General features: G+C 44.7%; 61 protein-coding genes, 1 tRNA gene, 1 rRNA gene, 2 pseudogenes and 1 riboswitch (2 of these 66 running past the window's edge). Of the genes and pseudogenes, 46 read left to right on the top strand and 19 right to left on the bottom strand.

The annotated features are described in order from the left end of the window. The 4 genes from P3X63_RS17185 to P3X63_RS17170 all read left to right on the top strand — a co-directional run. Positions 1 to 464, top strand: partial view of a GH12 family glycosyl hydrolase domain-containing protein gene (locus tag P3X63_RS17185; RefSeq protein WP_026588537.1) — the 3' portion only. It extends 322 nt beyond the left edge of the window; only the last 464 of its 786 coding nucleotides appear in the window; its start codon lies off the left edge, out of view; its stop codon occupies positions 462 to 464. A 106-nt stretch (positions 465 to 570) separates the two neighbouring features. Beyond that, positions 571 to 2271, top strand: coding sequence for a glycoside hydrolase family 13 protein (locus P3X63_RS17180; RefSeq protein WP_277691566.1), 1701 nt, complete (start codon positions 571 to 573; stop codon positions 2269 to 2271). Between the two features lie 30 nt (positions 2272 to 2301). Beyond that, complete coding sequence (locus P3X63_RS17175; protein ID WP_026588536.1) at positions 2302 to 2703, top strand: secondary thiamine-phosphate synthase enzyme YjbQ; 402 nt, start codon at positions 2302 to 2304, stop codon at positions 2701 to 2703. 16 nt (positions 2704 to 2719) lie between these two features. Then, positions 2720 to 3760, top strand: a complete 1041-nt coding sequence (locus P3X63_RS17170) for a nitronate monooxygenase (protein ID WP_277691565.1) — start codon at positions 2720 to 2722, stop codon at positions 3758 to 3760. Here P3X63_RS17170 and P3X63_RS17165 read toward each other — a convergent pair. Continuing rightward, positions 3753 to 4490: a protein-glutamine gamma-glutamyltransferase gene (locus P3X63_RS17165; RefSeq protein WP_077735479.1), complete on the bottom strand. Its 738-nt coding sequence runs from the start codon at positions 4488 to 4490 to the stop codon at positions 3753 to 3755. The two genes, P3X63_RS17170 and P3X63_RS17165, sit on opposite strands and share 8 nt — an antisense overlap. A 135-nt stretch (positions 4491 to 4625) precedes the next feature. Here P3X63_RS17165 and P3X63_RS17160 point away from each other — a divergent pair, with 135 nt between their 5' ends. The 6 genes and pseudogenes from P3X63_RS17160 (at position 4626) to P3X63_RS17145 (ending at position 11699) form a co-directional block, all read left to right on the top strand. Beyond that, entirely contained in the window at positions 4626 to 6611 is a 1986-nt protein-coding gene (locus P3X63_RS17160; RefSeq protein WP_026588533.1) for a methyl-accepting chemotaxis protein, read from the top strand. Between the two features lie 363 nt (positions 6612 to 6974). After that, positions 6975 to 8015: pseudogene (locus tag P3X63_RS22960) on the top strand (HAMP domain-containing protein); the annotation flags it as partial. Further along, the gene (locus tag P3X63_RS22955; RefSeq protein WP_372708721.1) at positions 8010 to 8960 is read left to right on the top strand and encodes a methyl-accepting chemotaxis protein; all 951 of its coding nucleotides are present in this window, start codon (positions 8010 to 8012) and stop codon (positions 8958 to 8960) included. The pseudogene P3X63_RS22960 and the gene P3X63_RS22955, both read left to right, overlap by 6 nt. A gap of 119 nt (positions 8961 to 9079) precedes the next feature. After that, positions 9080 to 10117, top strand: a pseudogene (locus P3X63_RS22950) (HAMP domain-containing protein); the annotation flags it as partial. Continuing rightward, positions 10112 to 11062, top strand: coding sequence for a methyl-accepting chemotaxis protein (locus tag P3X63_RS22945; RefSeq protein WP_410207166.1), 951 nt, complete (start codon positions 10112 to 10114; stop codon positions 11060 to 11062). The pseudogene P3X63_RS22950 and the gene P3X63_RS22945, both read left to right, overlap by 6 nt. A 112-nt stretch (positions 11063 to 11174) precedes the next feature. Then, positions 11175 to 11699 (top strand): type 1 glutamine amidotransferase domain-containing protein, encoded by a 525-nt coding sequence (locus P3X63_RS17145; RefSeq protein WP_277691563.1) that lies wholly within the window; start codon positions 11175 to 11177, stop codon positions 11697 to 11699. A 28-nt stretch (positions 11700 to 11727) separates the two neighbouring features. Here P3X63_RS17145 and P3X63_RS17140 read toward each other — a convergent pair whose 3' ends face one another. Further along, positions 11728 to 12723 carry a Gfo/Idh/MocA family protein gene (locus P3X63_RS17140; protein ID WP_026588529.1) on the bottom strand — a complete coding sequence of 332 codons (996 nt, stop codon included), beginning with the start codon at positions 12721 to 12723 and terminating at the stop codon, positions 11728 to 11730. A gap of 196 nt (positions 12724 to 12919) precedes the next feature. Between P3X63_RS17140 and P3X63_RS17135 the strand changes: the two genes are divergently transcribed. The 3 genes from P3X63_RS17135 to P3X63_RS17125 all read left to right on the top strand — a co-directional run bounded on the left by P3X63_RS17135 (position 12920) and on the right by P3X63_RS17125 (position 15923). Continuing rightward, the gene (locus P3X63_RS17135) at positions 12920 to 14071 is read left to right on the top strand and encodes an AI-2E family transporter (protein ID WP_026588528.1); all 1152 of its coding nucleotides are present in this window, start codon (positions 12920 to 12922) and stop codon (positions 14069 to 14071) included. 87 nt (positions 14072 to 14158) lie between these two features. After that, positions 14159 to 14989 carry an undecaprenyl-diphosphate phosphatase gene (locus P3X63_RS17130; RefSeq protein WP_026588527.1) on the top strand — a complete coding sequence of 277 codons (831 nt, stop codon included), beginning with the start codon at positions 14159 to 14161 and terminating at the stop codon, positions 14987 to 14989. 118 nt (positions 14990 to 15107) lie between these two features. Continuing rightward, on the top strand, positions 15108 to 15923 hold the full coding sequence (locus tag P3X63_RS17125; protein ID WP_026588526.1) for a metallophosphoesterase: 816 nt from the start codon (positions 15108 to 15110) through the stop codon (positions 15921 to 15923). Positions 15924 to 15961: 38 nt separating this feature from the next. Here P3X63_RS17125 and P3X63_RS17120 read toward each other — a convergent pair whose 3' ends face one another. Further along, positions 15962 to 16510 (bottom strand): YkoP family protein, encoded by a 549-nt coding sequence (locus P3X63_RS17120; RefSeq protein ID WP_026588525.1) that lies wholly within the window; start codon positions 16508 to 16510, stop codon positions 15962 to 15964. A 103-nt stretch (positions 16511 to 16613) separates the two neighbouring features. Between P3X63_RS17120 and P3X63_RS17115 the strand changes: the two genes are divergently transcribed. Genes P3X63_RS17115 through P3X63_RS17105 form a run of 3 tightly spaced genes read left to right on the top strand, consistent with a single transcriptional unit; the run spans position 16614 to position 19507 of the window. Then, entirely contained in the window at positions 16614 to 17747 is a 1134-nt protein-coding gene (locus P3X63_RS17115; RefSeq protein WP_277691562.1) for an MGDG synthase family glycosyltransferase, read from the top strand. A gap of 16 nt (positions 17748 to 17763) precedes the next feature. After that, positions 17764 to 19263, top strand: a complete 1500-nt coding sequence (locus P3X63_RS17110) for an alkaline phosphatase family protein (RefSeq protein ID WP_277691561.1) — start codon at positions 17764 to 17766, stop codon at positions 19261 to 19263. Positions 19264 to 19303: 40 nt separating this feature from the next. Further along, positions 19304 to 19507 (top strand): hypothetical protein, encoded by a 204-nt coding sequence (locus tag P3X63_RS17105; RefSeq protein WP_026588522.1) that lies wholly within the window; start codon positions 19304 to 19306, stop codon positions 19505 to 19507. A gap of 83 nt (positions 19508 to 19590) precedes the next feature. On the opposite strand, the gene P3X63_RS17100 is transcribed toward P3X63_RS17105, so the two are convergent. Then, positions 19591 to 19800 (bottom strand): zinc ribbon domain-containing protein, encoded by a 210-nt coding sequence (locus tag P3X63_RS17100; RefSeq protein WP_026588521.1) that lies wholly within the window; start codon positions 19798 to 19800, stop codon positions 19591 to 19593. Between the two features lie 388 nt (positions 19801 to 20188). Here P3X63_RS17100 and P3X63_RS17095 point away from each other — a divergent pair, with 388 nt between their 5' ends. From P3X63_RS17095 to P3X63_RS17050, 10 genes are all read left to right on the top strand, one after another. Beyond that, on the top strand, positions 20189 to 20551 hold the full coding sequence (locus P3X63_RS17095; protein ID WP_026588520.1) for a hypothetical protein: 363 nt from the start codon (positions 20189 to 20191) through the stop codon (positions 20549 to 20551). Between the two features lie 18 nt (positions 20552 to 20569). Then, positions 20570 to 20914: a WXG100 family type VII secretion target gene (locus P3X63_RS17090; RefSeq protein WP_277691560.1), complete on the top strand. Its 345-nt coding sequence runs from the start codon at positions 20570 to 20572 to the stop codon at positions 20912 to 20914. A 19-nt stretch (positions 20915 to 20933) separates the two neighbouring features. Further along, complete coding sequence (locus P3X63_RS17085) at positions 20934 to 21641, top strand: DUF5081 family protein (protein WP_026588518.1); 708 nt, start codon at positions 20934 to 20936, stop codon at positions 21639 to 21641. Beyond that, positions 21638 to 21964 (top strand): hypothetical protein, encoded by a 327-nt coding sequence (locus P3X63_RS17080; protein WP_077735473.1) that lies wholly within the window; start codon positions 21638 to 21640, stop codon positions 21962 to 21964. The genes P3X63_RS17085 and P3X63_RS17080 overlap by 4 nt, the downstream gene beginning before the upstream one ends. An 18-nt stretch (positions 21965 to 21982) precedes the next feature. After that, entirely contained in the window at positions 21983 to 23647 is a 1665-nt protein-coding gene (locus tag P3X63_RS17075; RefSeq protein WP_277691559.1) for a glycohydrolase toxin TNT-related protein, read from the top strand. A gap of 4 nt (positions 23648 to 23651) precedes the next feature. Beyond that, on the top strand, positions 23652 to 24293 hold the full coding sequence (locus tag P3X63_RS17070; RefSeq protein WP_142246040.1) for a hypothetical protein: 642 nt from the start codon (positions 23652 to 23654) through the stop codon (positions 24291 to 24293). A 174-nt stretch (positions 24294 to 24467) separates the two neighbouring features. Further along, on the top strand, positions 24468 to 24638 hold the full coding sequence (locus tag P3X63_RS17065; RefSeq protein ID WP_142246039.1) for an IS1 family transposase: 171 nt from the start codon (positions 24468 to 24470) through the stop codon (positions 24636 to 24638). A 14-nt stretch (positions 24639 to 24652) separates the two neighbouring features. Further along, positions 24653 to 25021, top strand: coding sequence for a DUF4234 domain-containing protein (locus tag P3X63_RS17060; RefSeq protein WP_277691558.1), 369 nt, complete (start codon positions 24653 to 24655; stop codon positions 25019 to 25021). A 9-nt stretch (positions 25022 to 25030) separates the two neighbouring features. Next, entirely contained in the window at positions 25031 to 25975 is a 945-nt protein-coding gene (locus P3X63_RS17055; protein WP_026588513.1) for an ADP-ribosylglycohydrolase family protein, read from the top strand. 117 nt (positions 25976 to 26092) lie between these two features. Continuing rightward, positions 26093 to 26165, top strand: a tRNA-Ala gene (locus tag P3X63_RS17050). Between the two features lie 792 nt (positions 26166 to 26957). Here P3X63_RS17050 and P3X63_RS17045 read toward each other — a convergent pair. After that, positions 26958 to 27152: a hypothetical protein gene (locus P3X63_RS17045; protein ID WP_077735470.1), complete on the bottom strand. Its 195-nt coding sequence runs from the start codon at positions 27150 to 27152 to the stop codon at positions 26958 to 26960. A 399-nt stretch (positions 27153 to 27551) separates the two neighbouring features. On the opposite strand from P3X63_RS17045, the gene P3X63_RS17040 reads away from it, so the two are divergent. The 3 genes from P3X63_RS17040 to erm all read left to right on the top strand — a co-directional run bounded on the left by P3X63_RS17040 (position 27552) and on the right by erm (position 29122). Continuing rightward, the gene (locus P3X63_RS17040) at positions 27552 to 27743 is read left to right on the top strand and encodes a hypothetical protein (RefSeq protein ID WP_142246038.1); all 192 of its coding nucleotides are present in this window, start codon (positions 27552 to 27554) and stop codon (positions 27741 to 27743) included. A gap of 201 nt (positions 27744 to 27944) precedes the next feature. Further along, complete coding sequence (locus tag P3X63_RS22940; protein ID WP_156177705.1) at positions 27945 to 27989, top strand: erythromycin resistance leader peptide; 45 nt, start codon at positions 27945 to 27947, stop codon at positions 27987 to 27989. A 278-nt stretch (positions 27990 to 28267) separates the two neighbouring features. Next, the gene (gene erm, locus P3X63_RS17035) at positions 28268 to 29122 is read left to right on the top strand and encodes a 23S ribosomal RNA methyltransferase Erm (RefSeq protein WP_277691557.1); all 855 of its coding nucleotides are present in this window, start codon (positions 28268 to 28270) and stop codon (positions 29120 to 29122) included. A gap of 258 nt (positions 29123 to 29380) precedes the next feature. Here erm and P3X63_RS17030 read toward each other — a convergent pair whose 3' ends face one another. Together P3X63_RS17030 and P3X63_RS22935 are read right to left on the bottom strand one after the other, a co-directional pair. Further along, positions 29381 to 29743, bottom strand: coding sequence for a VOC family protein (locus P3X63_RS17030; RefSeq protein ID WP_026588431.1), 363 nt, complete (start codon positions 29741 to 29743; stop codon positions 29381 to 29383). 50 nt (positions 29744 to 29793) lie between these two features. Next, positions 29794 to 30147: a helix-turn-helix domain-containing protein gene (locus P3X63_RS22935; protein WP_077735469.1), complete on the bottom strand. Its 354-nt coding sequence runs from the start codon at positions 30145 to 30147 to the stop codon at positions 29794 to 29796. Between P3X63_RS22935 and P3X63_RS17025 the strand changes: the two genes are divergently transcribed. After that, positions 30104 to 30265, top strand: a complete 162-nt coding sequence (locus tag P3X63_RS17025; RefSeq protein WP_277691556.1) for a hypothetical protein — start codon at positions 30104 to 30106, stop codon at positions 30263 to 30265. The two genes, P3X63_RS22935 and P3X63_RS17025, sit on opposite strands and share 44 nt — an antisense overlap. Before the next feature lie 78 nt (positions 30266 to 30343). Here the strand turns inward: P3X63_RS17025 and P3X63_RS17020 are convergent, their stop codons facing one another. After that, the gene (locus P3X63_RS17020) at positions 30344 to 31030 is read right to left on the bottom strand and encodes a YukJ family protein (protein ID WP_026588430.1); all 687 of its coding nucleotides are present in this window, start codon (positions 31028 to 31030) and stop codon (positions 30344 to 30346) included. Positions 31031 to 31680: 650 nt separating this feature from the next. On the opposite strand from P3X63_RS17020, the gene P3X63_RS17015 reads away from it, so the two are divergent. The 6 genes from P3X63_RS17015 to P3X63_RS16990 are packed head-to-tail and all read left to right on the top strand — an operon-like array spanning position 31681 to position 35119. After that, positions 31681 to 32148 (top strand): YhcN/YlaJ family sporulation lipoprotein, encoded by a 468-nt coding sequence (locus P3X63_RS17015; protein WP_035428432.1) that lies wholly within the window; start codon positions 31681 to 31683, stop codon positions 32146 to 32148. An 11-nt stretch (positions 32149 to 32159) separates the two neighbouring features. Then, a complete protein-coding gene (spoVAC, locus tag P3X63_RS17010; RefSeq protein WP_026588427.1) occupies positions 32160 to 32639 on the top strand; it encodes a stage V sporulation protein AC in 480 nt (159 codons plus the stop codon). After that, the gene (gene spoVAD / locus P3X63_RS17005) at positions 32639 to 33652 is read left to right on the top strand and encodes a stage V sporulation protein AD (RefSeq protein ID WP_026588426.1); all 1014 of its coding nucleotides are present in this window, start codon (positions 32639 to 32641) and stop codon (positions 33650 to 33652) included. Before spoVAC ends, spoVAD begins: the two co-directional genes overlap by 1 nt. Continuing rightward, entirely contained in the window at positions 33653 to 34003 is a 351-nt protein-coding gene (spoVAE, locus tag P3X63_RS17000) for a stage V sporulation protein AE (RefSeq protein ID WP_026588425.1), read from the top strand. A 16-nt stretch (positions 34004 to 34019) separates the two neighbouring features. After that, the gene (locus P3X63_RS16995; protein WP_026588424.1) at positions 34020 to 34226 is read left to right on the top strand and encodes a DUF1657 domain-containing protein; all 207 of its coding nucleotides are present in this window, start codon (positions 34020 to 34022) and stop codon (positions 34224 to 34226) included. Positions 34227 to 34252: 26 nt separating this feature from the next. Then, positions 34253 to 35119 (top strand): DUF421 domain-containing protein, encoded by an 867-nt coding sequence (locus P3X63_RS16990; RefSeq protein ID WP_201278490.1) that lies wholly within the window; start codon positions 34253 to 34255, stop codon positions 35117 to 35119. A gap of 14 nt (positions 35120 to 35133) precedes the next feature. Here the strand turns inward: P3X63_RS16990 and P3X63_RS16985 are convergent, their stop codons facing one another. Next, positions 35134 to 35808 (bottom strand): DUF421 domain-containing protein, encoded by a 675-nt coding sequence (locus P3X63_RS16985; protein ID WP_026588422.1) that lies wholly within the window; start codon positions 35806 to 35808, stop codon positions 35134 to 35136. Between the two features lie 163 nt (positions 35809 to 35971). Here P3X63_RS16985 and P3X63_RS16980 point away from each other — a divergent pair, with 163 nt between their 5' ends. After that, positions 35972 to 36886, top strand: a complete 915-nt coding sequence (locus tag P3X63_RS16980) for a VanW family protein (RefSeq protein ID WP_026588421.1) — start codon at positions 35972 to 35974, stop codon at positions 36884 to 36886. A 135-nt stretch (positions 36887 to 37021) separates the two neighbouring features. Beyond that, positions 37022 to 37939: a class I SAM-dependent methyltransferase gene (locus P3X63_RS16975; protein ID WP_277691555.1), complete on the top strand. Its 918-nt coding sequence runs from the start codon at positions 37022 to 37024 to the stop codon at positions 37937 to 37939. 57 nt (positions 37940 to 37996) lie between these two features. On the opposite strand, the gene P3X63_RS16970 is transcribed toward P3X63_RS16975, so the two are convergent. Together P3X63_RS16970 and cudC are read right to left on the bottom strand one after the other, a co-directional pair. Next, the gene (locus P3X63_RS16970) at positions 37997 to 39625 is read right to left on the bottom strand and encodes a high affinity choline transporter 1 (protein ID WP_026588419.1); all 1629 of its coding nucleotides are present in this window, start codon (positions 39623 to 39625) and stop codon (positions 37997 to 37999) included. Between the two features lie 117 nt (positions 39626 to 39742). Next, positions 39743 to 40297, bottom strand: coding sequence for a choline uptake/conversion transcriptional regulator CudC (cudC, locus tag P3X63_RS16965; protein ID WP_277691554.1), 555 nt, complete (start codon positions 40295 to 40297; stop codon positions 39743 to 39745). 323 nt (positions 40298 to 40620) lie between these two features. Here cudC and betB point away from each other — a divergent pair, with 323 nt between their 5' ends. From betB to P3X63_RS16950, 3 genes are all read left to right on the top strand, one after another. Continuing rightward, positions 40621 to 42093: a betaine-aldehyde dehydrogenase gene (gene betB / locus P3X63_RS16960; RefSeq protein ID WP_077735462.1), complete on the top strand. Its 1473-nt coding sequence runs from the start codon at positions 40621 to 40623 to the stop codon at positions 42091 to 42093. 17 nt (positions 42094 to 42110) lie between these two features. Further along, on the top strand, positions 42111 to 43319 hold the full coding sequence (locus P3X63_RS16955) for a choline dehydrogenase (protein ID WP_026588416.1): 1209 nt from the start codon (positions 42111 to 42113) through the stop codon (positions 43317 to 43319). 107 nt (positions 43320 to 43426) lie between these two features. After that, entirely contained in the window at positions 43427 to 44011 is a 585-nt protein-coding gene (locus tag P3X63_RS16950; RefSeq protein WP_026588415.1) for an MOSC domain-containing protein, read from the top strand. A gap of 112 nt (positions 44012 to 44123) precedes the next feature. Here P3X63_RS16950 and P3X63_RS16945 read toward each other — a convergent pair whose 3' ends face one another. After that, positions 44124 to 44612, bottom strand: a complete 489-nt coding sequence (locus tag P3X63_RS16945; protein ID WP_026588414.1) for a DinB family protein — start codon at positions 44610 to 44612, stop codon at positions 44124 to 44126. Positions 44613 to 44729: 117 nt separating this feature from the next. Here P3X63_RS16945 and P3X63_RS16940 point away from each other — a divergent pair, with 117 nt between their 5' ends. After that, positions 44730 to 45641: a DMT family transporter gene (locus P3X63_RS16940; RefSeq protein ID WP_077735609.1), complete on the top strand. Its 912-nt coding sequence runs from the start codon at positions 44730 to 44732 to the stop codon at positions 45639 to 45641. Between the two features lie 9 nt (positions 45642 to 45650). Here the strand turns inward: P3X63_RS16940 and P3X63_RS16935 are convergent, their stop codons facing one another. The 6 genes from P3X63_RS16935 to P3X63_RS16910 all read right to left on the bottom strand — a co-directional run bounded on the left by P3X63_RS16935 (position 45651) and on the right by P3X63_RS16910 (position 50090). Next, positions 45651 to 46973, bottom strand: coding sequence for a TrkH family potassium uptake protein (locus P3X63_RS16935; RefSeq protein WP_026588412.1), 1323 nt, complete (start codon positions 46971 to 46973; stop codon positions 45651 to 45653). Positions 46974 to 46975: 2 nt separating this feature from the next. Further along, positions 46976 to 47632, bottom strand: a complete 657-nt coding sequence (locus P3X63_RS16930; protein WP_026588411.1) for a potassium channel family protein — start codon at positions 47630 to 47632, stop codon at positions 46976 to 46978. A gap of 152 nt (positions 47633 to 47784) precedes the next feature. Continuing rightward, positions 47785 to 48432: a pyroglutamyl-peptidase I gene (gene pcp, locus P3X63_RS16925; RefSeq protein ID WP_077735460.1), complete on the bottom strand. Its 648-nt coding sequence runs from the start codon at positions 48430 to 48432 to the stop codon at positions 47785 to 47787. Positions 48433 to 48525: 93 nt separating this feature from the next. Further along, complete coding sequence (locus P3X63_RS16920; protein ID WP_256860181.1) at positions 48526 to 48654, bottom strand: hypothetical protein; 129 nt, start codon at positions 48652 to 48654, stop codon at positions 48526 to 48528. A 1-nt stretch (position 48655) separates the two neighbouring features. Continuing rightward, positions 48656 to 49765 (bottom strand): response regulator aspartate phosphatase, encoded by a 1110-nt coding sequence (locus P3X63_RS16915; protein WP_077735459.1) that lies wholly within the window; start codon positions 49763 to 49765, stop codon positions 48656 to 48658. Between the two features lie 136 nt (positions 49766 to 49901). Beyond that, positions 49902 to 50090 carry a hypothetical protein gene (locus P3X63_RS16910; protein ID WP_026588408.1) on the bottom strand — a complete coding sequence of 63 codons (189 nt, stop codon included), beginning with the start codon at positions 50088 to 50090 and terminating at the stop codon, positions 49902 to 49904. A gap of 180 nt (positions 50091 to 50270) precedes the next feature. Here P3X63_RS16910 and P3X63_RS16905 point away from each other — a divergent pair, with 180 nt between their 5' ends. Both P3X63_RS16905 and P3X63_RS16900 read left to right on the top strand, forming a co-directional pair. Beyond that, the gene (locus P3X63_RS16905) at positions 50271 to 51269 is read left to right on the top strand and encodes a processed acidic surface protein (RefSeq protein ID WP_026588407.1); all 999 of its coding nucleotides are present in this window, start codon (positions 50271 to 50273) and stop codon (positions 51267 to 51269) included. A gap of 93 nt (positions 51270 to 51362) precedes the next feature. After that, positions 51363 to 51935, top strand: a complete 573-nt coding sequence (locus tag P3X63_RS16900) for a class D sortase (RefSeq protein ID WP_077735608.1) — start codon at positions 51363 to 51365, stop codon at positions 51933 to 51935. Between the two features lie 20 nt (positions 51936 to 51955). Here the strand turns inward: P3X63_RS16900 and thiT are convergent, their stop codons facing one another. Further along, entirely contained in the window at positions 51956 to 52540 is a 585-nt protein-coding gene (thiT, locus tag P3X63_RS16895) for an energy-coupled thiamine transporter ThiT (RefSeq protein WP_026588405.1), read from the bottom strand. 109 nt (positions 52541 to 52649) lie between these two features. Beyond that, positions 52650 to 52749: riboswitch (TPP riboswitch) on the bottom strand. A gap of 161 nt (positions 52750 to 52910) precedes the next feature. On the opposite strand from thiT, the gene P3X63_RS16890 reads away from it, so the two are divergent. Both P3X63_RS16890 and P3X63_RS16885 read left to right on the top strand, forming a co-directional pair. Next, positions 52911 to 54014 (top strand): GntR family transcriptional regulator, encoded by a 1104-nt coding sequence (locus P3X63_RS16890; protein ID WP_026588404.1) that lies wholly within the window; start codon positions 52911 to 52913, stop codon positions 54012 to 54014. A 747-nt stretch (positions 54015 to 54761) separates the two neighbouring features. After that, positions 54762 to 55518 (top strand): 16S ribosomal RNA (locus P3X63_RS16885); it runs 792 nt beyond the window's last position.

Genomic DNA, 55518 nt, shown 5'->3' with positions numbered 1-55518 from the left:
TCCCGACCCGTTTGTCAGATCAGAAAAACATCAGCACGAATGTCAGTTATTCGATCAGTGCGAACGGCACATACAACGCGGCATACGACATTTGGCTGCACAACACGAATCATGCGAGCTGGGACACCGCTCCAACCGATGAAATCATGATCTGGCTGAACAACACCAATGCAGGCCCCGCAGGTTCCTATGTCGAAACCGTGTCAGTCGGCGGGCACAAATGGAAGGTGTATAAAGGCTACATTGATGCCGGAGGCGGAAAAGGCTGGAATGTCTATTCATTTGTCAGAACGTCAAACACCCGGAGTGCTAGCCTGAACATCCGCGACTTCACCGATTATTTGGCCGATTCAAAAAACTGGCTCAGCAAAACGAAGTATGTCAGCAGTGTCGAATTTGGTACAGAAGTATTCGGAGGAACAGGACAAATCAATATTTCCAATTGGGATGTGAAGGTTCATTGATTTTTGCCACCGCTCTTTTTAAAGGGCGGTGGTTTGTTTATGAAACAGTTCATAACTTGTATTGTTTCCTTATATAATATGGAAACAACAGCTAAGGAGTGTTTGAATGACAAGGGCATGGTGGAAAGAAGCGGTCGTCTATCAAATCTATCCGCGCAGTTTTATGGATTCCGACGGGGACGGGATCGGGGATTTGAACGGGATCAGGATGAAGCTGCCTTATATTCAGGAGCTTGGTGCGGATGCGATCTGGATCTGTCCGGTCTTTGATTCCCCTAATGCCGACAATGGCTACGACATCAGGGATTATCAAAGCATCATGAAAGAATTCGGGACGATGGCCGACTTTGACGCATTATTGGCCGAAGCGCACCGGCTCGGTTTGAAACTGATCATTGATCTCGTCATCAATCATACAAGTGATGAGCATCCATGGTTCATTGAATCAAGGTCAGACAAAACATCGCCAAAACGGGACTGGTATATTTGGAAGGACGGGAAAGGCGGGCATGAGCCAAACAATTGGGAAAGCATATTCGGCGGTTCCGCCTGGAGCTTTGATCCAAAAACAGATCAGTACTATCTCCACATTTTTGACGAAAAACAGCCCGATTTGAATTGGGAAAACGGTGATATGCGCCGCTCGCTCTACAGCATGATCAATTGGTGGCTTGATAAAGGAATCGACGGCTTTAGAGTGGACGCGATTTCGCATATTAAGAAAAAAGCAGGGCTTCCGGATCTCCCCAATCCAGAAGGGCTCCGATTTGTCCCGTCCTTTGCCTTCCATATGAATGTTGAGGGAATCATGGACTTTCTCCTGGAACTGAAGGAAGAAACATTCGCCAGGCATCCTGATATCATGACGGTCGGAGAAGCGAATGGAGTCAGCGCTGAAGAAGCGGAGGCATGGGTCGGCGAGAAAAACGGCATCTTCAACATGATTTTTCAATTTGAACATCTCGGACTTTGGGATATTGACGATGAAGAACAGATCGACATCGTGCGCCTGAAGCGAATTTTGTCAAGTTGGCAGACCGCTCTTGAAGTGACGGGATGGAATGCGCTTTTTATCGAAAATCACGATCAGCCTCGCGCCGTTTCAGTTTGGGGGGAGGATGGGACTTACAGAATTGAAAGTGCAAAAGCTTTGGCTGCGATGTATTTTTTGATGAAGGGAACACCGTTTATTTTTCAAGGCCAGGAAATCGGCATGACAAACGCGGCATTCTCTCGTATAGAAGATTATGACGATGTTTCCGTCAAGAGGTTCTATCGTATTCAGAAAGAAAAAGGCCGCTCACATGAAGACATCATGAAGTCGGTGCGGAAAAAGAGCAGAGACAACGCCAGAACACCGATGCAATGGACGGATGGGCAAAATGCCGGGTTTACCTGCGGGAAGCCGTGGCTGAACATCAATGACAATTATTGCACGATCAATGTCGCAAACGAGCAAAAAGAGAGGCATTCCATCTACCGCTTTTATAAACAGATCATCGCCCTCAGAAAACGCCATGACGTTTTCATCGATGGAACGTTTGAGCTGCTTCTTCCAGAGGACCCGCAGATTATAGCCTATTTGCGCAAGCTTGGGGGAGAGAAAGCGATTGTGATTGTGAACTTAAGCCGGCGTATTGCATTTTATCAGCATTCAGCATATCCATTATCAAGCGACATGCTCCTCATGTCCAATATCGATATCCAAAACCATAAACATCTGACTTCCTTTATCATGAAGCCGTATGAAGCACGCATTTACTTATATTCAGAAAGGAAATCGGCGACTTTTAACGAAGTGAAGTAATGGGCGCGAAAAGAAAGGAGCCGATTGTATATGCTGAAAAAAATACGGATACAGACAGCCCGGCGCGATGAAATGCTTGACATCACTGATGAAGTGCAACAGTTTATCACGGAAAAGGGCGTTTCAAACGGCGCCGTGATCATCTATTGCCCCCATACAACAGCCGGGATTACGATAAACGAAAACGCTGATCCCGATGTAAAACGCGATATGCTGAGACGGTTTGATGAAGTGTATCCTTGGGAGCATCGACTTGACCGCCATATGGAAGGCAATACTGCCGCTCACATGAAATCGAGCACTGTCGGGGCGTCACAACACATCATCATTGCAGACGGAAAGCTGATTCTTGGCACATGGCAGGGCATTTATTTCTGCGAATTCGACGGTCCGAGATCGCGAACCTGCTATTTTAAAATCATAGCCGATTAAAAGGGGGATCACGGCAATGAACGAATTAATGAAGCTTCTCTCGCTGTCAAAGCCGATTATACAAGCGCCGATGGCCGGCGGACCGGCAACGCCCCGGCTTGCTGCCGCTGTTTCCAATCAAGGCGGTCTGGGCAGCCTGGCTTCGGGTTATTTGACACCTGCAGCTTTAAAAAGGCAGATCGAAGAAACGAAAGAGCTCACACCCGCCTTGTTTCAAGTCAATCTGTTTGTTCCGGAAAAAAGGGAACAGGTCAGCCGCGAAAAACTGGAAGGCTGGCAAAAGAAAATCCCTTTATCACAGTCGGCAGAGCCTGAGACAAGCGAGGAACAGGATTGGTCTGATTTTAATGAAAAAATTGACATCATTCTCAAATCGGATGTCAAAGTCTGTTCGTTTACGTTTGGTGTGCCGCCCGCCGAGGTTGTAGGAGAGCTTAAAAAACGACAATGCTGTTTGATCGGAACCGCAGTGTCTGTTGAAGAAGCGCTGCTGCTTGAAGAGAAAGGCATGGATGTCATCGTTGTTCAGGGAAGTGAAGCGGGCGGTCACAGGGGAGCTTTCTTACATACGAAGGGAGAGGCCGCCGTCGGGTCAATGGCCCTGATTCCGCAAGCAGCAGACCATGTGTCGGTTCCAGTAGTCGCGGCGGGAGGCATTTTTGACAAAAGAGGAGTAGCGGCAGCATTCGCGCTGGGCGCACAAGGCGTCCAATTGGGAAGCGTATTTTTGGCGTGCAGTGAAAGCGGAACATCTCAAATTTACAAGCAACAATTGATCAGGGCGGCTGAGACGGACACAAGGCTGACGAGATTGTTTTCAGGAAAACCGGCAAGAGGCATTGTCAATCAGTGGATGGAAGACAGGCGGCAAGATGAGGATGAGGCATTGCCGTATCCGCTGCAAAACGCATTGACAAAACCGATGAGAAAAAAGGCGCAGCTTGAAAACAACCCCGGCAACATGTCTTTATGGTGCGGTCAGGCCGCGCGCGCTATAGAAAAAGAAACAACCGTAGAAGAGCTGATGGAACAGCTCTGTCCCGCCGGCGTTATCTGATGATCTGAAAGATCGTCGGAATATCGACCCGTGTCACCTGACTCATCAAATAGGCGGAGGTCTGTGCATTCGGTTTTCTCAGCTTATTCAACTTTTCTATGATAGCTTCGGCGCTCAGGATACCCAATCCGTGTGCCGCATATTGATTATGGCCTAAATAAATGGCGTTTTCTCCACGCCATTGCGGCCTTTCCTGATCAAATTCGGGATTTTTAAAATACAGGCAGTCTCCGGGCAGATAATCGTTCCCTTTATCCGTGTAGATCGGAAGCTTCTCATAATGCCAGTCATATAAGATGATTCTGTCATAATGCTGATCAAACGTTTGCCCGCCAATCGTTTTGATCAACGCCATATAAAAGATGATGACGATGGCAGTTGCACATTCAAACGCATAAAGAGAGCCCCTTTCAAAAATGTCTTTTATCGCATTGGAAGGGGACACTCTGTATCTCAACTCCAATGCCCCTTCAGGCGACACCCTCCAATACGCCTCATTGCCATATGTTTTTGAAAATGTGGCAAACCTGGCACCGCTGTTGATCAGCGCCCTGGCTGATTCGATCGTATTCTCCCTGAAGCTGAGCTCGAATAACAGTTCAGACACCGTGCTGTAGCTGTAGCTGGAAGGCATGGCGAGCATCTGGTCGGCAATCTCTTTTTGCATCCCGCTGACATTCAGTTTTTCCGCATCCTCAGGGCGAAGCCAATAGCCCGAAATATTTATCATGGAAAAACACCCTTTTCCTTTTTTATTAAGATATGCCTTAAAGCTTGGGCACGAAAATGGTTTCATTTCCTGCTTTTTTTATTTAAAAAATATGATCTCTCTCCGATAAAAGTAGAGAAAGGAGAGACATCATTTATGAAAAGGCTATTGGACTGGACAAGGCGTCCTTCTATTTCAAAAAGACTCATTTTTTCATTTATATTAATTTTAACCATTCCGATTTTAGTACTTTCGTTTACTTCATACTACACGGCGAGCAGTACGCTTGAAGACGAGATCATGAGGAGCGCCAAAGACAATGTCGATGAATTGAATGAAGTGATCACCCAAAATATCGGCGCCAAGGAAACATCTATCGCGTATTTCAGCGAATGGGTGGATCAAAAGGCGTACGAGGAGAAGGGACAGGCTTCCATCAAACAAAGATTTGAGCAATTTTCCAAGCAAAATCCTGATGTGGAGCTCGTGTTCACCGGCTCGAATGAAAGCATCTATGCTCAATATCCTAATGCACCACTGCCGGATGGATATGATCCGGTGGAGAGGGATTGGTATAAACAGGCGGTAGAAAAAAAAGGCGAAACGATCGTCACAGAACCATATGAGTCGGCATCAACAGGACATATGGTTGTCACCATCGCAAAGCAAACGAAAGACGGATCAGGCGTTGTCGCGCTTGACATGAATATTGACAAGCTGATCGAAGCGGCGAACAGCATCAATATCGGCAAAACCGGCCATGCTTTCATATTAAGCAATGACAAAAACTATATCGCCGATCCTGAGATCAAGGCCGGCACTGAAGCGGGAACGGCTTTGACCGACAACATGTACAGCAAAGCAAGCGGCGTGTTCGATGTTACGGAAAAAGGTAAAGAAAAGAAAACGGTTTACACGACGAACAAATTGACTGGCTGGAAAATCGGCGGCTCGATGTATAAAGACGAAATCAAACATGCTGCACAGCCGGTCTTCAATATGGCGATCATCACGCTGGCTGGAGCCATTGTATTGGGCGGCCTTCTCGTCTACTTCATCGTCCGGGCGATCAGCAAACCGTTAAATCAGCTCGTTTCATCTGCCAAGAGCATCAGCAATGGGGATCTGACACAAAAAATCGAAGTGCGCTCCAAGGACGAACTCGGTCAGCTTGGCACAAGCTTTAACGAGATGGCCGACTCATTGCGCGCGCTGATCAGTGCCATTCAAGAATCGGTTGACAATGTAGCCTCATCCTCAGAACAGCTGACAGCAAGCGCTGATCAGACGAGCAAAGCGACCGAACATATTACATTGGCCATCGAGCGGTTCTCAAGCGGCGCTGAAAATCAGAACGAAAAAGTCGAAACAAGCTCACGACAGCTCAGCCAAATGAATGACCAGCTGACCGAAATGGCCGGTGTATCAGAAACGATTACGGCTTCATCCATTCAATCGACGGAAATTGCCGAAACAGGCGGAGAGCTCGTCCAGAAAACCGTCGGTCAGATGAATTCGATTGATCAATCAGTCAAGCAGGCTGAACGCGTTGTCAAAGGATTGGAATCAAAATCCAAAGACATCACGGCAATCCTCCGCGTGATCAACGGCATTGCCGACCAGACGAATCTTTTGGCGCTGAACGCCGCCATCGAAGCAGCGCGCGCCGGAGAATCGGGCAGAGGCTTTTCAGTCGTCGCTGAAGAAGTAAGGAAGCTCGCCGCACAATCAGCAGGATCGGCGAAAGAAATCGAGACGCTGATTCAGGACATCGTCAAAGAGATCGAACACTCTCTCAACATGTTCAAATCCGTCAACGAGGAAGTGCAGTCAGGTCTTGTCATTACAGAAGAGACGGAATCAAGCTTTAAGCAAATCTATGATATGACAAATGAAATCGCCGGAAAGCTGCAGACGATGAATGGCACGGTCGAACAATTAACAGACGGTTCACAAGCGATTTCGGGAGCGGTCGAAGAGATTGCAGATGTTTCACGAGAAAGCTCCGCCGGCATTCAGGACATTGCCGCATCGGCGGAAGAACAGCTCGCTTCCATGGAAGAGATCAGCTCATCAGCTGCAACTCTTGAACAAATGGCAGAAGAGCTTCGCGATTTAACGAAAAAATTTAAGCTTGAATAGCAGAAAGGGCTGTTTTAACAGCCCTTTCTGCGTGTCGACAAACCCTCGCATTCGTTGTCAGGCCTGCTAAGTCGGTGCGCACGAATAGAAAAAGGAACGGCGGCTAATTGCGCAGGCGTCCTGCCTGAACGCCGCCGTCATCACATCCTGTGAAAGCCCGCTTCGATGCTCGGCCTTCCTAGACTGCAAGGGTTGAAGGTCACGCTGAAAGGAAGAAAAAATCCTAAAACTTTAACCGTTTTAGGATTTTTTGCTTCGCTTTAAAGAATTTTCTGAAATACTTATAAAAGTTTTTTAATATACACAAATGAGCCCGGTCTCCGATATTAGTTTCATAATCTTGAACTAAAGGAGTTATATCAAATGAAAACACAATTGGACTGGCTCAAACGTCCGTCTATTTCAAAAAAGCTGTTTTTGAGTTTTTTATTGGTGCTGACAGTACCGATCTTAGCTCTATCCTACAGCGCCTATCACACGGCGGGAAGCTCTCTCGAAAGCGAGATCATGAGAAGCGCCCAGGATAATGTTGAACAGCTCAATGAAATCATTGATCAAAATATCGGAAAGAAAGAACATGCGGTTTCCTATTTCAGCGATTGGGTGAATGAGAAGCTTTATAAAGAGAAAGGAAATGTGTCACTGAAGGAAAAATTCGAGCAGTACGCCAAGCTGAATGAAGACGTGGAAGCAATCTTCACAGGTTCAAATGACGGATTGTTCGTCCGCTACCCAAATGAAAAGATGTCAAGCGATTATAATCCGGTTGAAAGGGACTGGTATAAGAAAGCCGTTGAAAATAAAGGCAAAGTCATTGTGACAGACCCTTACAAAACGGCTTCGACCGGCACGATGGTCGTCACGATCGCACAGCAGACGGCGGACGGCTCCGGTGTTGTCGCTGTCAACATGAAAATCGATGAGCTGATTAAAGCGTCAGAGCGCGTCAATATCGGCAAAAACGGGTTTGCGTTTATTTCAAGCGATGACAAAAAGTATGTGGCCCATCCGACCATTAAAGCCGGAACGGAGGGCAAAGGTGATTGGGTGGCACAAATGTACGGCAAAGAAAAAGGTTCTTTTCAATATACGTTCCAAGGCAAAGAAAAGCAGATGGCCTTCACAACAAACAAGCTGACCGGTTGGAAAATCGGCGGAACGATGTTTACGGAGGAAATATCTGAAGCGGCCCAGCCGGTATTTAATATGGCGATGATCATTTTGGCGGCTGCGATCGCCCTCGGAGGGATTCTCGTCTACTTCATCGTTCGCGGAATCAGCAAACCGTTAAATCAGCTTGTTTCCTCGGCGAAAAGCATCAGCAGCGGAGATTTGACGCAAAAAATCGAAGTCCGTTCTAAAGACGAATTCGGCCAGCTTGGGACAAGCTTTAATGAAATGGCCGATTCTCTCAAGAAGCTGATCAGCGTCATTCAAACGTCGGTCGACAATGTGGCGTCTTCATCTGAAGAGCTGCACGCAAGCGCTGCACAGACAAGCAAAGCGACCGAACATATCACAATGGCCATTGAACAATTCTCTGACGGGAATGAAAGCCAGAAAGAAAAAGTAGAAGCGAGCGCACAGCAACTGAATGAGATGAACAACGGACTGCAGGATATGTCCAAAACGTCCGCAGTCATTACCGATGCTTCTGTCAAATCGACGGAGATTGCCGGCAAAGGGGAAGAGCTTGTGCAAAAGACGGTCGGCCAAATGAATTCAATTGACCGGTCCGTCAAGCAGGCCGAAGCGGTCGTCAAAGGACTTGAAGGCAAATCAAAAGACATCACGAGCATTTTGCGCGTCATTAACGGAATCGCTGATCAAACGAACCTGCTTGCGCTGAATGCCGCGATCGAAGCTGCCCGTGCCGGGGAATCGGGCAGAGGCTTCTCGGTCGTAGCCGAAGAAGTAAGGAAGCTTGCGGCCCAATCAGCGGATTCGGCGAAAGAAATCGAAAATCTGATTCAGGAAATCGTCAAAGAAATCGATCACTCTCTGAACATGTTTCAATCGGTCAACCATGAAGTCCAGTCAGGGCTCAACATAACTGATGAAACGGCGTCAAGCTTTAGAACCATATATGAGATGACAAATGATATTGCCGGCAAGCTGCAGACGATGAATGCCGCTGCAGAGCAGCTATCGCAAGGATCACAGGAAGTGTCGGGCGCTGTCGAAGAGATTGCAGATGTTTCCAGAGAAAGCACCGCAAGCATCCAGGATATCGCCGCTTCAGCGGAGGAACAGCTCGCCTCAATGGAGGAGATCAGCGCTTCTTCAACAACATTGGCGGAACTGGCTGAGGAGCTGCGGGATTTGACAAAGCAATTCAAGATCGAATAAGTGAGAACACCCAGAACCATTCTGGGTGTTTTTAGTTCATTTTGACTATAAAAAAGTTAAAAAACCCATATGGGAAAACCGATATTAAAGAATATAAAAGAAAAGGAGTCAACAAGACTATGTCAAAAATGATCAAATGGATCAAACATCCTTCAATAGGCAAGAAATTAATTCTTTCATTCTTGTTTATTTTAACCGTTCCGATCATTGTTCTCTCATACAGCGCTTACCAGACGGCAAGCAGTACGCTTAAAACGGAGATCATGGACAATGCGCGGGAGAACGTCGAACAGCTGAATGACATCATCGATCAGAATATCAGTCAAAAAGCGGATGCGGCATCCCATTTCTCAAGTTTGTTTAAGGAAAGTTCATATCAAGAGAAAGGGAATGCCTCCATCAAAGACAAATTTGAACAGTATGCCAAACTGCATCCTGATGTCGAAGGTATTTTTACGGGATCAAAAGACGGGCTGTTCGTCCGCTATCCGTTTCAGGAAATGCCAAGCGGCTATAATCCGGTTGAAAGGGATTGGTATAAAAAGGCTGTTGAACATAAAGGAGAAGTGGTCATCACAGATCCTTACAAGACAGCGTCAACAGGCACGATGGTCATCACGATCGCTAAGCAAAATGAGGACGGCTCCGGCGTTGTGGCGATCAACATGAAAATCGATGAGCTGATTAAAGCAACAGAGCGCGTCAAAATCGGCAAGAGGGGCTACGCTTTTATCACAAGCGCTGATAAAAAGTATGTCGCCCACCCGAAAAATGAAGCGGGCTCAGTTGTTGACGGCAGCTGGTCTAAAGCGGTTTACGCCAAGGAAAAAGGGACAATATCATATCGATTAGACGGCGATAAGCAAATGGCTTTCGCGACAAACAAACTGACCGGCTGGAAAATCGGCGGAACGATGTATACAGATGAAATCGCCGAAGCATCAAAGCCTGTTTTAAACGCCGCTTTGATCACGCTCGCCGTCAGCATCGCAGCAGGCGTCTTTCTGATGATCTTGATCATCAGATCGATCACAGGCCCGTTAAGAAGGCTTGTTTCGTCCGCGAAAAACATCAGCAGCGGAGACCTGACACAGACGATCAATGTCCGTACAAAGGATGAGCTTGGACAGCTGGGCATAAGCTTTAATGAAATGGCTGAGTCGCTTCGTTCATTGATCAGCGTCATCCAGACCTCTGTTGAAAATGTCGCTTCTTCGTCAGAACAGCTGACGGCCAGCGCAGATCAGACAAGCAAGGCGACAGAGCATATTACATCGGCGATCGAACAATTTTCCAACGGAAATGAAAGCCAGAATGAGAAAGTCGAAACAAGCGCTGAGCAGCTGACAGACATGAATAACCGCTTGCTTGACATGTCCAAAACCTCCGCCTCGATTACGGAATCATCGCTGCAATCGACCGAAATCGCCGGAACAGGCGGAGAGCTTGTGCAAAAAACAGTCGGACAGATGAACTCAATCGACCAGTCAGTCAAACAGGCGGAATCTGTCGTCAAAGGCCTTGAAGGCAAATCAAAAGACATTACAGCCATCCTGCGCGTCATCAACGGGATCGCGGATCAAACGAATTTGCTGGCGCTGAATGCGGCGATTGAAGCCGCAAGGGCTGGAGAAGCCGGACGGGGCTTCTCAGTCGTAGCTGAGGAAGTGCGCAAACTGGCCGAACAATCCGCTTCATCCGCTAAGGAAATCGAAGGCCTGATCCAGGAAATCGTCAATGAAATCGGAAAGTCCCTTGAAATGTTCCAGAACGTTAACCGCGAGGTACAGTCCGGGCTCAACATAACAGATGAAACAGATGCAAGCTTTAAACAAATCTATGACATGACAAACGAAATCGCAGGAAAACTGCAGATGATGAACACCGCTGTTGAACAGCTGTCACAGGGCTCACAGCAAGTCGCCGGTGCGGTGGAAGAAATCGCCGAAGTATCGAGAGAAAGCTCAGGCAGCATTCAGGATATCGCCGCTTCCGCGGAAGAGCAGCTTGCTTCAATGGAAGAAATCAGTTCATCCGCAGCCACGCTCGAACAAATGGCTGAAGAGCTTCGCGATTTGACGAAAAAATTTAAAATAGACTAATTTCCCAGGCTGCCGGCTTTATCCGGCGGCCTTTTCGGAAAGAGGCATGTTTACCGCCAGAACGGGAAGGGAATAAATATAGGACCTGATGGAAAAATGGGAGGGAATCCGAATGCGATTGGAAGGAAAGAAAGTCATGGCTTTGGTGAGCGATGAATTTGAAGATTTAGAGCTTTGGTATCCGATTTTAAGGCTTAAGGAAGAAGGGGCGATCGTTCATATCATCGGTGAAAAAGCGGATCATGAATACAAAGGGAAACACGGCGTCCCTGCGGTATCGGATTATGATATGAGAAGCGTGAACATCGAAGAATATGACGCGATTCTTGTTCCGGGGGGATGGGCGCCTGATAAGCTGAGAAGATACCCCGAAGTGCTTGACATGATCCGGACATTCAACGAAAGGCGGAAGCCGATCGGACAAATCTGCCACGCCGGCTGGGTGCTGATTTCCGCCGGCATTTTGGAAGGCAGGAAGGTGACGAGCACGCCGGGGATTAAAGATGACATGGAAAATGCCGGCGCCACATGGGTGAATGAACCCGCTGTCGTTGACGGCCATATCGTGTCCAGCCGCCGCCCGCCCGATCTGCCGGCTTATGTCAAAGCATTTGCCGATCTTTTGGCGCAATATTAAGAGAGGAGCCGCCCTTCAATCCGGCGGCTCATTTGTTTGTCTTTCGGTCTGCCGGAAAAACGAGGCCGATCTGCTTTCGCGCTTCATCCATGACCGCTAAAGTGGCGAGAGACCGTTCAAACGAATTCCAGGTTGATTCGATCCGGCCCTGTTTAATTAAATTGATAAATTCGACTGTTTCATAAAACATCGCCGGCTTTTTATCAGCGAGTGTGATATCTTCAATGCTGCCGTCGCGGAAACGGATTTCGACCTTTTCAGGCCGGTGGATTTTATCGATGATGATTGAGCCGTCTTCCCCCTGAATTTCCGCCGGGATGTAGGAGTCGGCGATTTTCGAATGCATCAGGACGGCTTCATGCCCCTCATATGTTAAAAGCACCGTTCCTTCCCCATCCGCTCCCGATTCAAGGATCAGCCCGTTCGCCTTAATATCGAGCGGCCTCCCAAACAAAACGACAGCCGGATGGATGCAATAGACGCCGATATCCATCAGGGAGCCGTTTGAAAAAGCGGGATTGAACGCATTTAAAACGGTGCCGTTTCGATAGGCGTCATAACGCGAGGAATACTGGCAGTAGCTGGCTATAAAGCGACGGATTTTTCCGATCCTTGGCAAATGGCTGATGATGTTTTGAAAGTTTGGAAGAAACGTGGTTTTCATGGCCTCCATCAAAGCGACCCGGTGAGCTCGGGCTGTTTTCACCATTTCCTCAGCCTCTCCGACATGGGACGCAAGCGGCTTTTCGCATAAAACGTGTTTCCCGTTTTTCATGAAGGTCACCGCTTGTTCTTTATGTAAAGAATTGGGACTTGCGATGTAAACCGCATCAAGACAGTCGCTTGCAGCCATCTTTTCAATATCAGTAAAAACGGCGGTCACGCCGTATTTTTGGGCAAATTCGCTCCCGCGCTCCTCCGTCCTTGAATAGACGGCTGTCAATTGAAAATCGTCCGTCATCCTTGCCGCTTCAAGAAAGCGGTCTGTAATCCAATTGGTTCCGACTACACCGAACCGTATCATGCTCATTTCCCCCTCTGCAGGTGATATAAGAATAGTATACCGCGTTTTGTTTTGCAGCCGGAAGACAAAAGTCGGAAACACTTGATCACCATCTTGATGAACAAGCGGAAAAAAAGACCAAAATGCACGGTTTTTATTTTTCAGTACAGAAGCAATAGTGTACAATCTATTTAAACGACGTTAATGGAGGAACGCCATGGAATCATTGCAAATGTGGGGCGGCAGGTTTAAAAAGTTTTTCTTAGACAATAAATTCGTGTTGTTTTTGCTTGTCCTGCTGCTGATCGGACTGAACATCCTAGTATTTACGAAAGCTTCATTTGTCTTCACACCTTTTATTGTTCTCATCGAGACGGTCGCTCTGCCGGTTGTGCTGACAGGCGTTGTCTATTATCTGCTAAATCCGATCGTCGATTTTTTGGAACGGAAAAAAGTGAAGAGAGTGTATTCGATACTCCTTCTTTACATCGTGATCATCGGTTTGATTACGATCTCGATCGTCTCGGTCATCCCGTTTTTGAAGGAACAGATTATGAGCCTCGTCAACAATTTTCCAAGGTATGTCCACATTGTCGAGGATCAAATTAAACAGCTGATCGGAAGCCGGTTTTTCAACCAAGTGCAGCAGACGCTGAATATTAACCTGACGGATCTGGCCGGAAAATTATCCGATCAGGCAACAAGTATTTTAAACAGTACGTTCACCGGTGTGGGAACCTTTATCGGGGCTGTGACCGAAGTCGTTATCTCCATTGTGACCGTGCCTTTTATCCTGTTTTACTTGCTGAAGGACGGCAAAAAACTGCCGTTGTTTATTTTGAAAGTCGTCCCGGTCCGTTTAAGAGAACAGACGTATGTCATGATGTCTGAGATGAACCACCGCTTAAGCTCCTACATCAGGGGACAGATCATCGTCAGCTTTTGCATCGGCTGTCTTTTGTTCATTGGGTATATGATCATCGGCCTTGAATATGCTTCTCTTTTGGCGGTTGTCGCAGCATGTACGAGCATTGTCCCGTATCTCGGGCCGACGATTGCGATCACGCCGGCGATTATTATCGCCCTTGTGACATCCCCGTTTATGCTTGTGAAGCTGATTATCGTCTGGACCGTTGTCCAGCTGTTTGAAGGCAAATTTATTTCGCCGCAGATCATGGGGAAAAATCTGCATATCCATCCGGTGACGATCATTTTTGTGTTGCTGACGGCCGCCAAGCTGTTCGGCGTCATCGGCGTCATCCTTGCCATTCCGGGATATGCCGTCATCAAAGTCATTGTCATCCATCTGTTTGAGTGGTTTAAACAGCGTTCACACCTGTATGAAAAAACAGAAGAAGACCAAACATAAACCCCGGAAACGAACAATATAAATGCTGATAAGGACAGGTTTCCAATTTCGCGCCGTGAGATGCGAAAAAAGAGAAAGGAATGACATATGAATTTTTGGGATCTTATTGTCGCCGTTATGTTGGGAATTGTTGAAGGGCTCACTGAATATGCGCCTGTCTCGTCAACAGGGCATATGATCATCGCCGATGATCTGTGGCTCAAGTCAAAAGAGCTGCTTACTCCGGAAGCGGCCAACACCTTTAAAGTTGTGATTCAGCTCGGCTCCATTCTGGCCGTCGCCATCGTCTTCAAAGACCGGATTCTCAATCTGCTCGGCATGAAGAAAAACATCACGGAGGAGCAGAAGCAAGGCAGCCGGCTGTCGCTCGCACAAATCGCCGTCGGGCTCGTTCCCGCCGCAGTGCTTGGGTTTTTATTCGAGGATTATATTGACCGGTACCTGTTCTCCGTCCGCACCGTCGCCGTCGGACTCATCGCAGGGGCGGTTCTGATGCTGATTGCGGATGTGATCAATAAACGGAAATCTACGACTGACTCAGTCGACAGAATGACATACAAACAGGCGCTTGGTATGGGGCTGTTTCAATGTCTGGCGCTTTGGCCGGGCTTTTCCCGGTCAGGCTCAACGATTTCGGGCGGTGTCATTCTCGGATTAAATCACAGAGCGGCCGCCGATTTCACGTTCATTATGGCGATCCCGATCATGATGGGGGCAAGCCTGCTTTCCTTGATTAAAAACCGCGAATTCTTAAGCGCGGACGTTCTCCCGTTTTTTATCGCGGGATTTATCAGCGCTTTTGTGGTTGCCCTTTTCGTCGTCCGTTTTTTCCTCAGACTGATCAATAAAATTAAGCTCGTTCCGTTTGCGATTTATCGGATCATTCTCGGCATTCTCCTGTTCATTTTATTTCTTTAGACCGATTTCCGAAGAGAAATCGGTTTTTTATATAGGTCAATAGATTGATATACTATTATTTCCCACTATCAAACATCCTGCCGGCTTACTATACTAGTAAGAGGGAGGAGATGTTGTTATGTTTATCATTGTACTCTTATTGTTGATATTAGGAATGATTCCTATTTTATATAAAGCGAATCACAATACAAAAGATGTGAAAGTCAACACGATTACCGTCAACCGGACACATGCAAAGACGTTCAAAAAAAAGCTGAACATCCTGCATCTATCAGATCTTCATTTAGAAAACATTTCGATCTCTCCGGAAAAGATTGTTGATCTTGCCGGCAAAAAACAAATCGATCTGATCGCGTTGACAGGCGATTTTCTTGATCGAAAACGAAGCATTCCCAAGCTGATTCAGTACTTGAAAGCGTTGCGGGAGCTCAAGCCGGCCTACGGGATGTATGCCGTGTTCGGGAACCATGACTACGTCTTGAAAGGTGAACATTTTCAAAAGCTGAAAAGCGTTCTGGAGGAAAACGGATGTGTCACCCTGCAAAACAAACACGTCTCCATAGAAGTGGAAGGCGAGGTATTAAACATTATCGGCATTGATGACTACAGTACAAAAAGAAGCAATGTCCGAGACTCATATAAAGGGGTAAAAGACGGCTATCATCTCGTACTGACGCACGATCCGAATGTTGTGCTTGATATGAAGGAATTTCACTTCGACTACCTTTTGTCAGGGCATTTTCACGGCGGACAAATTCATTGGCCGAAGCCTTATCATCTCGTGAAGATGGGAAAGCTTGTGCGAATGAATATGATCAAAGGCTTGCACTATCATCATGATAAACCTTTTTATATCAGTGAAGGATTGGGCCAGACCGGAGCCAACATCCGCATCGGAAGCAGGCCGGAAGTGACATTCCATCATATTTCATAAAAAGAAGAGGCTGCTGCATAGCATCGGTCTCTTTTTTGTTATTTTTGAAGGTAGGAATGAAACAGTTTTTCTTTTGAGATAAACAAATAATGGGATGGCGGGATGTTGCGAAAAGAAAATTGCTTTGTCATTAAAAATAAAATCGGGATTTGCGTGAGTTTCTTAAATGTCCTGTAAAACTTATTGGCAGGCTCAACCGCTTCAAATCCGAGCCGTTCAACACCTTTGTGCAGCGTTGTTATGCCGATGATCCCTTTGATTTGATCAGTGTGCTTATGGCTTTTTACATATTGTGCCAGAATCGGCATCGATACGCAAGCCTTTTGATAAATGATAATTCCCCTTCTGACAGCGCTTTCGATATTTTGCAGCTCTTTGATCAGTTTAATATTATGCAGATGAATTTTAATGAGAACATCGTTCTTTTTAATCACCGTTCCATCGCTTAATATCACATCGATCCCTTTATACTTCGTCAAACGGACGCGAAAAATGCTTCTTTTGTTTTTATCGATCAGCGTCAGTCTGGAAAAAAAATAATAAAACGGGTCAATCACACTCCATATTGACAAAAAACAGCTTCTCAAGTTGTCACCTTCCTTTCGCTTCAAAAAATTCACTTATATTTTGGCTGGATTATTTCAAAATATAAATGGAAAACATTTATCATCTGAAATGGAGGACCTTGAAATGACAACGGCACTGATTTTCCCTTTTCTCAGCATTTCAACAGGTCATCATCATGTTGCCGATTCACTTCAGGCCGAGCTGAGCCTGAAAGCGCACCACTCTGAGACAATTGATATTTTTTCACATACATATCGGCGCCTTGAAAAGGTTTCCTCCGCGGCGTATTTAAAATGGATACAATACTTCCCGAAAGTCTACAGCTCCGTCTATCACATCCTTGCCTGCGGGAGCCATGAGACGTATCGGCGCCACCTCATGTATGAACTGATCTTTTTAAAAAGCATGAAGCAGATGATCGAAGATAAACAGCCGGATATTGTGTTTTGTACGCACGCATTGCCCTCTTATTTATTAAACAAGCTGAAAGGTCAATTTCCAAACATGAAAGTCGTCAACGTCTATACCGACTTTTTCGTCAACCGGATCTGGGGCAGGGAGCATATTGATTATCACTTTGCGCCGATCAAAGATATTAAAGAGCAGCTCTTGTCCGAAGGAGTTGATGAAGAGAAGATTTTTCTAACCGGCATACCGGTTCACCGCGCCTACAAAGCGCAGGATCAAACCGTCCGTCATAGCGAGAAAAAACCGTTTTACAACATGCTGATTACCGGCGGAAGCATGGGGGTGGGCGGTATTTTTAAGCTCGTGCGGGAGCTCTCGCCAAAAGGAGATGTCGCCTATCACATTCTATGCGGAAAAAACCGAAAGCTCTACCGTTATGTCAACAGCTTAAACCATCCCTTGATCCAAGCCTTTCCCTATATTGAGAGCAAGTCTGAGATGAACCGCTTATACGAACGGGCTTCGGGAATGATCACAAAGCCCGGAGGTGTTACGATCAGCGAATGCATTGAAAAACAGCTTCCGGCTTTCATCTATCATGCGCTGCCGGGGCAGGAGGAAATGAACATGAACTTGCTGAAGAAACGGAACCTTGTCATTGAGCTGAAGGACGGGAACAAACAGCCGATCGAAGAACAGCTGCTTTCTTTTTTTCGCTCGAAAGAAAGCCTCACTCGTTTCCAGGCGAATGTCAGTCAATATCTGCAAGAAAAGTCGGACCTGGACATCAGCGAAATACTCGAAAGGATTATTCATAACCGGCCCGATTTAGGGAATGCTCACGTATAAGAAAGGAGATGAATCCATGAGATCTGAAAGCCGAAGCAAACCCGTCATCATGCTGCTTGTCGATTCTTTGATGGATGAGCCCCTAAAGGAAGCCGTTAAAAGCGGTCAGGCTCCCGCCTTCAAGTTTTTTCTTGAAAACGGCCGATATGAACCGGAGGTCGTCAGCCCGTTTCCGACAATGTCAGTCAATGTTGACAGCACACTTTTGACAGGTGTCAATTGTGACGGGCATAAAGTGCCTGGGCTCGTTTGGTATAACAAACAGGAGAGGCGGATTATCAATTATGGAAGCCATGTCAGAGAACTGCTGAAACTGGGCATCAAACGATCTGCAAAAGACGTTTTTTACAACCTGAATCAGACGCATTTAAGCAAACAAGTGAAAACCGTTCATGAAGAGCTTGCCGAAAAAGGGATCGACACATGCTCCATCAATGCGCTGATGCACAGGGGCGCCAGGGATGGCTATCTGCATGTTCCCGCGCTGTTTTCATGGATCACAGGTCTGAATCAGATGTTGAATATCAATGCGCCGCAGCTGTTTTCATACGGAGGCTTTTCCAAAATCAATCCGCGGAACCGATCACTGTTGAAAAAATTCGGCTTCAATGACCGCTTCTCGGTTAACGAATTAAACCATCTCATCGATTCAAACACAGTTCCTCCGCTTACCCTCGTCTATTTTCCCGACCTTGATCAGCATGTACATAAAAACGGGAGATTTGATGTCAAGGGAGTGGCCAAAGTCGACCGGCACGTCCAAAACATCTTAAACAGCTTTCGGTCAAGGGAAGATGCATTAAGGAATTATATTTGGATCATTTTGGGCGACAACGGACAGGCCTGGATCAGCAAAACGAAGACAGAAGCATTGATCGATTTAAGAGGTCTTTTGGATCGCTATCAAATCGTCAAATTAAAAAAAGGCGTGGCGGCGGATGATCAAATCGTCCTTGCTGTCAACGAAAGAATGGCCTTTATATACACGCTGGACAAACGAAAGCTTTCACTGGAACAGCTGGCTGCCATTCTGGAGAAAGACGCGAGAATCGACGTCATCGCATGGAAAAATGACGCGAACGCCATCGAGGTCGTCTCGGGTGACCGTGAAGGAAAGCTGACATTCAAACCGGGCGGCGCTGCCGCAGATGAATATGGACAAACATGGACGCTTGAAGGCGATCCTGACGTTTTGGATTTGACGCTCCAAAATGACAGCATCACCTTCGGCCGGTTTCCGGATGCGCTGGCGCGGCTCCACTCATCGTTTTTTTCACATGAAGGCGATTATCTCATCGTCAGCGCAAAGCCCGGATATGAATTTATCGGCGAAGGTTCACCGACACACGTCGGCGGCGCCAGCCACGGTGCTTTGCACAAACAGGATTCTCTTATCCCGATGATCATCACCGGAACGGACTCTCTGCCGAAATATAACAGGCTCGTCGATGTGAAGGAGTGGATCATCCGTTTGGTCGAAACCGAAAACGCCGCTGACATTGGTGGAAAAGGGTGATAAAATCATGTAAATTCCAAATATAGAAAGTGGCGGGAATGTGAAGAAAGCCATTTTAGCCGTCTTCCTGATCCTGAATCTTTTCTATATCACAAATTATTTATTTCGATATGCCAGACCGTTTAACATATTGGGGACCTTTTGGCTGGTTGATTTTGTGATCGGCATCCTCTTGTCTGTCACAGTTCTCTTCTCCTTTCATCGCCATTCCAGCGGAAGCTTGTTTTTGGCGATCGTGTTTTAGCGTCAGCTATCCGTTCACTTGGTGTTTATAGCCTTTATTTTCTGCTGGCAACATAAAAAAGAGACTCACTTTCATGAGTCTCTTTATCCTCCAAAAAACAAATCGAGAATGTTTCCCGCTGTTGATGACTCTTTATTGTAAAGCTCAGAATAGCCGCATTTTTTGCAGTAAACGACGAGAAAACGGTTATTCTGCACATCAAACAATTTGGAAAGTCCGGTGCCTGTGGCTGCAATTTCCTTCTGGCCGGCTTCCGTACTCCCGCACTTGATGCATCCTTTCTGTTCACTCATGACGCTTTCTCCTTTCACGGTGTCTAATCGAATAATTCCATTATACTGTAATGTCCTTTATAAGAAAAATATTTCTCAGGAAATGATTAGAAGAAGCGCTCGTTTATCCCTGTTTTTCAAGTTTGAAAATGCGTCTTTAGCTGTGTTGACATCAAAAATACACGGATCAGAGCATGAAGAAATGGCCTCGGGAATAAAGTGAAAAAGGATAATAAGACTAATCCTTTATCCTTAGTAAATAGGCCTATGATCTCATTCGTTTCATAAAAACGATTCATTTAACCTATTCATTCATATAGGACCTTCATGTAAAATTAACCTATTACAATATCATCCACTAGAGGAAAATAGTTTTTATTGACTAGTAGAATCGAAAGGAGCCGCTGCCGTGGGCGAAAGTTTTTGGGATTCAGCAGGTAACTTTTTGCACATTTCCTACACGGAAAATGAACGCAAACGGGATCAGTATAAAGATTTATATGACTATTTGGCTGATAAAGAAAGCGAAGTCAAAACCGAATTATCGGATGTTAAATCGACAAAGAACAGTTATAAGACGAGCAATCTGCCAGACATGAAAATTCCTTCTCATGAATTTGAGGACACCCGTCATGAAAAAGATGCCGATCTAAAGAAATTGATCAAGCATTTTGACGATATGCTCGATGATATTCAACACGCTAAGACGAAGGCCAAAAGCAAGTGGGAGCATTATAAAGCGAAAGCGGAAGCTGAAGAGAAAAAGGGCTAAAGGAGGGAAAGGCGGATCATGTACGGATATTACAACTATAATACTGCCAAGTCGAAAGTAAGCGGAGAAGCCGTGGAAATTTCCCATAACGGAGCGGCTGAAGCTCTTGCCCATGCAAAAGCAATCGAAAAGCATGTCAGCGACTCGCTGAACAAGGCGAACGAATTAAAATCATATGTTGAGAGCGGTAGATGGAGCGGAAAAACGCGTGATGCTTTTCTGAGCTATCTTGAACTGATTATTGATTTAAATGCAGATATGAAAAAGGCATTGAAAGATCATACGTCTTCTTTGAAGCATTTAGAAAAACACATCGGCGATTTTTCAAAGCTCAGCGAAGTGAAGGATATACAAAGCCTATAAACATGGAAGGGGAACGGACATGCAGGTGAAAATAGATACGCTGACAGCGGCTGAGCTCTACGCTTTGGCTGGAGCGGCCGAAGTATCATACATATTCGGCCTTCCCGAGCGCGAACAGCTCGCACTGGTTGAGCCCGATTGCGCGGTGACGGCTAAGGACGGCCTCATTCGAAAGGGCATCCTGACAGAAAAAGGAGATTTGACACATGCTGCTTTTTTGCTGACGGAAATGCTGAAACACTATCACGAAAGCAAAGAATACGTGCGTTTCAATAATGTGATGTGCGCTTTTCTGCCGGACGACGAAGACCGCGTCATCGCATTAACAGAAATCACCCCTGGCACAGCCTACACATTGGACTTTTTGGAAAAGCGGGAAGTTTATTTATCGCTGATTTCAAAAGTGTCCTTTTTCATGAGAGAGCCGCGGGAAAAAGACCGGACCTTTTTAACAAAACCGATGAATCCCGATGAAAAAGCGGAAGTGAGGGCGATGGATCTCGACCAAAGAGAGGTCCTGGCTGTTGAAACATTCAAGTTTGCTGCAGTTCAAAACCTGACAGACCCTGGTTTTCAAACAACCAGCCTGTATTTCACAAAGGGTGAAGATTTTATTTGCATCGATCCGTTAAATGAACGATATGAATGGATCAGCCTTTACATCATGAACAATCGGATTTTCGACGCGCTTCACATGAACTTCAGAGCAGGGAGGGCGATGGTATGAATGCGGAAAGCGCAGGTTCTGGCGGCGGAGGCACAAACATCCAACTGGAGTTTGAGGAAATGATCAACATTTCAAATAAACTGCAAAGCATTTGCGAGATTTACACAGAGGGTGTTCAGCCGGAAATTCAAAAATTGACGAATTCTAAATTTTATAAAGCTGGAAAAGCATTGAAAACGATTGAAAGCTACCCGGAGATTCTCGGGAAAACAATGGAGCTCATGGATAATTACGCGATGGCCGCCCAGATTGTCAACTATGCAGCGGAAAAAATGTATGAAACAGATAAAGAGCTCCAAAAACTTTACAAGATCCAGAAATAGAAGCGAGGCGATCACCTGATGGATGTGAAATTCAGCCCGGAAGATTGGCAGACCATGAAGGACGGCCTGGATACGTTAACGGGCGGAAAATACGGAGGCGGAGCGAAATCCGGCCTTTTAAATCTGAATAACCTCATGGAAGATATCGAATCAAAAATTAAAGACAAGGACAGCGACAGAGCGATCGGCTTTAGCCATACCAGTAAAAAGAGCAAGATCGAGGAGCTGTTCAAGGATTATCAAAAACTGTCTGACTTTTGCCTGAAAGCCGGCACTCTAGTAGATGACCACATTGACAACCCTTTCTACAAAGAGCTGGACGCTTTTGCAGATCAGATGGAAGGCTTATCCATCCACAACTACAAGACGAAAAACCGCATCGGCTCCAAAGAGACAACTTATGTCGGCTACGGCATGAACAAGACGGCTGTCGAACAGGACAAAAGTGACATCACCGTAGATGATATTTTCAAAGATTCAAAAGCGTTTGATGATGTGCTGAGTGAACAATATAAAGCATATAAGGAAGTCAATCCGGATGTTGAATTGACGTATGAGGAATACTCGAAAGCGATTGTGTCCGCCCGCGGTTTTGAGTACGAATCGATCAGCGACGTCCAAAAGGGTCAGGAATTTTGGCGCGATCTGATCGTTGGCGGCGGTATTGTCGTGCTGGCGATCTTCTGCGCACCCGCGGCTATCACTGTAGGAATCGCATACGGAGGAGCGCAAATCTCCAGCGGGATAACAGGGGAAGACTGGATGACGAAACGCGAGTTAAACAAAGGCGAACGCATTGAAAGAACCGCATTCGGCGCCCTTGATATGATCCCAGCGGCAGGAGCGGCGACAAAATCGTTCAAAACAGCGGCAACCGTCGGAAAATTATCAGGCAGAACGGAGCCTGTGGTACAATCTCTTAAAGAGAGCAAGTCCCTCTGGGCGAACCGCATGAGAGTCCATACACTAAAAGCACAAGACAAACTCAATGACGCCGGCTTTGCCATCAAAAAGCAGTTCGCCAAAAGCGCGGACGCCTTAAACGACATCGCCCGCGGCACAGAAGTAGGCGCCGGCGGCACTCTCGCCCGAAAAGGCTCCAATTACTACGGCCATGTCAACGACGCCCATACAGCTTCGAAAGCGAAGATGCAGGACTCGATTCAGCGGGTTGAGAGGGAGATTGAGAAAGGATCTGGTAAAACTGTTAAGGAAATTAGTAAGGCTGATAAAGCGAAGCTAGAAAACTGGGCGTATCCACCAAACGAAGAGAAATATCTCAAATATAAAGAGGTATATGATAACCCGAAATATTATGATCAAGAGACGGGCAATATTAATTGGCCTCCAAACAACGGATTTGAGGGCGAACCGGTGAAAATGCAATTGAAAGAGGGAATGCTAATTGACAGATATGGAGGACCAGGAGGAAGTTTCTTTTCTCCAGAAGGAATTCCTTATGAACAGAGGGCACTTGCTTTGCACAGTGACGAAGCAGATTATTATGTATATAGAGTAGTAGAAGATTTTGAAGTAACAGGCGGGAAAATAGCTCCATGGTTCGATAGACCAGGTGGAGGTACACAATTTATTAAATATCATGATAATGGAAAAGCGTATTCTCTTAATGAACTTATTGAGGAGGAACTAATTGAATTCGTATCTGTAAAAAAGGGTGGTTAAAATAATGAATAATGATGAGATGTTAAAGCAATTGTACGAGCGGCATCACGTTAATAAAGAAGAGAAAAATGATAAAACAACTATTACTATTTATCCGAAAAATAGCGATGGTAGTGTTAATCTTGATACAGGTATTAAATTGAAAAATGAGACTAACAGTAATTTATGGAGATTATTCGAAGTACAAAGAGACCAAGAATATGAATTAGGGACATTTAAGAACAAGAACCTAGGATTAGTAGGGCTTTATATAGCAGTAAAAGGAAAGTTTGAAAGAGCAAATGTAAGCGAGAAAACAAGACAAGAATTAAGAAGTATAGAAGGAGATCTAAAAAAAGGTGAGACTATTCTCCAGCATAATTTAAATAGTTGTTACTTTTCTTTGAATCAAGATGATTCAGAAGAAAAAAAAGGCGCAATTAATGTATATGAAGAAGGTGGAAAATATTATTTGTATTATTACAGTTTAATAGGGGAGAAAATATGGATATCTAAAGCTAGACCAATGCGAAGTGCTCTGGTGGTAACATATAATTATGGAAGCTTGCTTGAAGAGTTTGATAAATTAATAAAAGTCTCGCTACATAGTTTGTCTGTTTCTTTAGAAGAAATAGAACAATTGAAAAGAATCTATATAGGTAAGTAACTATTTGTTGGATAAACGACAAAAATAATTTTTGTCTCCAAATTAGCCGGCATGGAGAAGACAATGCTTCATACAGAGGCGAAGAATTTTTGGGGAGTATGCCGGCGACTTGACATCAGGTTAATCTGACAGAGTGTCTATAGGAAGTCCAGAAAACAACCAAGGAGCAAACAAATGACCAACCAAACCAAAAAACCAAAATGTCCGCTATGCGGCAGTGACAACCTCACCAAGAAAAAAAGAGGCTGGACGATTACGACAGGTGTCTTCGGAATGAATCAAATGCGATATACATGCCATGACTGCGGGAAGAAGTTTATGGAATGGAAAGCGGATTACAGCTGACGCGGGAGACACGTATGAAAACAAGAGAAAAAAACGTCTTTCTAATGTTAATCTTAACGATCTTTACGTTGGGTATTTATTATATTTACTGGATTTTCGACACATCCGAGCATATGAAGGATGAAAGCCGTCTGCCGGCAACAGAGGTTTTCTTCGGTATCATCACCCTTGGGATTTACTTTGTTTATTGGCATTATAAAACGGCTAAAAAGGTCTACCATTTCGCACAGTCTAAAGGGTATAAAGGGATAAGCGACCAATCGATGATCTGTCTGCTCTGTTCTCTCATCCCGTCAGGGGGCTGGATCATTTCGATGGGATTGATTCAAACGAATATCAACACGCTGCACTTTTTGGAGAGCAGAAAAAATCAGCAGAAGTAAGCGAGTGTGATGAAAATGGCGGATCGTCTTTTCCCCGTAATCATCGGCGGTATTGTCGGTGATGCGCTGGGCGTGCCGGCGGAATTTAAAGCGAGAAATTTGAATATTAAAGGAATGACCGGGTATGGCACATACAATCAGCCGCCCGGTACATGGTCGGACGATACATCGTTAACATTGTGTTTCATGGAGAATTTGATAGAAGAAAAAGATGAAACAGAATTGATGAAAAAGTTTGCGGCCTACCGAGAAGGATACTGGACGCCATACGGCCGCATGTTTGATATTGGAAGAGCGACAGATGAAGCGATTGAGTGTTTCATGCGGGGAACACCTGTCGAGCAATGCGGCGGGGCCTCTGAGTTTGATAATGGAAACGGGGCATTGATGCGTATATCTCCGCTGGCGTTTACCCAGTCGGCAGAACCCGATTTTTCCAAAAGGAAAGCGGAGATCGAACGTTGGGCGCATATCACACACCGCCATCCCCGTTCAACGCTCGGATGCATCATTTACATCGAATGTTTAATCAACTTAATCCGTCATGATCAACCTGACATGGCTTATCGAAAAGCGGTTCACTTATGTTTGGACCATCTTTCTGAGAGCGAATACGAGCGTGAATTTGCAGCATATGAGAGAGTCCTTAATGAGGAAATGGCCGGACTTCAAAGAGAAGACATCATCTCCGACGGCTATGTCGTCCATTCATTAGAAGCGGCGCTTTGGTGTTTTCTCCATCATGATCGCTATGCCGATGCTGTCTTAGAAGCCGTGAATCTTGGCGGGGATACGGACACCATCGCGTTTATCACGGGGACGCTGGCAGGCGCGTATCATCAGCTGGAAGGCATTCCGGAAGAATGGATCAACGCCTTGGCGAGAAAAGACGACATATTGGCCTTGTGTAAAAAGTTTTCGCAATTTTGCCTTGAACAAGCAGCAAAGTCATGAAGGAAAATACCGTTTTAAATCGGTATTTTCTTTTAATTGAGCTAATATGAAATAAATCAAAAAACCCCTTGCTTTTATTCGAAATTCCATCTATAATAAATCATGTCTCAAATAAACGGGGCATTAGCTCAGCTGGGAGAGCGCTACACTGGCAGTGTAGAGGTCAGCGGTTCGAGCCCGCTATGCTCCATACTGAAAACCCTTGATATATCAAGGGTTTTTTATTTTCCTGTTAAGAAATTGGGGTGTATTCTTGAATTGTTGGCAAAACCTTTTGTCAGTGATCGATTCTAATGTTTTAAGGTTTGTCTGTGGATAGTATTACCGGAATGGCTACGTGGACGAAGTTATTCGCAACATAAAAGCGGGCCATCCCCGGCCTGCTAATATATCATTAAATATCAGCGCTCTTTTTCAGCTTTTAAAAGCTTTTAAAAGTTTTTTCAGTCCGTAAACCGTAATAAAGCCGGATAAAGCTAATCCACCAATAAAATACAGTAATAAATATAATGTACCCATTGGGGACATTCCTTTCTTAGTTGGATTTTAATCGGGATTTTTAATTTATTATAAAAAAAACTGTTGCCAATTTCTAGAGGGCCTATTTTATTTCCACACTAGTTAACGTCCTCAAATTTAATTGAAATTGGTGTCTCCTTTTGAATCCATGACATGAAAAACCTTGCGGACTTCACATATTATCCTTTCCATGTCTTTTATATGGACCATGTCGAGTACTGGTCTTTCTCACTCTGTTGTGGTTGCTGTCCAACTCTCGAAGCAAACTGACATGTTACGGCAGCATTATGCCTGTCCATGTGATTGTTCCCCGATCTTGTCATCTTTCATGAAGTTATTCTTCTTTGAGAAAATTAAATAGGAACGAATATTCGTATTTAGCTTTGGGATAGAAGAAGTCCCGACAAAGCATGCAAAAAAAATTGCAGGAGTTATAACGGGGTATATTTGTCAACAGCTTAGCTTACATAAACAAGACTTTATTAAACCTTTCCGGCATAACCAATTTCTCTGAAAGGTTCCGGCCAACGGTAACTAGATCACTTCGATTCAATTGTTTAACATCAGCTTTTCCTAGTGCATGACACCCCAGTTTCATCTCTTCCGGACAAGATTTTAAGCATTTTGCCAGGTGTTCTGCTGCTTCTTCTATATCCAAATCCTCTTTAAATTTTCCTAAGCTGAAATAAAAGGGATGGACAGAATCGAATATACTTGTTCAGAAGGCATCATCTACACTGACAGTGTAGAGCGCTATGCTCCATATTGGAAACCCTTGATATATCAAGGGTTTTTTTATTTTCCTTTTTATGAAAAGCGCATCTTGAAAAAGTCGGTTATTAATATTCCCTCATGACGAGATAAATAAAAGAAAAAAATCAATTTCAACTGGAAAATCCCCTGAAACATACCAGCATAAACAATGCTCATGTTGTAAAAAGTAACGGTGAATATGAAGAGAAGGAAGTGAGACAATTTGAATTTCCAGTGGATAACAACACTGTTTAGAAACAGAGGTCTTTTATTTGGCCGAAGAAGAAACAGAGGAACCATGTGGATGTCTTTATTAGGCTTAGGAATTGGTGTAGCTGCATTTTTGTTCAGAAGGAATGGCAATCAAAATAACCCTGTGCAAAATGTAATGAAAAATTTTACACAACAAGGCAATCTGCAAAATGCTGCGCTTACCAATGAGTTTGCAAATGAAATAAAACCTAACCAAAATGCATTTAACACCAAGAAGAATTAATTATTAAAGAGCCCCCCTTATAAAAGAGGTGGGTCTTTTTATACTGATCAGCCGCCTTTTTTCAAACCTTTAAATTGGTTTTCCGCCGCCTAATAAATAATGTTGCTTCTTGTATTTATTTTCCCTTTTTTGATTTTGACTTTTGCTTTGAACCCCTTTATAATGTTAATGATTTTGAATTTTATGGAGGTTTATTAAAAAATGACACATTCAATGAGACTTCGATTCCCAACTTTGAACCGTTAATTTAATACGTTCAAAGGCTCTGTTTGTGCAAACAGAGTAAACGGGATCAGTCTGTCCTTTTTTAATAATCTTCATTTTTCGCATTGAAATATGTGATTTGTGTAGAAAGGCGGATCGTTTTGCCTTTCTTTTTTTCCCTCTTTTGTTTTTGAAAGAAAGGTTTATTTGACGACGACTGTTTTGCCTTTCGCCAATTTAATAAGGATAGATTTTCTTCCCTTTACTCTAAATCACAGGCAGGTGGCTTGTGATTTTTTTATTTGAAAGGAAGAGATCATATGGCGAAAAAAATTCGTAAGGACAGCGGAAAAAAACGAAGCCGTAAAGAACCTCCCAATTTTTCTGGACAGCATTTAATGTACAATAAAAAGCTGCTGAATGAAATCGTAGATCGAGCAAATGTAAGCCAACATGAAACGGTTTTAGAGTTAGGAGCCGGAAAAGGCGCGCTCACAACTATTTTAAGTCAGAGAGCCGGCAAGATTTTGGCCGTAGAATATGATCAAAAGTTTGTCGATATTCTTAAACGCAAAACCGCACAGAACGCAAATACGAAAATTATTCATCAAGACATTATGAAAATCCATTTACCGAGAGAAAAGTTTGTTGTTGTCTCGAATATTCCATATGCCATCACAACAGCGATTATGAAGATGCTTTTGAACAATCCTTCAAACAGGTTTCAAAGAGGTATCATCGTAATGGAAAAAGGAGCAGCTCGACGATTCACTTCAAATTCAGTAAAAAACTTTTATGTTTTGGTTTGGAAAATGTGGTATGATATCCGACTCGTTCAAGTGATATCTAAAGAAAATTTCTCCCCTCCGCCAAAAGTGGACTCAGCACTGGTTATGATCACCAGAAAGAAAGAAGCGGTCATTTCTCATAAGGATTACATGGCTTTTATGGGGCTTGCCCAATATGCGCTCAAGAAGCCGCAAGCTCCTTTAGACCTTGCTTTAAGAGGGATCTTTACTTCTCCCCAAATGAAGCATTTGAAAAGAAATTTAAACATCAACAGTGGAACGTCTATCGAAAGGCTTAATGAATATCAATGGGGGGTTGTTTTTAAAACAATGGTTCAACATGTACCGCGAGCTCGTTGGCCAAGAGTAAACAAAAAGAAAATATGAAAAAAGTCGGCCAGCTTCAGCAGCCACGATGAGAAATCAAGTTTTTCTTTTGATTTAAGGCACCCGGGGTATTGTTCAAATAAAGCAAGAGTCACCTTTAAAAAAGGTGGCTCATTTTTTTATGGATTACGGATAAAAAAATGACCAAGCCGACTCAACAATGCGGTTATCCACCTTAACGTACCGAAGTATAAGCGAGAGAACAAACTTTACCCGAATAAGAAAGACAGACCAGTCCCCAACTGATCTGTCTTCTGTTTACCCTTTTATCAGAAATTCGTTGCCGTCTTCATCGCTAAAGTGTGCATATGTGCCCCATTGCATTTTTTCGGGCTTTCCTTTAAATTCTACTCCATTTGCTTTCATCTTTTCATAGGTCTCGAAAACATGATCGCATTCAAATACCACGGATGCCCTCATCTTTTCATAGCCTTTCATCATGGATTTTGGATATATGACTAAACGGGTTTGCGCATTTTGAGGGGCGACTTCAAGCCAGAATGCTTCCGGTCCCATTGGATGCTCTGCCATAACCTCAAAGCCTGCTTTGTTTACCCAAAAGTCTTTTGCTTTTTGCTGATCTTCAACATAGACTGCAACAGTTCCTAAATTTGTGATCATCAGAAATCCTCCTTCAATCAATATCAATTCCTATCGTAATCAAATATGTTTTATTCATCTTGTAAAAAAACGACGTTTTCATGTTTATGTTGTTCTCGATTCATTTTTTCTAACATCCAGTTTCTATATTCATTCGGAATCAGGCCGATGCATTCTTTAAAGTCTTTTGAGAAATGAGCATAGTCATAATAGCCAAATTCGTGCATACAATCATGAAGGTCTATTTCAGGAGTGAAAAATATTCTTAATCGAACTTGATTAAACCTCGCTGCTTTGCTTAACTTTTTGGGAGAAAGACCTGTTAATTCCAGTGCTTCATTAAAAGAAGTTACAAACCATGCAGCAATAGATGACTTTTTTATGGGGGATGGCAGCAGAGGGAAAAGAACGGAAAGGATGGGCATCAGAAAAATATATAAACAATTGAATTTACTGCAATGGTACGAACCAGGCGCCTATCAAAAGATTGTGTCCATTTTAGAAGAAGAATTCAGCAATGTAGCTGTATTGAATGAAAACTAAAAACCACCGATATCGGTGGTCTTTTATTGATTTTCATTCTATGTTTGTCAATAATGCCGTCCGCCGTCACAGGCGCTATTATTCAAACTCTTTATCAGGCTCTGTAAAAGCACAAAATCTGATGGAATTCCCTTGTTTATCGGTGCACCATGACTGTGTTAAAAAAGCTAGGAAAATCGCGACCCAATGATCGCGAAATTGGATGAGTATACCGCCGTCATGGTAAACGCCATTGTCCTTTTTCCATCTCCCTGAATTCCCTTGATTCATATGGATATTGTGCATACCATTGGTTGGTTTGAAGCCAAATATTTTATCCTCTTTATTTTCCGGCCCGAATTTTGAGCCGTAAATATAAATCGAAGCTTTTTCGTTTTTCGCTTTGTTCATATATGTTTCGATAAAATCATTCAAATCATTATGTTCACCAGTCACTTCATGGGGCAGAGGGACCATTTTAGTCGGATCGAACAGGCTGCCTCTTACATAATCAAGCGCAATTCGTTGATTCGTCTCATCTTCATGAATCGGAGTGTATCCATTCGGCAGGTTTTGAACATGGGTGATTTCACTGGCGTTAAATTGATCGTCCGCATAATACAGCACTTCGGATTCGGCTGAACTCGACATCACATTAATGGCGCACCTGTAGTGTTTGTCATCTTCTCCAATCACATCTACTTGGTAATGGGGCGTATCAAAATCGACCTCTCTTTTCGTATCATGCACAATTCCTTTTAAAACCCCGTAATTTTCAACCGCCATCATTCTTCCTCCTTCACTGCTGAAATGTGGTGAGGCGCTTCTTTATTCATAAGTGTATATTCAATCCTCATTTGATCGCAAGAAAATTTACATTTTTCTAAAGATTTCTTCAAATTGTATGATGAAATAAAACATTTAGATGCAAAGGCATGCCGCCAATGTGGTATAGCAGCCGGGTTGCTCTCTTTTCCTGCTAAAGTTTGATAGATTGCACAAAAAAACACCGATCGCTTAACCGGTGTATCAAAAACGCTAAAGAGGTTCTTGCTAAAAGCATACTCATCGATGAACGTTTTTATTCTGCGTGTTTTCGAAAAAAAGAGCCCGCAGCGGGTGCAGCTCTTTTTTATGCGTCTATATAACATATCTGAAGGAGTGAAAGAGATGCGGCATGAAGCCTTTTAGCTTGATAAGAATGTTTTGTCAATTCTTTTAAAGCTGCTTCCCTATCTATGATATGCTTTGCCTGGCTTACGGGTGATTTTTTCGGGTTTTGAAAATATTGGATGGTATATGGTTGGCAAAGTTATTCAACCTACAAGATAAATACAGTTTTTGTAAAAAGGTGAAGGAGGCAAACAAATGACTGTTATCAATCAAGTTAAACAGGCTGTAGCCAGCCTTTTTCTTGAAAGGGGAGTGCCTCGCAGATGGTTTTTTCCAGGTATGTTCTGATTGGGTTTTTTTTGCTTACTCAACTCTTCGCCAGCGGCTGTCAAAATGCCGACGATCCCGCCGACCAAAACCAGTCGATGGCGGTCCGGCACGTAAATGCCCGAAATGAGGCGACGAACCAAACAGCTGCAAACAAAGCGAAAGACTTGTTATTCAAAAAAGAAGAAGTGACTGAAGTCAGGGGCGCGAGCCGTGACAAAGATCTCGTCCTCGCCGTTCAGGTTGAACAGTTTGACCGCTTTCGGCTGAAGGATATTGAGAAACAGTCGAAAGACATGCTCAAAAAACATTTTCCCGGTTACCGCATTGAAGTCTCGACAGATCAAAAGATTTTTTGGGAGTTAGACAAACTGGAACAAAGAATTGAAAGCAAAAAAATGAGCGATAAAAAACTGAAGAAAAGAATCGAGAAAATCAAAAAATTGATGAAAGAAAAGCCTTAAGAGGTGGTCAAATGGCTGATCAAAAAAAGAAAAATTTAACGCCTGTTATGCAGGAGTATCAGCAATTCGCAAAAGCAAGGGAAGCCAAACGGCCTGTCTTGAAAAATTGTCTGCAGGCCTTTTTAACAGGAGGAATCATTTGTTTAATCGGACAAGCGATTCAAACGTTTTACATGTATTTTTTTAATTTCACAACTTTGACGGCCGGGAATCCGACGGTGGCCACGATGATATTCATCTCCATGCTGCTGACGGGGTTTGGGGTTTACGACCGCATCGCACAGTTTGGCGGGGCAGGTTCGGCCGTTCCTGTCACCGGGTTTGGAAATGCGGTCATCTCCGCTGCAATTGAACATCGGACCGAAGGATTTGTACTTGGTGTAGGGGGCAATATGTTCAAATTGGCTGGATCTGTCATTATGTTTGGCGTTTTTTCCGCGTTTGTCTTTGCGACGATCAAAACGATCCTCATCATGTGGGGGGGACTGTAATGCTTTCAGGGCACCAGACTTGGATTTTTGACAATAAACCGGTGATTGCCGCTACGGGAACGGCGGCGGGGCCTTTTGAAGGCAACGGTAAAATCCCGGAAGATTTCGATCTCCTTCACAACGATATCTGGCTGAATCAGGATTCGTTTGAAAAAGCTCAGCAGGTTCTTTTGGAAGATGCCTGTGAAGCGGCGGTTAAAAAGGCGGACATCCAAAAGGATCAGGTCCAGTTTTTTCTCGGCGGAGATTTGATCAATCAAATCACACCCACCAGCTTTGCGACCAAAACATTGGGAGCGCCTTACATTGGATTGTTTGGCGCGTGTTCGACGTCAATGGAGGGCTTGGCTCTGGCTGCTTTTCTGATCAATCATAAGGGAGCCGACTGTTTGCTGACAGGGGCCGCCAGCCATAACGCGGCAGTTGAAAAACAGTTCCGTTACCCAACGGAGTACGGATCGCAAAAGCCTCCTACTTCACAATGGACGGTGACCGCCGCCGGTGCGGCGCTGTTAAAAGATCAAGGGGATGGACCTGTTGTCACATCCGCTACCATCGGCAGAATTGTCGATATGGGATTGACAGACCCTTTTAATATGGGCGGTGCGATGGCTCCAGCGGCAGTTGATACGATTGAAACCCATTTAAAAGAGCGCGGTGTTGATCCTTCCTATTACGACGTCATCGCGACCGGTGATCTCGGACATATCGGCAGGGAAATCGCTTTGGATTTATTCAAAAAACACGGAACACCGATTCATGAGAAGCAATTCCAGGATTGCGGCTTGATGATTTACAGGGAAGGACAGCCCGTTCTTGCCGGAGGAAGCGGTGCGGGGTGTTCGGCAGCCGTCGCCTACGGGCATTTGTTCAATCGGATGAAAAAAGGCGAAATCAAGCGCCTTCTCGTCGTTGCGACGGGAGCGCTGCTGTCTCCATTGTCATATCAGCAAAAGGAGACGATTCCGTGCATTGCTCATGCTGTCTCAATCGAGTTCGGAGGTGAACAATAGGTGATATTTTTTTGGGCTTTTGTAGTCGGGGGCCTCATCTGTGTGATCGGGCAAATTATGTTTGATGTTTTTAAGCTGACGCCCGCCCACACGCTGTCGATCCTCGTTGTTCTGGGAGCATTGCTTGATGCGTTTGGCCTTTACGAACCATTTATTGATTTTGCGGGAGCAGGAGCGACCGTGCCGATCGTTAGTTTCGGAAATCAGCTCTTTCACGGAGCGATGGAAGAAGCGGAGCAGTATGGTTTGATCGGTGTCATCACCGGAATGTTTAAAGTGACGAGTTCCGGAATTTCGGCTGCGATCATCTTCGGATTGATTGGCGCGCTTCTATTTAAACCAAAAGGGTAAGGAGGTTTTTTAAAATATGACAGTTGGAGCTCAAGTGAAGCAATGCCTGGCCAGTCTCAAGAGCGTTGAAGCGGGTCTTTCGGCTTTGGCGGAGAAATCCCAGGATGAAGATGTGAAGCGTCTTTTTCATGAAACGATGATGGTAAGCGAAGAAGTGGTATCAGACTTGAAAAAGCGGGTCGGTGAGCTTGAGCGGGAGGAATACCAATATAAAGGCTTCTGATTTAGTTTTATTTTATGGCAGGAGGGATGAATGTGCCTGAGTGGCTCGATATTATTGTACGTTCGGTTATTTTTGTCATCGTTCTGTTTCTCATGACGAAATTGTTAGGGAAGAAACAGTTGGCAGAGCTTTCGGTGTTTGAATATATCGCTGGCATCACCATTGGAGGCATTACCTCTGAAGTCGTCATGGGGCTTGAAAGAAGCATCATTAACGCAATCATCGCGATTGTATGTTTCTCTTCCGTCCCCTTTTTGGTCGAGTGGGTTTCCTTAAAAAATAAAAAAGCCCGCGATTTTCTTGAAGGAACCGGAACGGTTTTTATTAAAGACGGAAAAATCATGGAAGATAATTTGAAAAAAGAAAAATACTCGGCAGACGAGCTCCTCGAACTGCTGCGCAAAAAGAATGTATTCAACGTCTCCGAGGTGCAATTTGCCATCCTGGAGCAAAGCGGCGATTTAAATGTGCTGCTAAAAAAAGAACACAGGCCGGTTACCATGAAGGATTTGCAGATGCCTTACAAGTCGGAGAAAGAGCCGCAAACGGTGATCATGGACGGGGAAGTTTTGGATGAACCGTTGTCTGTAGCCGGGCTAAACCGCCGTTGGCTCAACGAAGAGCTTGACAAATTAGGCGTTGCGATGGAAAACGTCTACCTTGGACAAGTCGACTCTGACGGGCAGCTGAGCGTGGATCTGTATGATGATCAAATAAAAGTTCCGTCTCCTCAAGAAAAGCCTTTACTATTGGCAACGATTAAAAAATGCCAGGCTGATCTCGAATTGTTCGCTCTTGCCACTGACTCAGCATCGGCGAAAGCGATGTATGCCAAAAATGCAAAAAAACTGAAAGATATGCTGAAAAAGCTGGATCCCGCCTTACATGATTGACGTTTTGTCTAGCTTTAGTCATCGGCATTTATCATATTAACCGTTAATGAATGATCGGTGTCCCTGACAGAGGCGTAAAAAATCTCATGGATGTTGTCATACCCTTTTTCCTTCAGTTCTTTCTTTAGCCAATCTTCGTCTTTGTTGATTAATGTTAAATTATGCTTTTGAACCTTTCCCTCGATAATGAGCGCAATCGGTAATCCGCTGTAGTCTGTTTTGATATGCAAATCCTTCGGCGTCACCGGAATCAGATCCTTTTTTGGCAAAATGCTGATTTCCCCGTTCGCCTCAAGGATCGCATACTCAATATCTTGAATATCAGGATAGCCTGAAGCCCTTAGATTCGAGAGAAGTTCCGCCAAAGAATATCTGCTTTTTTTCAAATTTGAATAAATGACTTTGCTGTGCTTGATCAGAATCGTCGGCTTCCCAATAATAAAGTCGTTCAGCCAATTGAATAAGCTTAATTTTGAAATGATCAGATGGACGATCGTGATCACAGCGATTCCGATGATTCCCTCGTGAACCCCTTTAATTTTAATGGGAGCAAAGGCCAAATAGGCTAAAAAGATAATCGCTCCGAAATCGTAGGGGGTAAGCTGCGCCAGTGCAGATTTCCCTAAGAGCTTAACAGCCAAAATAAATATAAGAAATAAAAGGATCAATTTAGCGACAAAAACAAACATGACAGGGCCTCATTTCGCGGTTTGTTATCATTACTAAATATTCCCTTTTCTGAGGCGGGTTAAAAGAAAAATTTTTAATTGCCCTATTTTATATCATTCCTCATGGAAAAATACATGAAAGGAGCGACAATAGTTCATCATAACGATTGGAGGTGCACGCTTGATGTTACATATATGGATTACCGGCCTTTTGTTGTTGGCTCAGCCCGCCGATCATTCTGATAGCTTGACGATTACCCAGCAAGGAGAGACGATTGCCACTGTCGATCGTTCCGACTTTAAGACGGCGCTTCCAGGTACGCCGCTGATCGATGATGAAAAATATCGCCAATTTGTCGATCGGCTTGATCAGAAGATTTCCCGCAAGCCCGTAAACGCTGTGATCAACGATCAGGGGAGAATCGTCCCGGGAAAGATAGGTTACAGACTGTATCGGCAGGCGTTTAAGGAAAAGTTTTATGACTATTTTTTCGGCCATGGCCCTTCCAAAATCGAAGCTCCTGAATTGAGCATTTTTCCAAAAGTGGACAGCGAACTGCTTGCCCACATCCGGAGTCAGCAGATTGGCCAGTATGTGACTTATTTTAATTCCAGCAATCAAAGCCGGTCACACAATATTTCGCTTGCCGCAAAAGCCATTGACAATCACGTTGTCTTCCCGAATGAAACATTCTCGTTTAACAAAGTTGTAGGTATGAGAACGCAAGGCAAGGGATACATGCGCGCTCCGATCATCGTCAAGGGTGAGTTGTCCGAAGGTGTCGGCGGGGGAATTTGCCAGGTCTCATCGACCCTGTTTAATGCCGTCGATCGCGCCGGATTGCGAATCGTTCAGCGCTATTCACACAGCAGGCGGGTTCCTTATGTGCCGCCCGGACGCGATGCCACTGTGAGCTGGGGCGGTCCTGACTTTCGCTTTCAAAACAAATACAACCAGCCGGTGTTGATTCGGGCGAAACGGTATGGCGGAAGCATGATTGTTACGCTTTACTCATCAGATGTGATCAATAATGAAGAGCGTAAAGTTCCGAAGGCCCCGTCAAGCTTGCCAAAAGAAATCCAAACGGAGGAACCGTGAAAGCTGCCTGCGAAAAACTTGACAAAAAAATTTATTTATGCTATAATTTACTATTTTGGATATAAGCTATATAATAGGATTCTCCTGGCCGGGGGAATCCTATTTTTTTGCTCTAAAGTGAAGGAGTTGCTTTCCATGAAAAAAGACGAATCCAGTTTAACTTCATTAATATCCGCTTTTGCCAGAGCTTATCATCATCAGTACGACGAACCTAAAATCTTTGACGACGATATCGCTGAACAATTGATGTCTCCGCAAGAATGCCATGACATCAAAGAGAATTTGATTCAAGGCATCCAGTTTTTCAACAAAGACATAGCGCAAAAGCTTAAAGGGGATAAAGAAGAGATATTAAAATGGGTGACACACGTGCAGCTTTCTCCCACCCCTTTGGCGCGTGCTAGTTATTGCGAAAACATCTTGCATCATGAAGTGACATTGGGGGTCAAACAATATGTGATTCTTGGAGCCGGTTTAGATACATTTTGCTTCCGACATCCCGAATTGAAGGACACCATTGATATATTTGAAATTGATTATCCTGCAACACAGGAGTTTAAACAAAACAGGCTCGATCAAGCCCGTGTGAAAATCCCGGATTATCTTCATTTGATTCCTTTGGATTTCACCAAACCGTTTTCCATTCAAGATCTCATTGAAAAGGGATTTCATGTTAACAAAAAAACGTTTTTTAGCTTTTTAGGTGTTTCTTATTATTTAACCAAAGAAGAAACGGTCAGACTCATGCGTTGTGTAATGGACGAAGTCCCTTCCGGAAGCTCGATCGTTTTTGATTATGCAGACGAAAATCTGTTTCAAGAAAAAGGATTGTATAACCGGGTCGAGAATATGGTGAAAATGGCTGCGGCAAGCGGAGAACCGATGAAATCGTGCTATTCCTATCGTGAAATGGAGATGATGATGGAACAATCCGGTTTGCTGATTTATGAACATTTATCTCCTGAGCAAATCGATAAACGCTATTTTAAAGATCGACAAGATGATCTGTCAGCGTTTGAAACGATTCACTATATTCATGCTGTCAAAAAATAAAACGGCTCAGGTTTTTGTAAATCAAGAAAAACGCCCGGCTTCGGGCGTTTTTCCATTTTACGCTGCTTGATCTTCTTTCTTTTTTTCTTGGGGGAGTACAAGCTGTTTAGGAGGGCATTTGCGCTGCGTCAGTTCAGACACAACGAAGATCGTCGCAAATGCTGTGATTGCAGCCAATGTACGGAACGGAAAGAGAACCACACCGTCTTCAATCATCGGATACGGCAGAAGTGGAGGAATGCCGAAAGCAGGTTCCCCGCCGCCGAGCCTCAAAATGATGGCGACTGCAAACCCAGCAATTGACCCGTATAAGTTTGCTCTTTTATAAAAGAGGGCCATTGTTAACTGGGGAAATAAAATACAATAAACTAAATCTGAAGCTAAATACCATAATGTGTAAACGCTTTTGACATTTAAGGCGATCACGGCTGCTCCTGCCCCAAACAAAACGATTGACCGTTTGACGACTTTTTGCAGCTGTTTTTGTGTGGCTTTGGGCTTGATCAGCGGACGGTAAATGTTCCATGCAGCCATTGACGATGCCGACAGAATCGATGAGTCCATACTTGACATGACAGCTGCGGCTATCGCGCCCAATCCGATGCCTGCCACAATACCCGGTGTTAAATAAGCCAGCGCCTGTGGCAAAACCATCGCCGGGTTATCCGGTGCGGTTGTACCGAACAAGCTCCAATCCGCACTATTTGCGGAAGCTCCGATCATCACACAAGGAATAGCGGCGATAATGCAGATGACTCCTGCGATAATAGACTGCCACATGGCAGCATTTTCCGATTTGGCTGAAAGAACGCGCTGGAAATAGACTTGCCATGCAATCCCTCCGAAAATCAAGAGAAACGCATAATCCCACCAGTTCCAAAAAAGGTTTCCCCATTCTGAATCCTTCCAGCCGTCCAATGGAGGAAACAGGCTGGCAGCGCCGCCGAAATCATGTTTGTAATTGGTCCATACGACATCCCATGAACCGACATTAGATAGTACAAAGGGGACAACGAGAATCAATCCGAGCAAAATGATGATCATTTGAAATACATCTGTAAAGGCAACCGCCCACATTCCGCCGGCAACCGTATATGCAATCGCTATCATTGCTGAGAGAATGATCGAGGTTTGAAAATCGATATTCAGAATCATTCCGAATGTCGTGCCCAATGCCGTTAAAATCGCGGCGCTCCAAAACAATTCTCCTAACAGCGCCGGTATATACAAAATCCCGGCCATCCGCTTACCGAAGCGCTGTTCGAGAGGATCGATAATGGTCATAAACTCATAACGGCGCATTTTTCTCGCGAAGAAAATCCCGCCGATGATCAGACTTAACGCATAGCCCCACGGCGCTTGGGCCCAGACGATTCCGCTGCTGTAGACCGATTCCGCGGTTCCGTTGATATAGCCTCCGCCGACCCAGGTTGCGGCCATGGTCACCATTCCGACGAAAAACGGCATGCTTCTTTTGGCAACAATCATATCGGAAAACGAATTTGATTTCTTCGCTGCGTAAAAAGCACCCAGATAATAAGTAAAAGCAAAGAAAATCATCATCGAAATAAAACCGCCCCAATGGATATCCGCATTGGAAAATCCGACATAAGCCAATATTCCTCCCAGAAATATTGCAAATATCAATAACTTCAGCCAATTTTTTTTCTTTTCAGCATAATTCATGTATGCACATCGCCTCCGGAAATATTTTTTGAATTTTCTTGAAATTAAAATGTGAAAAAGGTTTTGCGCCACTCTATAGAGAAGCATAAAAATGACTTCAGAGCGGATAAAACCTTTTTATTTCTCGTTTTCAATTGGTATAAACTCGAATATCTCTCCTGACTGAACAGACTTGGCGAGTCTCAGCAGCCAGTCGTAATACGGTTTTGAATGTTCAAGCTGCTCATAAAGAGCACTTGCCTCTTCTTTAACGCTTTGACCGGCATCATCGCTATCGATGATGTCCATTAGCGCTTGCTGGGCGTCTTTAATCGCTGTCAGATTGACTTTAACTTCTCTTTCCCATTTTTGCGGGAAAAAGCTTGTGAAAAATTTGAAGAAATCCTTTTCAGCGACAAAGCTGTGCTTTCTTCTGCCTCTATGGAATGTCTTTTTCACGACGTTTAAGTCCTGCAGCTTTTTTACGCTCGTGCTCATGCTGGGCTTGCTCATCTGCAGCTCTTCCCGCATTTCATCCAGCGTCATCTCATCTGAAAAGTACATCGTTCCGTACAAAATTCCCGCGCTTCGGGTAATTCCGTACAGATCCATCGTTTCTGCGATGGAATCAATGACCAAGTCTTTTGCTTGAGCAATGGTTTCTTTTGCTGCAAGATCACGGGTATCGTTCATAACTTGCCTCCTTTCAGGGCGAGCGGAAACATTCATCATCGAGATCAACATCCTTAGAAATAAAGGGGTGAATCCGAATTCCGCGTTAAGTTTGTTAAGTTATTTCTGTATGTTCTTTATGTTAACGAAAGAAATGAAAATGTCAAAATTAAATTTTTTTTGAAATCCGGCTCAGCCCATGTGAGGAGTGCGTTCATATAAAATTCAAAAAAAATAATCGGCAGAATTTTCTTTGACACAAAAAAATCCGCATGATAAATTCAAAGTGTTCAAAACGTTAAATTTTTATTTAACAAACTTTGCGTGATGAGGAGGTTGCTTTTATGAGTCAAACACTTTTCATTGACGGAAAATGGGTGAGCGCCGAAAAAGGCGAAACACGCAACATTATCAATCCTTACAATCAAGAACATATTGAAACCGTCAGTGAGGGAGACAGAGAGGACGCTGTGAAAGCGATTGCCGCTGCACGCCGCGCTTTTGACGACGGCGAGTGGGCGAATACACCAGGTCTGGAACGCGGCAATATCGTGTTAAAGATCGCGGAACTGATCAGACGCGATCATGAAGAACTGGCAGAGCTGGAATCGCTTGATACAGGTAAAACATTAGAAGAAAGCAGAGCCGATATGGATGATATTGCAAACGTTTTTCAATATTATGCAGGGCTTGCTGATAAAGACGGGGGAGAGGTGATCTCTTCACCGATACCGGATTCAAAAAGCGAAATCGTCAGAGAGCCTGTCGGAGTCTGCGGGCAAATTACACCGTGGAACTATCCGCTCCTGCAAGCAAGCTGGAAGATTGCTCCGGCTCTTGCGGCCGGCAACACAATCGTTGTGAAGCCAAGCGAAATCACGCCGCTGACAACGATCAAAATCTTCAAGCTGATGGAAGAAGCGGGCGTGCCGAAAGGTGTTGCCAATCTTGTGCTCGGGCCTGGAGCCACTGTGGGTGATGAGCTCGCCAGAAATACAGACGTCGATCTGATTTCTTTTACCGGCGGAATTGAAACAGGGAAGAAAATCATGCAGGCGGCAAGCACGAATGTTAAGAAAATCGCGCTTGAGCTTGGCGGGAAAAATCCAAATATTGTGTTTAAAGACGCCGATTTTGATGTAGCGGTTGACCAGGCGCTGAATGCGGTGTTTTTCCACGCCGGACAGGTTTGTTCTGCGGGCGCCCGTCTGCTTGTCGAAGAATCGATCCATGACGAATTCGTGGCAGAGCTTGTAAAACGCGCGAAAAAAATCAAGCTTGGCAACGGATTCCATGAGGAAACACAAAGCGGTCCGCTCATTTCCGCTGAGCACCGCAGCAAAGTCGAAAAATATGTCGAAATCGGCCTCGAAGAAGGTGCAAAACTTGAAACTGGCGGTAAGCGCCCGGAAGATCCGGAGCTCGAAAACGGTTTCTTCTACCTGCCGACGATTTTCTCAGGCTGCAAGTCTGACATGAGAATCGTACAGGAGGAAGTGTTCGGACCTGTATTAACAGTCGAAGCATTCGCGACAGAGGAAGAAGCCGCAGCCCTTGCAAACGACACGATTTACGGCCTTGCCGGCGCCGTTTGGACACAGGATATCGAAAAAGCGGAACGCGTCGCATCCAAGCTGCGGATGGGTACGGTCTGGATCAATGACTTCCACCCTTACTTCGCTCAGGCGCCTTGGGGCGGATACAAGCAGTCAGGCATCGGCCGCGAGCTTGGCCGTATGGGTCTTGAAGAATACACGGAAGTCAAGCATGTGTACCGCAATACAAAACCGGCAGCCGTCAATTGGTTTAAAGCATAAAAAGGAGGAGATTATTGATGACTTTAAATATGAAAGTAGAAGCAATGAACAAATTCCACACGTTTGAAATTCCGACTGTCATTAAGCACGGCATCGGCGCTGTTAAGCATGTGGGGGAAGAAGTGAAAAAGTTTGGCGTCACAAAAGCGCTTCTCGTGACAGACCCTGGCATTTACAATGCAGGCGTGACAAACCCAGTCGTTGAATCTCTGCAGGAAGCCGGCGTTGAAGTTGTCGTCTTTAATAAAGTAGAGCCAAACCCTCCTGTACGCCTTGTAGCTGAAGGATCAAAGCTTTATGCAGAAGAAAACTGCAACGGCCTTGTCGCAGTCGGCGGCGGAAGCTCAATGGATACGGCGAAAGCGATCGGTGTTGAAGCGACTCATGAAGGCTCAGTCCTTGATTATGAAGCCGCAGAAGGAAAAAAACCGCTTGAAAACCGGATCCCTCCGCTCACGACCATTCCGACGACAGCCGGAACCGGCTCAGAGGTTACACAATGGGCGGTCATCACAGATGAAGAGCGCGAATTTAAATTTAATACAGGCGGACCGCTGATCGCGGCACACTTGACAGTCATCGACCCTGAATTGCATGTATCCATGCCACCGCATGTTACAGCGATGACAGGTATTGACGCATTGGCTCATGCGATCGAGTGCTACACGATGAAATTTGCACAGCCGATCACTGACGCTGTAGCGTTATTGGCGATTGAATACGGTGCGCATTACATCCGCAGAGCGTTTGCTGACGGGGAAGACCTTGAAGCGAGATACGGAATGGCTCAAGCTGCAATGCTTGCAGGTCTTTCATATGGAAGCGAATCAGCGGGTGCGGCCCACGCAATGAGCCAGACACTCGGCGGAATCATTCCGGTCGCACACGGCCAATGTGTGGCAGCTATGATGGGACCTGTTATGGAATACAACTGGAAGGGCTACCCTGAAAAATTTGCGCGCATCGCCAAAGCATTCGGCATCGATACAAGCGGTATGTCAACGGTCGAAGCGGCGAAAGCTTCAGTCAATTGGATGTATCAGCTTGTAGAAGATTTAGAGATTCCTAGCCTTGAGGAACAAGGTGTATCACCTGAGATGATCGACCGCCTTTCAAAAGAAGCAATGAAAGATCCGCAAACGGTCGGAAATCCAAGGGATCTGAACGAAAAAGCATACAATTGGATTTACAAACGCTGCTTTGATTTAACACCGAAAACGGTATAAAAAACATGCGGCCCGCTGTGAACTCACACAGCGGGTTTTTTCAATTTGAGAAAAATAGACAGGCAATGTAAAATAAATCACATATTCAAATAAAGGGGATGGATCGAATGTGGAAAAAATGGACCGCCGTAGCCGAGAACGTTTACATAGCGGAAACTCCGTCCTTTGTGACAGACAAAAAAGAAAAGATTTCGCTTGATTACGGGGGAATTCCCGGCGACCTTCATTTCGGTTTGACAAAGAAGGCGGGGGCGCGGGAGCCGATGTATCAAAAGGGGACGGAGATTTTTAACAGAAGGCAGATTTCGATCGTCTCAGTCGAGGAATGTCTGGTGATGGCTGAAAAGCTCGGCGTTCCCGCCGTTTTGCCCGAATGGCTCGGAGCCAATATCGCTTTGAGCGGCCTGCCTCATTTGACATCCTTGAGAGAGGGAAGCCGATTGATCTTTCCGAGCGGGGCCGCACTTTTATGCGAAGGTGAAAACGAACCGTGCATTCAGCCCGGGGAAGTCATTCAGCAACAGTTTCCGGACAAGCCGAAGCTTGCTTCCCGATTTGTGCGTCATGCGATGGGCAGAAGAGGAATCGTCTGCGTTGTCGAACGCCCGGGCCTTATTTTTCAAGGTGATCATGCGGAAGTATGGTCCTATTCGCCTAATGCGGTAAAGGGTGACGCCAGGTCATTTGCATAGCCGAAGCAGGAGACCCTTGAAAAAGGGTCTCCTGGAGCATTTCGGCGATTCCCTTGTCAGCAGCTGTGAAAATCGTTCCGATGCCAAGGCCTCCTTAGACAGCGGAGAGGTTTCAATCACGCCCCAATTTCTGTTTGATTTCCTGGATTTGCTGAATATGCCGTTTTTCATGATGACCGATAAAATCGATCCATTGCCTGACCGTCAGTTCTTTAAAGACCGGATGAGGCAATACCCGCTGAAAATCTTCTTCCTGAAAGGCGGCGATGACGGAGGTCAGCTGTGTTCTGACATTGTCCAGCTCAGCCTTGATCGTTAACAAATCTGTGTTTTTTCTTTCAGGCTCGACATGTTGAGGCGCTTTTCGTTTAGGGCTTCGCTCCTCCGCGATCTTGACGGGCTTTTCTTCTATTGTTTTGATCGGTGCATGCTGAATTTTTTCTTTGAACAAATGAGCGGCCATCAAATCGATCTTTTTCAAATGATCCAGCACTTCTTGAACGCTCCATTCTTCCTCTGCCGGCCTTTTATTCAAATCCTCATCTGACAGGCCTTGAAGTTCGCTCCAAAGTTCTTTTCTCGCTTCATTAAAAATGCTCATCGTGAATCCCCCCTGTGTTAACTTTACCATAATGAACGCTGGTAAAATAAATAAGCGCTCGATTTTTATATCATATTCAGATATGCTTAAGAAAAATGAATGAGAGAAGGGGCTTTTTTGAAATCGAATCTGTATCCGTATGCGGCATTGGTGGTCGGCGTTTTGGCCGTATCCTCCTCAGCCGTTTTCGTCAGATTGTCAACAGCCGAACCTGGCATCATCGCATTTTACCGGCTGTTTTTTTCAACTTTGCTGATCTTTCCTTTCTTTTGGGGAAAACGAAAAGAGGTTTTGCGTTTTTCCAGAAAGGACTGGCTATTTTCCGGGGCGGCCGGATTTTTTTTAGCGTTTCATTTCATTTTATGGTTTCAGTCACTTGAATACACGACAGTGGCAAGCTCAGTCGTGCTTGTTACGCTTCAGCCCATCTTTTCCTTTCTGGGGACTTATGTTTTATTTAAAGAAAAGGTTTCAGCGGCTGGAGTTGTCAGCGCGCTTCTGGCTATCGGCGGAAGTGCATATATCAGCTGGGGGGACTTTAAGGTGAGCGGGCAGGCGTTGTATGGCGATATTCTCGCCTTGATCGCCTGCGCATGGGTGACGGCCTACCTGCTGTTCGGGCAGCACGTCAGAAAACGACACAGCCTGTCTGTTTATACGTTCATCGTCTACGGAATCAGCGCCGTTGTTCTACTCGTTTACTGCCTGTTTGATGGCGCGGCTTTTTTCTCCTACCCGCCTGCGGACTGGGGCTATTTCGTTCTGCTTGCCGTCATTCCGACTCTCCTCGGACACTCGTTGTTCAACTGGGTATTAAAGTGGCTGAGCACCAACATGATCTCTGTGGCAATTCTTTTTGAACCGGCAGGCGCGATTGTTCTGGCCTATTGGATTTTGCATGAGTCCGTCATGACCACACAGCTTGTCGGCGGCGCGGTCATTTTTGCCGGCATTCTACTGTTCATGGCGTCGCAGCGTAATCCCGGAAGAATTGATGTGCGAAACAACAGGGCGAAAAGAATGATTTGAAGCGGGCTTTTATCCGGTCAGAATGTCTTCGCTTGAGTAGCGGATGTTGTTTTCCTGTTCGGGCCTTGCCAGTGAAAACGCCAATGTCAGCGGTCCGAGCTTCCCAAGGAACATGATAAAGATGATGATCACCTTCCCGATGGGCGACAGGTCCGCTGTAATGCCCATCGACAGCCCCACCGTGCCAAAAGCGGAAACCACCTCAAACAATATGTTCAAAAAAGGGGTGGGCTCTGTGATATTTAAAATAAAAACGGCAGCCAAAATCAACAGCACACTGATGGTCGAGATGGCGAGAGAACGAACGATCATTTTGTCTTTCAATGTTCTTCGGGCGACGGATATATGTTTTTTTCCTTTCAGAAAGGAACCGACTGAGAGAAGGATGACGATAAATGTTGTCAGCTTGATTCCTCCTCCGGTTGAAGCGCTTCCCGCCCCGACAAACATTAGCAGCAAGAGCAGTGTGATCGTGGCTTCGTGCAAGCTTCCGATGTCAACCGTGTTAAAACCGGCCGTTCTTGGTGTAACGCCTTGAAAATAGGCGCCTAACAGTTTTTCGCCGAACGGCAGCGGCCCCAGTGTTTTGGGGTTCCGGCTTTCAAGCAGGAAGACCATGATCAAGGCGTAAACATTCATCGCAAATGTCCCGTAGATCATCAATTTTGAATGCAGGCTTAAATGTTTAAAATTTCGCTTATGCCACAAATCCGACAACACGGTAAAGCCGATTCCTCCGATGATAAACAGCGAAGTGATGACAAGGTTGATAAGCGGATCGCCTTCATAGCGCATCAAGCTGTCAGGCCACACGGAAAAACCGGCGTTGTTAAAGGCCGATACCGAGTGAAAAAGGCTGTAGTAGACCCCGTTTTTCCAGCCGTATTCAGGAACCCACTTCAATGCCAGTATGATCATCGCCGTCATTTCAATTGTAAAAGAAAAAATAAATAAACTCCGGATTAATTGAATGATGCCGCCCAAAGAAGTCTGATTAAGAGATTGCTGTATCAGCAGCCGTTCTTTAAGACCGATTTTTTTTCCCAGCATAATAAATATAAGAACCGCAAAAGACATAATCCCGAGTCCGCCGAGCTGAATCAAAATAAGAATCACCGCCTGGCCGAACGCCGTGTAATCCGCTGCGGTATCAACGACGACCAGCCCGGTTACGGTCATGGCCGATGTCGCGGTAAACAGCGTGTCAATCCAATTCACGCGTTCCGGTGTTGCAATCGGAAGCTTTAACAAAAGGGTGCCCAACAGGATAAAAAATAAAAAAACCAGGACAAGCAATTGCGACGGGCTTAACTGAATCTGTTTGAATTTCATGTTTAATCACCCTTTTTTTCAAAGGCTTCAATATCTTTATTTTGGCCAATCACAATTAAAACATCGTTTTCATAAATGATATCTTCGGCGCTGGGAGCAATGATAAAATGACCGTCCCTTTTGATCCCCACGATATTGCAGCCGAAATTTGCACGGACATCAATATCGCCCAGACTTCTTCCATCCAGTTTCTTCGTTGCGACAATTTCGACAATGCTGTAGTTTGACGAAAGCTCGACGAAATCGATCATTTTTTCAGACGTAATATGGTTTGCTATTCTTCTTGCCATGTCTTTTTCAGGATGAATGATTCGGTTGACGCCGATTTTGCGAAGGACCTTTTGATGATAATCATTCTGCGCTTTTGACCATACCTGGGGAACACCCATTTCGATCAGCAAAAGCGAGGTTAAGATACTGGCCTCAATGTCGTCTCCAAATGAAACAAACGCATGGTCAATATTGCGAATGCCGATTTGTTTTAATGTGTTCTCATCGACAGCATTGGCGCAAACAGTGTAGGTGGCATAGGCCGAATATTCGTTTACTTTTTCCTCTGATTTATCGATGCCTATGACCTCGGTTCCTTTTTCGTGGAACGCCTTGACAAGGCTGCCGCCGAACTGGCCGAGCCCGAAAACGGCATAAGATTTCTGCATCCTGCTCACCCTTTTGGCTGTTTTTCTTTTAGTGTTTACGTTTTTTTCCGAAAAACACGCCTCGGTTTACATCTTTGGGAAAAGAGCAAAAGTGAGATGAACGATTTGCGGAGACGGTCTTGGGGAGCGGGCTCGCTTTATCAAGCGGAAAGTCAGCTGAGCGAGCCGCCGGTTTCGCGGATGTCTGTTTTGTGATTGGCAGTGACGGATGCGGCAATTCGCAATCCTTTGATGATCGTTTCCAGACTGAGGCTGGGCTCTTTTTTATCGACCGTTTGTTCAGGCAGGTACGGAATGTGGATGAAGCCTCCGCGCATATTGGAGGAAGTGCGGTCAATGTAGCGCATCAGCCGGTAAAATAAATGATTGCATACGAAGGTGCCGGCCGAATTGGAGACAGATGCGGGAATCCCGTTTTCCCGCAAGCTTTTAACGATTCGCTTAATCGGGAGCGAGGACAAGTAAGCGGCAGGACCTTCGGGTGAAATGTATTCATCAATCGGCTCCTGTCCCCTATTATCGGGAATTCTCGCATCATCGATATTAATCGCGACACGTTCCGGTGTGATATGAAGTCTTCCACCGGCTTGTCCCACACAAATGACCGCATCAGGTGCATGTTTTGCGATCGCTTTTTCCAAAACGTCCGCCGACTGGTGAAAGACGGTCGGGATCTGCTCGACGGCAATGACCGTGTCATCGGTGCGATCGCCGTCCAGCCGTTTAACAGCTTCCCAGGACGGGTTGACAGGCTCACCCCCAAAAGGGTCAAATCCTGTTAGAAGAACTTTCTTTTTCATACGAATCGCTCCTCTAAAATATGTGTTTTAAGACATGGCTACGGCAAAATACCCATCCGGGCAAAATGCCGAATGGGTATTGTTTCGTTATGATCAGCCGCTTGCACCTCGGGAAGCCAGAATCATCTGATCGCTTTGGGAGGCGGCTTGGGATGCATCATCTGCTAATGAAAAACTGAAAACAGCTCCCAACAAGCATAATGCCAGTAAAAACTTTTTCATATTAATCTCCTCCTCTTCCGGCGAGTTTGCTCGCCTTATCTGTTTTAATATAAAAGTAAATCGCTTCCTTATATAATTTCTGTTCCCGGTAATAATTCGCCACATCCATCAATAATTCCTCCAGATCTACCCAAGCTTTTTTATTTTCTAATTGATGAACAAAGTCCTTGATAATTTCCATTTTATTCTCGATATCTGAATATAATGTATTTAAAATATTGAATTTTAATTCAAGGATTTCGCTGTCCATTTCCCGGGATTTTTTAAAGCCTATATCGATCCATTTAAAAGCTTGATCATATGCTTTGGTTTTCAGGAGAGATCTGGTGTTTTCATAAACGCACAGAATATAAGCATAATTTGCTTTTTCAAAATCCTTGACGGCGAAAGCTTTCGAATAAAACGCCAGCGCTTCTTCATGTTTCTCTTCTTTGCTTTTTAAAAAGCCCATATTGTAATAGGCGTAAGGCAACAAATACCGGTCGCCGATTTTTTCGGTTTTTGCGATCGCTTCTTTTAATAAATCTTCACTTTCTGAAAATTTAAACTGATCAATATAGTTAAGCCCCATCAGCATTTTGCAATTGATGACCCTTTTGGCGTACCCGTCGTATCCTTGAAAGATTCCCGAGGCGATATGAATATGGTGGATCGACAGCCATGTCGCCTTTAAATTGTAGTACAGCACGCCGATTTTATAATGAAATTCGGCTTTTTCTATTTCATTTTGAATCGCTCCAAGCCTTTTTTCCGCTATTCTGAAAAAATTGAGCGCTTCCGTATGATTTTGCTTGTAGTCTTCATAGATTCCCTTGAAAAGATAAAAATAATAGTTCAACTTGTCATCGGTGCTTTTTGGGTCTTTATCATGAAAGCTGATGGCTTCTAATTTTTCGGTGGATGATTGGGAGATATCCTCAAGAAGGAGCCTTAAGCGAAAATCCAACATTTGATAATAGAGGAGGACATCCTGATCTTGTTCCATTTCTTCAATGGCTTTATCTATGTCATCTTTCATTTCGATCGAGCGTGAAATGTCTCGTTTCTTCATCAGTATGTACCAATCGTTCAGCATGTTGGCGACTTCCTGAGAAGCCACGGTTTTAGCCATGTTCTTCCCTCCAATCTTTGTGAATTTTTTGTAAATTGAAGTTCTATTAATCATAGCATAAACTGCCGCCGTCTGTGAATATCGCTGAAATCCGAGTTTGCCCCTGTCGGCAAGCTGATAAAGGACAATTTTCGGTCTATATGGTCATTTTCCAAAAGAAGTGAGAGAAAAAAGCAAAAACGACACCGAGCGGAATACAGGAGATCATTGCCGTTCCATTCACCAATCCGTCGGCTCCGCTAATTTTCAAGGCTTCCCGGTAGCCTATTAAAAAATGGATGATGGATAGCACATAACATATAAGCATCATATAGTAAGGATTCATTTTAATACCTCCCTATTCGCTATACTATATTACATTCAATAGAAGCAAGGTTTATGACTTTTTTAAGCTGCAAAATGGACGGAATATTATAGATGAAAACAATTTTTATTACAATACATGTTTTTTAAAAATATTCCATTATAATCAAAGAGAAAAGATAGATTTAGGGGGGACAATTCAATGAAAAAAAGGCTGATGCCGCTTGTAATCTGCGTATTGTTATTCATGCCTGGAGCTGGGGTTTTTGCTGCACCGAAACAGGCGGAGCTTAAAGAGTACCTTGAAGAGGTAGGAATGACAGAAAAAGAATTGGAAGCCTACTTACAAAATACGTATGATGAAAGTCTGAAAGATTTTGATTCAACGGAAGAATTAAGAGATTTTTTGGGGGAAAGACTGACGAAAGAACTTCTCGCTTCATATTTAAAAGAATATGGGTTAACTGAACAAGAAGCCGCCGGGCTTTTCGCGGAAAACGGCTATATGGAAAGCGGACAAAACATCCTTGACGTGTTTCTGTTTGAATATGAATTGGATGACGCCCTTTTTTCAGTGACATATGAAGAAGGTGATGATGTGGAAATCGGCAACATCTTTCAGGAATTAGGCGTTGACGATTCTGAATGGGAGAGGCTTGTCAATCATCTTCGCAATGTGCGGGACAAAAATCCCAATTTTGAAAACGATCTGTTGGCGCTGGGGGAACGGCTTGAAGCGGTAGCTGATTTTGAGTCGGTATCAGAACTGTCAGGCCAAGACATCGCGGAAATGATTTCTGTATTGAATGATCTTCAAAAGACGCTTGAAGTGAAAACGAAATATTACCTTGTCAAGGACGGCAAGAAAAAAGCGGTGACTTTGACAACCCTTGTCAGCGCAGATGAGCTGAAGGGAGCGAGCCTTCTTGTGGAAGTCTACGATCTGAAAGGAAATTTCATTTTGGATGTGTTGCTTACACCTGAAATGATCGGCTCGGATCTCATTCATGATACAGGTTCAAAAGTGAAGCAAACGCAAACCGCTGTTAAGCATGATGCAAAGAAATCTCATGTGAAAAAGACGGTTACAGGGGCAAAGCTTCCAAAAACTGCAGGGCATTATGCGGAATGGTCCATGCTTGGATTCGTTTTGATGGCTGGCGGATTTTTCATGGTCAGAAGGCTTCGGAAGGCAGCTTAAAGAAACGCAAGCGAATGGGCGCTTTTTTATGGGGAGTGAGTCAAGATCAGAAGATCCCGGAAAAAAAGAATGTTATTGGTGTTATCCATCATGATGATAGCGGCAGGGCTCTATTTAACGACGTCAAATGGATTTAAGCTGCTTCATGGCTATACCCTGTTTTCATTTCAGGAGATGAAAAAAGAGAAAGTCCCAGAAACAAAGCCCGTTCCAGCCGAAAAAAAAGAAAAAACCGTGATTGAGCAGTCGTTTGCAAACGGTGAAAAAATCGGTGATCTTGTGATCCCGAAAATCAATGCCGTGCTTCCGATTTATCATGGAACTGACGAGGATGAACTTCAAAAGGGAGTCGGCCATTTTGCCGGATCAGTGCTGCCTGGTGAAGATGATAATTCCGTTCTGTCGGGCCATCGCGATACGATCTTCAGAAGGCTCGGGGAAGTGGGGAAAGGGGACCGCTTAATGATAAAAGCCGTCTACGGAACCTTTACCTATCAAGTGAAAAAGGTTCGAATCGTTGATGCGGATGATCGGACGGTGATCGTCCCCAAACCGAGAGCGACGCTGACTGTTTCCACCTGCTACCCGTTTGATTTTATCGGTTCTGCGCCAGAGCGTTATGTTCTGGTAGCTGATTTGCTGGAACGGAAAAACAGCGGCACCTAAACCAGGTGTCCGCTGTTTTTTTATCTCATATCATCGCCCGTCCTCAGAAGCCTCGGAGCCGTCAGCAGCAGCAGACAGAGCACGATTGTGCAAATGACAAATGACGGAACCATATATGTGCCATTATACGTTAAGGTATAAATCCAAACCGGAGTCCCTTTCGGCGCATAATTTGCGAAAAAGACCGCACCGCTGATGACGTGGGCGAGAAATTTCAGTCCGCTTCCAAAAAAGACCGCAAGCGTGACATAAGCAACAAGCTTCCCTTTTGCGGTTTCCGCGGCCGAAGTTCGGATCGGACCTGCGAATAAACCGCCGATTCCAGCGGCTGTTGGCGCGATAAAATAATCGAGCAGAAATTGGATCGGATGAACGTAAAAAAGCCCCCCTGTGACAAACTGGAGCAATCCGGCCAGCAATCCGGTCATCAGCCCGGCTTTCAGTCCTCGCCGAAAAGAGATTAAAAAAATCGGGATCATCATGATGGCAATCGAACCGCCCTGGGGCATTTTTAAAAACATCCCGGAAATCGCATCTAAAATCATTGCGATTCCTGTCATGATTGCAATTTCAATAAGCTGTACGAGTTGTTTTGATTGATTCATTGTAACCCTCACTTTTGATGAACAAAGGGATACTGGACTTCTTTCCCAATAAAAAAGCAATGCGGGGAAGGAGTAGGAAAGTTTTCCACGCACTGCTTTGGATGCAATTAGAATGACTTTGCCACATCCCTACGCCAGCGTTAACTAACAGGTTCAAAGGGTCAGAACGGTTGTTCACTCTCAGCCCGAAGGCTCCCCTTGTGGTCATCATGTTATTTAGTTATTTTCTACTATACTAAAAAAGAAAACAGACGACAAGATAAATATTCAAAAAAATTTGCTTATTTTCTCCAATATGTAGCAATCACGTCTTCCTTTCTTTATAATAGGACTTATTCGTACGTACAAGATGCAGTAAAGGGTTGATCTGATGAGTGAGCATACAAAATACAGCATGGTCAAAAATCAAATTAAATCATGGATATATGAGGGCAAAGTCAAGCCTGGGGAAAAAATTCATTCCGAAAATGAATTAATGAAAATTTTTGATGTCAGCAGACATACGATTCGGCAGGCTATCGGTGACTTGGTTCATGAAGGCCTTCTGTACAGGGAACAGGGCTCAGGAACATATTGCTCACATCGCCTCCGACCTTCTGACAAAGGCAGGGAAAGACATAAAATGATCGGCGTCATCACGACCTATTTGTCTGACTACATTTTTCCCTACATTATCAGGGGGATCGAATCGACGTTGTCGAGTGAAGGGTATACGCTGCTCGTCGCAAGCACGAATAATGACATAGAGAAAGAAAAACAATGCCTTGTCAACATGCTTGACAAAAACATTGACGGATTGATCGTTGAACCGACGAAAACCGGAAGCTTCAATCCGAATTTGAACTACTACCTGACGCTTGAACAGCATCATATCCCTTACCTGATGATCAATCAGCTTTATCAGGAGCTGAATCCGCCCCATTTTATTTTAGACGATGAATACGGCGGATTTATAGCGACTGACCATTTAATCAAGCTCGGCCATGAAAAAGTGTTCGGCCTTTTTAAACAGGATGACATGCAAGGCGTCAACAGAATGAAAGGTTTTATCCGCGCTTTCAGAGAAAACGGCCTGTCTTTTTATCCGGACATGGTTGTCACCTATACGACAGAAAACAAGGAAGAAAAGACCGTCTCTGAGGTGAGAAAACGCCTGTCTTCTTCAGATCGTCCGTCGGCCATTTTCTGCTATAACGATCAAATTGCCCTTTTAGCGCTTGATGTGATTAGGGAACTCGGTCTGAAAGTACCTGAGGACATCTCGATTGTCGGCTATGATGATTCGCATTTAAGCCAGGCCTCGGAAGTCAAGTTGACTTCAGTCACCCATCCGAAAATGCAGATGGGAATTGATGCGGCCAAGTGGATGATCGCTAAAGTCGAAGGGCGAAACGCCGATCAGCTTGAGCATTCCACTGTCTATAAACCTGAACTGATTGTCAGACAATCGACGGCGGAATTAAAAAAGCGCTGAAAAATATAAGGGAATCGAAAAAGTGGACTGCCATCACCTGAATGAATGGCGGTCTTTATTTTGGATCAACTGACCGCTAGCTAAAGCGGAAAGATAAATGAAAATGTGTTGGTGTGATTTCCGGTTTTAACAGCTCCGAGATCTCCCCGAAACAAGAGAAACCGCTGCCGAAAAGAGTGGTCAACGTTTTTTCGGTAAACTATGTTGTCAGCACATAACCTATAATGGAAGAAAAGCATTTATGAGTATGGTCGGCAACTTGCTCCATTTTATTCATTAAAGAAAGGGGCGGAAATGCTTCATCTTATAAAGCGGAAGTTATCTCCTATCTAATAGAAGAAACAAAACGGTGCAATACTATCCTTTGATTGGCTATGGTTATTGAAGGCAAAAGTTTATCCTTTAGGTGTGCATATACGTTCGATGTGCAATATCGTTCATCTTGATTATTATTTTTTTGAAAAAACTATTGTACAAAACATAAATAGATGTTATATTAATGTCCGTGCCTAAAAAACGGCTTTATAAAAACAACGTTTTGAAATGGATTTAAAAAAGTTGTTGACATCACTTTGGTAGAATGTTATATTAATAAAGTCGCTTCTTTGAGGCGGAAATGATCTTTGAAAACTAAACAAGACAAAACGTACCTGTTCATTCATTTTTATAAATCGCACATGCGAGTGTGCGTAGTCATTATCAAACAGGCCTGTACGATGCAGGTCACACAGACTCATCTGTGTTCCATTTATGGAGAGTTTGATCCTGGCTCAGGACGAACGCTGGCGGCGTGCCTAATACATGCAAGTCGAGCGGACCGATGGGAGCTTGCTCCCTGAGGTTAGCGGCGGACGGGTGAGTAACACGTGGGTAACCTGCCTGTAAGACTGGGATAACTCCGGGAAACCGGGGCTAATACCGGATGCTTGATTGAACCGCATGGTTCAATCATAAAAGATGGCTTCGGCTATCACTTACAGATGGACCCGCGGCGCATTAGCTAGTTGGTGAGGTAACGGCTCACCAAGGCGACGATGCGTAGCCGACCTGAGAGGGTGATCGGCCACACTGGGACTGAGACACGGCCCAGACTCCTACGGGAGGCAGCAGTAGGGAATCTTCCGCAATGGACGAAAGTCTGACGGAGCAACGCCGCGTGAGTGATGAAGGTTTTCGGATCGTAAAACTCTGTTGTTAGGGAAGAACAAGTACCGTTCGAACAGGGCGGTACCTTGACGGTACCTAACCAGAAAGCCACGGCTAACTACGTGCCAGCAGCCGCGGTAATACGTAGGTGGCAAGCGTTGTCCGGAATTATTGGGCGTAAAGCGCGCGCAGGCGGTTTCTTAAGTCTGATGTGAAAGCCCCCGGCTCAACCGGGGAGGGTCATTGGAAACTGGGGAACTTGAGTGCAGAAGAGGAGAGTGGAATTCCACGTGTAGCGGTGAAATGCGTAGAGATGTGGAGGAACACCAGTGGCGAAGGCGACTCTCTGGTCTGTAAC

Origin of the sequence: Bacillus sp. HSf4, from assembly GCF_029537375.1 — a bacterium.
GTDB classification, from domain to species: Bacteria; Bacillota; Bacilli; order Bacillales; family Bacillaceae; genus Bacillus; species Bacillus sonorensis_A.
This window is presented reverse-complemented; position numbering and strand designations above follow the sequence as displayed.

Excerpts from the sequence above, each read along its gene's own strand:
- erm (WP_277691557.1), top strand. The coding sequence starts at position 28,268 with ATGGCGAAAAAAATTCGTAAGGACAGCGGAAAAAAACGAAGCCGTAAA.
- P3X63_RS17080 (WP_077735473.1), top strand. The coding sequence starts at position 21,638 with ATGAATGCGGAAAGCGCAGGTTCTGGCGGCGGAGGCACAAACATCCAA.
- P3X63_RS17070 (WP_142246040.1), top strand. The coding sequence starts at position 23,652 with ATGAATAATGATGAGATGTTAAAGCAATTGTACGAGCGGCATCACGTT.
- P3X63_RS17015 (WP_035428432.1), top strand. The coding sequence starts at position 31,681 with ATGGTTTTTTCCAGGTATGTTCTGATTGGGTTTTTTTTGCTTACTCAA.
- P3X63_RS17085 (WP_026588518.1), top strand. The coding sequence starts at position 20,934 with ATGCAGGTGAAAATAGATACGCTGACAGCGGCTGAGCTCTACGCTTTG.
- spoVAD (WP_026588426.1), top strand. The coding sequence starts at position 32,639 with ATGCTTTCAGGGCACCAGACTTGGATTTTTGACAATAAACCGGTGATT.
- P3X63_RS16975 (WP_277691555.1), top strand. The coding sequence starts at position 37,022 with ATGAAAAAAGACGAATCCAGTTTAACTTCATTAATATCCGCTTTTGCC.
- P3X63_RS17140 (WP_026588529.1), bottom strand. The coding sequence starts at position 12,723 with ATGATACGGTTCGGTGTAGTCGGAACCAATTGGATTACAGACCGCTTT.
- P3X63_RS22945 (WP_410207166.1), top strand. The coding sequence starts at position 10,112 with ATGGCTGAGTCGCTTCGTTCATTGATCAGCGTCATCCAGACCTCTGTT.
- P3X63_RS16900 (WP_077735608.1), top strand. The coding sequence starts at position 51,363 with ATGATAGCGGCAGGGCTCTATTTAACGACGTCAAATGGATTTAAGCTG.
- P3X63_RS17115 (WP_277691562.1), top strand. The coding sequence starts at position 16,614 with ATGACAACGGCACTGATTTTCCCTTTTCTCAGCATTTCAACAGGTCAT.
- P3X63_RS22935 (WP_077735469.1), bottom strand. The coding sequence starts at position 30,147 with ATGCCCATCCTTTCCGTTCTTTTCCCTCTGCTGCCATCCCCCATAAAA.
- P3X63_RS17040 (WP_142246038.1), top strand. The coding sequence starts at position 27,552 with ATGTCTTTATTAGGCTTAGGAATTGGTGTAGCTGCATTTTTGTTCAGA.
- P3X63_RS17090 (WP_277691560.1), top strand. The coding sequence starts at position 20,570 with ATGTACGGATATTACAACTATAATACTGCCAAGTCGAAAGTAAGCGGA.
- P3X63_RS16920 (WP_256860181.1), bottom strand. The coding sequence starts at position 48,654 with ATGAAAAAGTTTTTACTGGCATTATGCTTGTTGGGAGCTGTTTTCAGT.
- P3X63_RS17025 (WP_277691556.1), top strand. The coding sequence starts at position 30,104 with ATGGGGGATGGCAGCAGAGGGAAAAGAACGGAAAGGATGGGCATCAGA.
- P3X63_RS17170 (WP_277691565.1), top strand. The coding sequence starts at position 2,720 with ATGAACGAATTAATGAAGCTTCTCTCGCTGTCAAAGCCGATTATACAA.
- P3X63_RS16955 (WP_026588416.1), top strand. The coding sequence starts at position 42,111 with ATGACTTTAAATATGAAAGTAGAAGCAATGAACAAATTCCACACGTTT.
- P3X63_RS16905 (WP_026588407.1), top strand. The coding sequence starts at position 50,271 with ATGAAAAAAAGGCTGATGCCGCTTGTAATCTGCGTATTGTTATTCATG.
- P3X63_RS17165 (WP_077735479.1), bottom strand. The coding sequence starts at position 4,490 with ATGATAAATATTTCGGGCTATTGGCTTCGCCCTGAGGATGCGGAAAAA.
- P3X63_RS17110 (WP_277691561.1), top strand. The coding sequence starts at position 17,764 with ATGAGATCTGAAAGCCGAAGCAAACCCGTCATCATGCTGCTTGTCGAT.
- P3X63_RS16910 (WP_026588408.1), bottom strand. The coding sequence starts at position 50,090 with ATGAATCCTTACTATATGATGCTTATATGTTATGTGCTATCCATCATC.
- spoVAC (WP_026588427.1), top strand. The coding sequence starts at position 32,160 with ATGGCTGATCAAAAAAAGAAAAATTTAACGCCTGTTATGCAGGAGTAT.
- P3X63_RS17100 (WP_026588521.1), bottom strand. The coding sequence starts at position 19,800 with ATGAGTGAACAGAAAGGATGCATCAAGTGCGGGAGTACGGAAGCCGGC.
- P3X63_RS17130 (WP_026588527.1), top strand. The coding sequence starts at position 14,159 with ATGAATTTTTGGGATCTTATTGTCGCCGTTATGTTGGGAATTGTTGAA.
- P3X63_RS16890 (WP_026588404.1), top strand. The coding sequence starts at position 52,911 with ATGAGTGAGCATACAAAATACAGCATGGTCAAAAATCAAATTAAATCA.
- P3X63_RS22955 (WP_372708721.1), top strand. The coding sequence starts at position 8,010 with ATGGCCGATTCTCTCAAGAAGCTGATCAGCGTCATTCAAACGTCGGTC.
- betB (WP_077735462.1), top strand. The coding sequence starts at position 40,621 with ATGAGTCAAACACTTTTCATTGACGGAAAATGGGTGAGCGCCGAAAAA.
- P3X63_RS17180 (WP_277691566.1), top strand. The coding sequence starts at position 571 with ATGACAAGGGCATGGTGGAAAGAAGCGGTCGTCTATCAAATCTATCCG.
- P3X63_RS16980 (WP_026588421.1), top strand. The coding sequence starts at position 35,972 with ATGTTACATATATGGATTACCGGCCTTTTGTTGTTGGCTCAGCCCGCC.
- P3X63_RS17060 (WP_277691558.1), top strand. The coding sequence starts at position 24,653 with ATGAAAACAAGAGAAAAAAACGTCTTTCTAATGTTAATCTTAACGATC.
- P3X63_RS16950 (WP_026588415.1), top strand. The coding sequence starts at position 43,427 with ATGTGGAAAAAATGGACCGCCGTAGCCGAGAACGTTTACATAGCGGAA.
- P3X63_RS16945 (WP_026588414.1), bottom strand. The coding sequence starts at position 44,612 with ATGAGCATTTTTAATGAAGCGAGAAAAGAACTTTGGAGCGAACTTCAA.
- P3X63_RS16915 (WP_077735459.1), bottom strand. The coding sequence starts at position 49,765 with ATGGCTAAAACCGTGGCTTCTCAGGAAGTCGCCAACATGCTGAACGAT.
- thiT (WP_026588405.1), bottom strand. The coding sequence starts at position 52,540 with ATGAATCAATCAAAACAACTCGTACAGCTTATTGAAATTGCAATCATG.
- P3X63_RS17075 (WP_277691559.1), top strand. The coding sequence starts at position 21,983 with ATGGATGTGAAATTCAGCCCGGAAGATTGGCAGACCATGAAGGACGGC.
- P3X63_RS16970 (WP_026588419.1), bottom strand. The coding sequence starts at position 39,625 with ATGAATTATGCTGAAAAGAAAAAAAATTGGCTGAAGTTATTGATATTT.
- P3X63_RS17055 (WP_026588513.1), top strand. The coding sequence starts at position 25,031 with ATGAAAATGGCGGATCGTCTTTTCCCCGTAATCATCGGCGGTATTGTC.
- P3X63_RS17020 (WP_026588430.1), bottom strand. The coding sequence starts at position 31,030 with ATGGCGGTTGAAAATTACGGGGTTTTAAAAGGAATTGTGCATGATACG.
- pcp (WP_077735460.1), bottom strand. The coding sequence starts at position 48,432 with ATGAAAAAGAAAGTTCTTCTAACAGGATTTGACCCTTTTGGGGGTGAG.
- P3X63_RS16935 (WP_026588412.1), bottom strand. The coding sequence starts at position 46,973 with ATGAAATTCAAACAGATTCAGTTAAGCCCGTCGCAATTGCTTGTCCTG.
- P3X63_RS17135 (WP_026588528.1), top strand. The coding sequence starts at position 12,920 with ATGGAATCATTGCAAATGTGGGGCGGCAGGTTTAAAAAGTTTTTCTTA.
- P3X63_RS16930 (WP_026588411.1), bottom strand. The coding sequence starts at position 47,632 with ATGCAGAAATCTTATGCCGTTTTCGGGCTCGGCCAGTTCGGCGGCAGC.
- P3X63_RS17030 (WP_026588431.1), bottom strand. The coding sequence starts at position 29,743 with ATGATCACAAATTTAGGAACTGTTGCAGTCTATGTTGAAGATCAGCAA.
- P3X63_RS17175 (WP_026588536.1), top strand. The coding sequence starts at position 2,302 with ATGCTGAAAAAAATACGGATACAGACAGCCCGGCGCGATGAAATGCTT.
- P3X63_RS17065 (WP_142246039.1), top strand. The coding sequence starts at position 24,468 with ATGACCAACCAAACCAAAAAACCAAAATGTCCGCTATGCGGCAGTGAC.
- P3X63_RS17145 (WP_277691563.1), top strand. The coding sequence starts at position 11,175 with ATGCGATTGGAAGGAAAGAAAGTCATGGCTTTGGTGAGCGATGAATTT.
- cudC (WP_277691554.1), bottom strand. The coding sequence starts at position 40,297 with ATGAACGATACCCGTGATCTTGCAGCAAAAGAAACCATTGCTCAAGCA.
- P3X63_RS17160 (WP_026588533.1), top strand. The coding sequence starts at position 4,626 with ATGAAAAGGCTATTGGACTGGACAAGGCGTCCTTCTATTTCAAAAAGA.
- P3X63_RS17125 (WP_026588526.1), top strand. The coding sequence starts at position 15,108 with ATGTTTATCATTGTACTCTTATTGTTGATATTAGGAATGATTCCTATT.
- P3X63_RS16990 (WP_201278490.1), top strand. The coding sequence starts at position 34,253 with ATGAATGTGCCTGAGTGGCTCGATATTATTGTACGTTCGGTTATTTTT.
- P3X63_RS16995 (WP_026588424.1), top strand. The coding sequence starts at position 34,020 with ATGACAGTTGGAGCTCAAGTGAAGCAATGCCTGGCCAGTCTCAAGAGC.
- P3X63_RS16985 (WP_026588422.1), bottom strand. The coding sequence starts at position 35,808 with ATGTTTGTTTTTGTCGCTAAATTGATCCTTTTATTTCTTATATTTATT.